The following is a 43,987-nucleotide window of genomic DNA, read 5'->3' as shown; positions in this document are numbered from 1 at the left end:
GCCTTATTAAAATTAAATAACTAAAAAAGATGATAAATCTGAGAGTAATCTCAAGTTTATCATCTTATATATCCGACTCATCAGTCCGATTTGACAAAGAGCCTAATTTCTTAGGAGAAGTTTTTTTTGTCTATTTTTTTAAAGCTTCTACGTCGCGAGCAATCATTAATTCTTCATCAGTTGGAATTAATAATACTTTAACTTTTGAATCGTCAGTAGAAATCACACGTTCTTCACCACGAACATTGTTTTTCTCATCGTCGATTTCACAACCGAACCAGCTAATGCCGTTGATGATTTCTTTACGCATGTTAATGTCATTTTCACCAATACCAGCAGTAAAGACAATTGCATCTACACCATTCATAACTGAAATGTAGCTACCAATGTATTTACGTACTCGGTCAGCAAAGATTTCTAATGCTAATTTAGCAGAATCTTTATCAGAATTTTCTAAGTCACGCATATCACTTGATACACCTGATAAACCTAAAAGTCCTGATTCTTTATTTAAAATGTTAATCATGTCTTTAATATCAGTTAATTCTAATTTTTCCATTAAATATTGTAATAATGAAGGATCAATATCTCCTGAACGAGTTCCCATTGTCACACCAGCTAAAGGAGTGAATCCCATAGATGTATCAACAGATTTACCACCATCAACAGCAGTAATAGAAGCTCCATTACCTAAGTGACACGTAATAATTTTTGTTTCTTCAGCAGGTTTACCTAACATATCAATAGCTCTTTCAGATACATAACGGTGACTAGTTCCGTGAGCTCCGTATTTACGAGCACCAAACTCTTCGTAGTATTTAGTATCAATGCTGTATAAATAGTTTACAGCTGGCATTGTTGTATGGAATGACGTATCAAATACAGCAACATTTAATGTATGAGGTAAGACTTTTTCAAATACACGTACTACTTGTGCTTCAGCAGGGTTATGTAATGGTGCAAAGTCAGATAAATCTTCAATTGTTTTTAAAACTTCTGAATCAATAACGATTGACTCTTTAAAGTGCTCTCCACCAGCAACAACACGGTGTCCAGCTCCTGTAATTTCATCATATGACCCAATAATTTTAAGCTCGATTAATTGTTCTAATAACATGTTAATAGCAATTTCATGGTTATCAATATCTTGAACTAATTCAAATTTTTGACCTTCTCCATGTTTAATTGTAAAGATTGAATCATTTAAGCCAATTCTTTCTACGATTCCTTGAGCGATAACTATTTCTTCTGGCATTACGTATAATTGCCATTTTAAACTTGAACTTCCTGCATTGATTGCAATTGTTTTAGACATGATTTCTTTTTCTCCCTTTTGTTAATTAATATTAGACTCGCGCCAAGCACGAAACTCATTGATAAATGTTAAAACAGACTGATTATCTTTTAATGAAGGTAACTCAGCAAGCAGAACTTCTTTTGCTTGTTTTGAATTCTCACCCTTATTTTGAACAATCAAAATTGACTTACTAAGCCCTTTTTGGCTAAACAACGAACTTGGTAATTGTAAGACAGCTTGTAAATAAACCTGTTCCTTAAACCAATTAGTTAAAAGACTTGCTTGTGGTGTTTCAAGTAAATTACTTGGTACTAAAAACAAACCAAACCCATTATCTTTTACATGTGTCATTGCTTTTTCCATTAGGATATGATGAGCGTAAGTATGCTCGTCTTTAGCAGCAACTTTAAAATCTTTCACTTTTTCATCATTTGGATAATAGCCAATCGGTAGATCTGATATTGCAAAATCTACTGGATCGATTAATAAAGAATCTACACTATCTTGACGGAATAAGTCAACCTCTAAATCTAGCCATTCTTTATTAACAGCAGCCACACTTAGAAGTGTATCATCAACATCGACACCAAAACCAACTGTTGATCTTTCAGCGATTTTCAGATTACTCATCACTGTGTATAAAAGATTTCCAGTACCTAATGAGACATCAAGTAAAGACAATGTTTCTTCTTTTTTAGCCAATTGTTCCAAAATGTAGACAAATAAAAAACCAATGCCATCAGGCGTTAGCTGGTGGTTAGCTTGAAGCGCTTCTTCCCTAGAACCTTTAAGGAGCACAAGCTGGGTTATTTTTCGTTTATCTTCTTGGGTTAATGACAAACTTGATAGTTTTTGATACAGCTCTTCAATTTGAGCAACTTCTTCTGTTGATGGAACACCGTCAATCACACGAACTTTACTACCATCCATAAGATTCTCACCATTTTCAATGTAAGCATCGAAAAAAGAAGTATCTAGTGATTTTTGTAACATATCTATTGCTTCTTGAAAAAACTGAAAGCCTTTTTCTACATCAGTTTGTGACAATACTTCCACCTCTTCTTGTTTACTTTAACAAAAAATCTATCACTTTTTTATTTTATCTAAAAAAACCGAATAATTCAAGATAAAGGCATAACAAAAAGGCGAAATTTCTTTATTATTTCACCTTTTTGTTCTCAACTCTTGAATACTCGTTCGTTTATACTGGTTACTCAAACTAGTTTGAACGAGATAGTTTTTCTTTTTTTTATTCCATTCCCATGTTGATTCACCTATATTAAATGTAAAGACTTTATTTTCTTCTGTGGTTTGTTGATTAATTTCTAATAAACTGATTTCTTCCATTGTTTTAGCTAAGTAGAAATCTCTTGTATTAACTAACATTTCTCTTCTTGAAAAATAATCATCAGTTACATAAAGTAACAGTAAAGTAAACATAAATAGAATCGTTAATACTGGAAATAACACACCACCTTGCTTATTTTTTAGGAAATAAAAAATAGCTGTATCTTTCTTCCTCAAGAGTAACTACCTCCATTCGAATTAGTTCATCATCGCCAGTAAATAAAACAGATTTTATACCAGTAATAATTGGTTGGTGGCCCGTTCGACTAGTTGTTTTACGAATCATATTTTGATATTTTTCAAAAATAACAGTAACCACCTCTTTCTCAACTTCATCGTAAAACTGATATAGCAATCGATTATTATCTATTTTGTCAAATTCCATACCACTCGTTTCGATTTCTAACTGAATTTTCCCTATCTGTAATTCTAAATAATCGGATGTTTTTATTTTTTCTTCTACTTTAATTAAGGATGTTAAAAAAGGTTGTAGAAATAACATCACACTCATTAATATGACTAGTGAAACTAAACATTCTATTAATGTAAATCCTTGATAGCCTATTACTCTTTTTTTACCTCTAAAAATAACTCCTCACTCTCAATTCTAAGATGATTTTGATTCCAGTCTTTAATAACAAATCCTGATGTTTTACCTTTGTTTCTGATGATTTCTTTATTATCTGAGGATACATTCAATCCTGAAGCCATTTCATATAAAAGAATTGACATTTCTAACTCTTCTTGGCATTTCTTCTCATCTAAAAAAAGAAAATTAATGGATGACATCATCATTAAAATACTAAGTAAAATAACAGTCATAGCTATCATCATCTCAAGCAATAAATACCCTTCATAGCTTTTTCTCACTTTTTATCACCTTACCACTACCAATTTGAAATTTGTAAGTAATTTCTTTTTTATTGAGTTCATCTCTAAGCTTGATTACTTGAAGTTTCGATATATTACCTGTTGTATTTTTGAAATCGATTGTCTCATTTGTTTTTAAAACAAACGGGTATTCTACCTTTAAATAATCCGACATTTGTTTCTGATGATGCCAATAGTTAAAAATTATTTCACTGCTATTTCGCTTTTGATTAATAGATGTCCCATGACTTTCAATAATCGCACTTTGATGTGTTTTTTCAATCCCTCTTTCCAACTTATTTAGAAACATAGTTACTTCTAATTGCTCTTTCCAATTTTTTATCATGATTAGTGGAACTAAAAAAAAGACACTAATACATAACATCACTATCAAGCTTTCAAGTAATGTAAATCCACTATTTCCTTTCATTATTTAACAGCTATTTCAAGTTCATCAGCTTTTGTTTTTTGATCTTCAGAAATATAACCACCTTTAAGTAAATCATCTGTGCTTCCAGGACGCTTATTATTATCCATAAAATACATTTCACTTTGAGTTTCAATCACTTTAGTTAAAGCTTGATTTCCTTGGTTATTGATATTGTCCGTTTGTTTCACTAAATTAGGGACAAATAATAAAATTAACACTGCAATTACAAAAAGTACAATGAGCATTTCTAGTAAAGTAAATCCTTGATATTTCTTCTTTTTCTGGTTGCTTTTTATCAATACATATCCCCCATTCCCTTATAAATCGGTAGTAGTAACGCACTATACACAGAGATAATTAAAACAGCAATTAATAAAAACATCATTGGTTGTAAAAATCTTATTTTTTTATCTGCTAATTTCATTAACCCTTCCCATTCACGTCTACCATAAATTAGTAACTCTTTACCTAAATTCCCTTTCACCTCTCCTTGTAAAATAATTAAACTTAATTCTGGATTTAAAAAATGCCACTCTTTAATTGGTCCATTAATAGAAATTCCTTTTTCAATTTCCTTTTCTATCCCCTGAGCCATCTCCCTCATTAAAGGTGTGTAATTTTTACCTGTCATAATTAATACAACATCTCTAAACTCCATTCCTTGAATTAATAACCTTCCCCATTCTGAAGCAAATAGAGAAGTATAATAAGCTTTATAGAACTGATTAACAATTGGTATCCTACTCCACCAATTTGCCTGCTCTATTGCTGATTTTTTAGCTAAAAAGGATTTCACTAGAAAATAACTTATTAAGGTAAGAATTACTAACAAACCAATAACTAAAGGACTATTGTTAACAATTAATAACCCTATATTGTTGTTGTTATCTTGTGTATATAACTCTGTCATTTGAGGTAGAATATAACACTTCATCCCAAGAACAGCTCCAAATAAAAAAACTAATAACAAAATAGGATAACTAATCAGTTTAATTAAATGTTGCTTTTGTTTTTCTTTATCAATCATTTGCTCTGACATCGTCAAAAGAGTACTCACAAGATCTCCGTGAATTTCAGCAAAACTTAATTGAGCCTTCTGAGAAGCAGTTAAATTAAGTAGTCCTAAAGATTCAGACAGACTATTTCCCTTAATTAATCGCCGCTTTATATGTTTAATTGATTTTTTCTTTTTCGGTTTTATCACAACTAAAAAATCCAAACTTTGCTCTAAATTAAAACCATTTTGTAGTAATTCAGCTAACAGAGATAACACATCTTGTGTTTCTTTTTTACTAAAAGAATTAACTGTAGACATCATAAATTTCTTTTGAAATACGTTTACTTTTATAGGCTTCATCCAAACTTCTTTGCCAATTAGTCTCCACCCCATTTACTGACATATCATATAAAACACCGTAGTTACCATCAGTCCTCATCTGTAATATTTCTTGGTAAACAACTCCTTTTAAACACTGATTTAATTCCATTTTTGGAATCCCAAAATCAAGTAGTCTGAGTAATACACTTTCTTTATTTGATGCATGAATCGTTGAAAAAACTGTGTGACCTGTTAAAGCGGCTCTAACAACCATTTGCGCTGTTTGTTTATCTCTAATTTCTCCAATAATTAAAATATCCGGCCTATGTCTCAAGCAAACTTTAATCAAAGAATCATAAGTTAAATCAATTTTTTCATTAACTTGAAATTGTAAAAAATGGTGGTATTCAATTTCTACTGGATCTTCGATGGTGACCACTTGTTTTTTATTTTTTCGATACATCTCCTTAATTAACTCATACATAGTTGTGGATTTCCCTGCTCCAGTTGGTCCTGAGAACAAATATAAACCTTTTTTAGTCACTGATTTTTTCAACAGCTCATACTGATTTGGTAATACATAATGATAATTTCTTGTTTCTTCAGCACTTTGTAAGAAACGGATAACAATTGTCTCACGATTTAAATAATCCCCTACACTTGATAACCTTACTCTAAATTCCCCTGTTTTAGTTTGAATAGTTGCACTACCGACTTGAACCTTTCTTTTTTCTGCAATATCCATCCCAGCTAAATATTTTAAATACAAAACGATTTTCTCTGCTAACTCACTTGGTATTTTTTTATAACATTCTATTTCATGATGATATCTGTAAGAAATTTCGTAACTATTAGCAACTGGAAAAAGATATAAATCACTCGCTTTTTTAACAACTCCTCTTTCTAATAAACTTTGAGTTATTTTCTTTACCTCCATTTGTCACTCCTTTCTCTTACTCTTAATATTCGATAAAAATAAAATCTTTTTTTATTCTCTATAGCAATATGCTATAATCAATTTACTTTATTTGGGAGGTTATTTTATGTTTGTTACACTATTCAACCCTACAACTAGACAATCAAAACAAGTCAAAGTTGGCTTTTCATGGACAGTTTTCTTTTTTGGTTCTTTTCCTGCTTTATTTCGTGGCGATTTTAAATGGTTTTTAATTATGATAATTGCCGATTTCTTTACAGCAAGTCTTGCCCACTGGGTATTTATTTTTATTTACAATAAACTTTATATAACTGATTTACTAAATCAAGGATATATCCCAAATGATGCTTTTAGCGAGAACGCTTTACTTTCAAAAGGCTTCTTTATTCCTAGACAATATGACAATGCTAGTGATGATGACTTTGATTTTGACGATATGGACTTTTAGATAAACCAAAAATAGTCGTGTAAGCTTCTAAACTTACACGACTATTTTTATTTATTTACATATTAGCTGACGTATACACATCTGACACATCATCATCATCTTCTAAAGCATCTACAATTGTTTCTAAAATAGCTTGATGTTCTTCTGATAAATCAGTTACCATTTGTGGTACCATTGTTAACTCAGCTTGAGCTAACACGTAGCCTTCTTTTTCTAGAGCATCACGCACATCGGCAAAGTCACTTGCATCTGTGTAGATTTCAAAAACCTCTTCACTTGCTTCAAGTTCCTCACCACCTGCTTCTAAAACACTCATAAGCATTGTATCTTCATCCACATCAAGTCCCTCGCGAACAATGGCAATATAACCTTTACGGTCAAACATATACGCTACTGAACCTGTTTCACCTAAAGAACCACCATTTTTATTAATCGCCACACGGACATTTGTTGCTGTTCTATTTTTATTATCTGTTAAAGCATGAACTAAAATTGCCACACCAGCTGGTCCATAACCTTCATAAACAACTTCATCATAGTTGTCACCTTCACCTGCTGAGGTTGCTTTTTTAATCGCACGTTGCACATTATCATTTGGCATATTAGCTGCTTTAGCTTTATCTAAAACTAATCTAAGAGAAGGATTTGATGCTGGATCAGGGCCACCACTTTTAGCTGCCATATAGATTTCACGAGATAGTTTTTGAAAAATTTTACCACGTTTAGCATCCTGAGCACCTTTTCTTTGTTTAATGTTATTCCACTTCGAATGTCCTGCCATTCAAGATCCCTTCTTTCATCAATTTACTTTACAAAGCTAGTTTATCATAGTTTCCACCTATTAACTTCGTTTTTTAGCCCCTTTTTTGCGATGGGCTAATAAATAATAAATAACTAAAATAGTACAAGCCAAAATAGCACCACTACTATCTAATATAACATCCTCAAATAACGGGCTTCTGCCACCAGTCATCATTTGATGGAACTCATCTAACGCAGCATAACCAGTAGCACTTAACCAAGCAACTCCAAAAGAAATCCCTAAGTGTTGCATACGTGGATTAATACCTAAAAACAAACTACCACCTAAAACAAAATAAGTACCAAAGTGGGCTAATTTTCTAATAAAAAATTCTACAAATTTAAAATAACCACTTGTCTCAATACTTACAGGAGAACCTGCATAGGTAAAAGAAACATTAGATAAACTATTTTTAAAGGGTTCATTCTTTAACATTTTCTCTAAAAGTGGAATAGTTGTTTGTTGTTCATAGGTTTGGGAAGAACTATAAAATAAAATTGCCATCATGATTAAAGCAATCACTAAATAGGCATTTCCATTTTTAAATTGTTTATTCATACACTCACTCCTTAATCCTATTTATCGTACCTTGTCTCCTATAATTTATCAAATTATTTTTTAATAAAACAAGTTAGTGTATAATAGAAATAATAAATGAAGGGAGCTTTATAATTTATGAAATACGCAATTACATGGGACTTAGATTCATTATTTGAAGGCGGCATTGATTCAACTGAATTAAGCGCGCGATTAATTTTATTAGATGATCAAATTAAAGACTACGCAAGACTAGTAGGAAAATGGGATACAGAAAGAGATACACCTGACTTTTTATTTTTAGATTCTATTTTAGCTTTACAAGAATTAGTTAGCAATGGTTTTGGCCAAACAATTAGTTTTGTAAATGCTATTCAATCAGCTGATGTCAACAATAAAAAAGCAGGGACAATGTTAGCTAGCCTTTACTCTAAATCAACTGACTTTGAAAATGCTAATGTTATCTTCACTAAAAAGTTAACTAGCATGTCAGAAGCTTCTTGGAATCATTTAAAAGAAGCACAAACAACTCAAAGACAAGGTGTTATGTTTATTTTAAATGAAACTCGTGAGCAAGGTAAACGACTACTTAGCGAAAACGAAGAAAACATCATTAACCAACTATCAACTGATGGATTTAATGCTTGGAGTACTCACTATGATACATTAGTTTCTCAAATCAGCATTCCCTTCACTGAAAAAGATGGGACAGAAGTTCACCTTTCAGCAGGTCAAGCTTTCAATAAAATGACTGGTGACGCTGATAGTAACGTTCGTGCTGAATTATTCGAAAAATGGGAACAAGCTTGGTCAGAAAAAGCACCACTTTTTGCTGATACACTTAACCATTTAGATGGTTTCCGTTTAACAGCTAATAAACTACATGGCATTACGAATCATTTACAAATCCCATTAGAATATAACCGCATGAAAGAAGAAACACTAAATGCTATGTGGGGAGCTATTTCTGATAACAAACAACCATTTGTAGATTTCCTAGAACGTAAAGCAAAATTATTTGGAAAAGAAAAAATGGAATGGCAAGACCAAGATGCACCCATTATTTTAGGTGACTTTAAAGAAAAACGTTATACCTTTGATGAAGCGGCTGACTTCATTGTTGAAAACTTCCGTAACTTCAGTCCTAAAATGGCTGACTTTGCTCAAATGGCTTTTGAAAAAAGTTGGATTGAAGCAGAAGATCGTCCTGGAAAAAGACCTGGTGGATATTGCACTAGCTTACCTGAGAATAAAGAATCACGTATTTTCATGACTTACGGTGAGTCAATTAATGAAGTATCAACATTAGCACATGAGCTGGGACACGCTTATCATTCACACGTTATGTGGGACTTACCGGCAATGAGCCAAGACTACGCAATGAACGTTGCTGAAACAGCAAGTACCTTTGCAGAATTAATTGTTGCTGACGCTACACTCAAACAAGCAACTACTAATGAAGAAAAAATCAATTTAATTGATGTAAAAATGCAAAATGCCATTGCGATGTTTATGAATATTCATACACGCTTTATATTTGAAAATAATTTACATGAAGCAAGAAAAGAAAACGTCTTAACAGATGAAGAAATCACTGAATTAATGTTAGCAGCTCAAAAAGAATCATACTGTGACTCATTAGGTTCATATCATCCTCATTTCTGGGCAAGTAAATTACACTTCTTTATTGATGATGTACCATTTTATAACTTCCCTTATACATTTGGGTACCTATTCAGTTTAGGAATTTACGCTCATGCTCAAAAACAAGGTGCTTCATTTGAAGATGAGTATATTGCTTTATTACAAGATACTGCTTCAATGACAACAGAAGAACTTGCTAAAAAACATTTAGGTATCGATTTAACAAAACCTGATTTCTGGCAAGATGGTATCAACATTATTAAAAAAGATGTTGAAGAATTCTTAACAATCACTGAATCTTACATCTAAAAATACAAAAGGACAGGAAACTTTTTCAACAAGTTTCCTGTCCTTTTTTTATTTAATATGTTTTAAATAATAATCATATAAACCTTTAATATTCTGGCTCATAATTAAAGGTATCGCTTTTTCTACTTCTTCATCAGACCAATTAAACCATCTTAACTCAAGAAGTAGATTTATCTCTTCATCAGTAAAACGATTTTTTATTTTTTTAGCTGGATTACCTGCAACAACTGTGTAAGGTTCAATATTTTTTATGACAACTGACTCAGCCGCAATAATTGCTCCTTCGCCAATCGTTACTCCAGGCATAATCGTCGCATTCATACCAATCCAAGCATCACTTTTTATTATAGTATCACCTTTATTTTGAAAAGACTTTTGAATCGTCTGCGGAAAAGGATAAACACTTACCCAATCCGAACGATGATTATGATTACCACCTAATAAAATCGTAGCACCACTAGCAATACAGACATAGTTACCAATCTCTAAACGATCTAATTCCCATCCAAATTGTTCTTTTGGATTAAAGAAATCAACTGTCGTTTCATCGCCCCATAAATATCTAACACAACCATTTTCAAATGAATAGTTGCTATAGAATCCAGAGTAATAAGATTTATTACCAGCTGTGATTAAAGGATTTGTAATAATATCTTTTATGTATTTTGTATCTGACCAATTATTATATATTTCTTTTTCCATTTTTATCGCTCCTAAGTTTTTATTTTTTACTTAGAAGCTAATACCACTGAAACATTTTTGATTTCTCTTAATTTCTTTATCATATTTTTTCATTCCTTAAAACTAATCATTACTTTATAAAAAAAGACTACTCATAATTGAGCAGTCTTTTTGAAAAATCTTAATTACATACGTACTCCAAAGTCAGGTGACCATCCAGAAATGCTTTGAACAGTTACATTTTGACCAGGTGCTGGTGCGTGGATATATTGTCCGCCACCAACGTAGATACCAACATGGTAAGTTGCTCCATGTGATCCCCAGAATACTAAATCTCCAGGTGCTAATTGGCTAAGTGAAATTGTTGTTCCAGCACTCTCTTGAGGTACTGTCCATCCACCAATTTCTCTACCTTGAGCTTGACGGTAAACATAAGAAGTAAATCCAGAACAGTCAAATGAGTCTGGTCCTTTAGCTCCCCATACATATGGTTTACCAATATGTTTGTAAGCTTCAGCTATAACTGCTGACGCATCACTAGGTGCTGGTGTAGGCGTTTCTGGTTGTACCGGATCTGGTTTTGGTGTTGGTGTTGTTTGTCCGCCACCATTGTTATTGTTTGTTGGAGGTGTTACTACTTGTCCACCACCGTTGTTATTATTGTTATTTTCAGTTGGTGTTGTTGGTTCAACTGGTGTTACATTTTCAGTTGGAGCAGGATTAGCTGCTTCTTCTTTAGCGATTGCTTCTGCTTGTTTAGCTGCTTCTTCAGCGGCTTTTCTAGCAGCTTCACGTTGTGCTTCTGCAGCAGCTTGCTCAGCTAAATATTGATCTTTTTTACCTTGCTCTGTTTCTTTTTCAGCAGCAATAGCATTTACAGTAGCTTGTTGAGCTAACTCTTGGTCAACTAACTCGCCTTTTTTCTTTTCTAATTCAACTGCTGTTGTTTGAACTTCAGCAATTTTTTCTTCTGTTTCGTTCTTTTTAGCTTCAACAGCTTCTTTATCTTCTTTTTGTTGAGTCATCATGTCGTTGTTAGCATTTACTAATTTTGAAGCTGCCATAACTTTAGTTAAAGCATCTGAAACAGATTCAGCATTTAATACTAAGTCAACAACGTTAGAGTTACTTGATTCTACTTGAACCGAACGAGCTTGCTCTTTAATTGAAGCGTCGCGTTTTTCAATACGAGCTTCTAAAGCTTTAACTTCTTCGTTTAAAGTTCCAATTGTTTCATTTAATTCACCTTGCTTAGCTTGTAAAGCTGAAGCTTGTTCTTGAATAGATGAAATGTTTCCTTGAATTGATGCTAATGTTGATGTTGCAGAATTTTCTTTATTTTTTAAGTCAGCAATTTTTTTATCTTGAGACTCAATTTTTGAATCGACTGTATCAGCACTTACTACTAATGGCAATGCTGTTGCTGATAGCATAAGACTACTAATTAATAATGTAGATAAAATCTTCTTTTTCAATGTGTTAGTCCCCCAAATATTTTTTCATTTTTTCTCATGTAATTTAACGATAAATGAATTGTAGCATAAGCAGATGTCAATCATATAATGAGAATGTTACAAACATGTTTCAAAAATAAATAACATCTATTTCCCTACATTAAACATCCGTTTTAAAGGAATAACTAACACTGAAATTAAAATAATATTAACAAGAAGTGTCGGTGCTAATGTTCTAGCAAAAAAATCAAGAATAGTTGTATGAGTTAACTTAAAGATAGTTAACATCAACACTCTTCCCACTGATAAAGTTGTCACAAAAACAATAAAACTCATAATCAGTGTAAACGTATTTGGATAAACATGCTCAAATAAAGCATACATCACTAAAACAATTAAAGGTAATAGAATTAAATTAATTCCGATTACATTGTAAAAATAAGAATCATATAATAACCCTATTACACCTGAAAAAATAACTAAATAATTCTTTTCCATTTGAAAGGTTGCAAACATTAAAAATAACAAAAGTAAGTTACTTGTAAAATCCATAGGTACTGAAAATATTCCTAGAATAGCGCTACTAATATGACCATCTATTAACATCATAAAAAATAAAATAAATGGCAACCCATACGATAATTTCTTTCTTTTTACGGTCATTCTGTACTACCTGCCAATCGTTTAACAACTGTCACATGGTTTACATCATACATATCAGCTAATGGTGTAATCATCACTTCATTTGTTAAACCTGTTTTATTCTTTTTAACTTCTTTGACTTCACCAATCAACAGACCTTTTGGTGAGTTATTGCCTAAACCAGAAGTTGTTACTAAACTACCCACTTCAATTTCATCAGTCGAAGTTAATTGGGAAACAACTAAAGTATGAGTTTTATTGTTATAAGCTTCCATTAGACCATAAACCATATCACCCTTAGTTCCTTTAACCATAACTGGAAAATGATTGGTTGTTTGATTAACAGTTGTTAATAATTCAACTTTAGAACTATTTTCCTCAGCAATAATAACACGTCCAATCAAGCCTTTATTTCCCATAACAGCCATATTAACCTCAATACCGTCTTTTTTACCTTTGTTTATTATTAAAACATCTTGCCAGCTATCTGGTGAGCGGTTAATAACACTTGCATTAACTAACTCATAATTAACTAATGTTTCATTTAAATTCATTTGCTCTTTTAATTGTTCATTTTCTGATTTTAATATTTCTAGCTCTGCTTCAAGAGAAGCATTATGATCCACTTTTTTCTTTAAGCTGTCATTTTCAGAGTAGGTATTAAATAGATTATTTACAGATTTCACCATATTTTCAATTCCTCTAAAAGGAGCTTTTACTACGTTATCAATCGTTGCTACTACACTATTTACCTCTGATTGCCCTGGTAAACTTTGCTTTTTGTCATCTCTTTGCTTAGCACTGAAACTAATCACTAATACGATTAAAATGACAATCGATAGTGCGATAATAATATTTCGACTTGAATTAAATTTTTTCACTTTTCCACCTCAAAGAAATCTTTGTTTTTAACGTATACATAACCTCCATTCTATCATCATTTTGACTAAATCGCTAGAAATCAACTAGTAAAATTAACAATTTCCTAAGAAGTAAAAAAAGACTAACTCAGAAGAGTTAATCTTTTTTTATTTCTATGTTTAACCTTTAAATGAATCAACAATGATTTGTTGTAATTCACTAATTAATGGTTCTTTAGGGTTAGCAGTTGTACATTGGTCTTCATAAGCAAGTTCTGCCATACGGTAAGAAGTTTCGTCTAATACTTTTTGAGTAACTCCTTGTGCTTCTAAGTTCATTTCGATGCCAACGCGTGTTCCTAAATCGTAAATAGCTGTTGCTAACGCTTCAACTAATTCTTCAGTTGTATTACCTTTAAGTCCTAAGAAACGAGCAATGTCTGCATAGTCAGTATCAGCTCTAAAGAAATCATATTTAGGGAATAAAGCATGTTTTGATGGATCTTTTGCATTGTATCTAACAATGTGTGGTAAAAGAATCGCATTTGTTCTACCATGTGGAATGTTGTATTCTCCACCGATTTTATGAGCGATTGAGTGACAAATTCCTAAGAATGCATTGGCAAAGGCCATACCTGCCATAGTTGATGCATTATGCATTTTTTCTCTGTTTTCTAAGTTAGGATTTTTCACTGAATCTTCTAAGTAATCAAAAACTAATTTAATCGCTTGTAAGCTTAGACCTCTTGTATAATCACTTGCCATAACAGATACATAAGACTCAATAGCATGTGTTAATACGTCCATACCTGTATCAGCAGTTACTGAAGCTGGCACACTCATTACAAATTGTGGGTCAATAATAGCCACATCTGGTGTTAAAGCATAGTCTGCTAATGGGTATTTCACGTGTGTTTCACTATCAGTAATTACTGCAAATGGTGTTACTTCAGCACCTGTACCAGATGTTGTTGGGATACATACCATTTGAGATTTTTTAGCTGCTTCAATTTTGTAAGTACGTTTACGAATATCTAAGAATTTTTGTTTAGCACCAAAGAATTCTGTATCTGGATGTTCATAGAATAACCACATACCTTTAGCAGCATCAATAGCTGAACCACCACCAATAGCAATGATTGTATCAGGTTCAAATTTAGCAATTCTTTCTGTTCCAGCATAAACTGTGTTTGTTGAAGGGTTTGGTTCAACATCAGAGAAGATTTCATAACTTACTTTGTTATTGCGTTTGTTTAATTCATCAATTACTTTTTGTGCGTATCCAAATTTAACCATACCTGGGTCACAAACGATAAAGACGCGTTCTAAGTTTTCCATTTTTTGTAAATATTGAATAGAATTTAACTCAAAATAGATTTTTTCAGGAAGTTTAAACCATTGCATGTTTTTTCTCCTTTTTGTTACTGTTTTCGTATTAATTAAGTTGATTGCTGTAACGTTCTTAGATACTGAGTTTTTACCGTAAGATCCACAACCTAATGTTAATGAAGGAATCATATCGTTATAAATATCACCAATACCACCTTGAGCTGCTGGTGAGTTAATTAAGATACGACAAGCATTCATTCTTAAACCAAATTCTACATGTAACTCTTCATCTTCTGAATGTAAAACGGCAGTATGTCCTTCTCCACCAAGTTTTAACATTTGCTCACATAATTCTAAACCATGTTCACGATTATCTGCTTTCATCATTGCTAAGACTGGAGATAATTTTTCACGTGATAATGGGTACTCTGCTCCAGCTCCTTCTAATTCAGCAATTAGAATTTTAGTTCCTTCTGGTACTTTAATACCTGCATCTTTTGCAATTGATACAGCTGAATGACCTACAATATTAGCATTTACCGCTGTTTTTGTTTCGTTCATAACTGTTTTTTCTAATTTTGATAATTCATTTGGTTTTACAAAGTAAACTTGATGAGCTTCAAACTCAGCTTTTACTTCTTCATAAACTTCTTTATCAACAATTACTGCTTGTTCTGATGCACAAATCATTCCATTATCAAATGATTTTGAAACAATTAAGTCATTTACAGCACGTTTAATTTGAGCTGATTTTTCAATATAAGATGGTGTATTACCAGGTCCTACACCAAGTGCTGGTTTACCAGTTGAATAAGCTGCTTTAACCATTCCAGCTCCACCTGTTGCTAGTACAATTGCAACACCTTCATGATTCATTAAACCATTTGTTGCTTCAAGAGATGGTTCCTCAATCCATTGAACACAGTTTTCTGGAGCTCCTGCTGCAATAGCTGCGTCACGTACCACACGTGCTGCTTCTGCTGAACATTTTTGTGCACTCGGATGGAAAGCAAAAATAATTGGGTTACGAGTTTTAATTGAAATCATTGCTTTAAAGATTGTTGTTGATGTTGGGTTTGTTGTTGGTGTCACTCCACAAACAACACCTACTGGGTCTGCAATTTCAATAATTTGTTTAACACTGTCTTCACTAATCACGCCTACTGTTTTGTCATTTTTAATATTGTTCCAAATACTTTCTGAAGCAAACATATTTTTAATAGCTTTATCTTCATAAATACCACGACCAGTTTCTTCAACTGCCATTTTCGCTAAAGGCATGTGTTGATTCAAAGCTGCCATTGCCATTTGATGTACGATATGGTCTACTTTTTCTTGATCGAATTTTTTCATTTCTGCTAACGCCACGTTACCTTTAACAACTAACTCATCAATTACTTGTGCCACACTGTTTACTTGTTTTTCTTCTTTTTTATCTTTTGTTTTAACCATGATAGCCTCCTGAAATAATTTGTTATGTTATTCACAAACATAATATACAACATATTTTACCGCTTGTAAATAGGTTATTGTGATTTTTTTCACTATTATTAAATTGTAAGCGGTTTTTTATTTAAAAAAGCTATATTCAAAGTTTTTATGGTCTTTTAAAGACATAAATTAATAGTTTTCACCTTATTTTTATCGGTATTTTCACAAATTATAAAACAAAAAAAGAACAAAAAATTAGCTTTTTCCTAATTTTTCGTTCTCTTAATGATTAAAGTAAATGATCTAAATCGTCAAAACCTACTTTAGTGACTGCTTTTAATTGTTGATAATCAAAATAGTCATTGGCAGTAATTTTTTTTATGTCTTCCTTCATTTCTTGAATAGTTTCTGGCTGTTTTCTTTTCCAACGAAAGTTGACTAAATAATCTAACATGTCTTTTTCAGTTACTTCTGTGTAGCCAGATTTAAGTAAACTTTTGACTTGCTCTTTTATGGTTCCTTTTATCAACCAATTAGTCGTCATACTTATTTTTTTGCTCATGATAACACCTTTATATAATAAAAAAAGAAAATCTTATTGATTTTCTTTTTCTTCTTCTGCTTCGATTATTTCTTCAGCTTCAATTACTTCAGCTACTTCTTCAACAACTGGTGCAGCTGTTCCAGGTTTCACTGTTTTAATTGCGTTACGCTCAAATTCTAAATAGATGCCTTCACAATCAATAATAACTGTTCCTTTGTCAGCATTTACTTCATGAACAACTCCGTATAAGCCACCGATTGTTACGATGTCGTCTCCTGTTTTCATGCTATTTAGTAATTCTTGACGTTGATTTTGTTGTTTCTTTTGTGAACGTGTCATGAAAAACATCATACCACCGATAATTACTAATGGAAATAACATTGAACCTAATCCCATATTTTTCACCCCTATTTCGTTTTTTTAGTCACTATTTACTGTATCAAATTTTATAACATTACACTAGTTAATTCTTATTTTTTTAGAAATTTTTCGCATTTTCTTCATTAAATCCGTATTCTTCAAAGAAGGCTTGTCTAAATTCTAATAAATTATCATCCATAATCGCTTGGCGGACTTGTTTCATCACATTTAATAAGAAATGTAAATTATGATGAGATGTTAAGCGAATCCCAAAAGTCTCATCACATTTAATTAAATGACGAATATAAGCACGAGAATAGTTACGACATGTATAACAATTACATTTTTCATCAATTGGACGATAGTCTCTTGCATATTTAGCATTTTTAACAACTAAACGACCTTGGCTTGTCATACAAGTTCCGTTACGAGCAATTCGTGTTGGTAACACACAGTCAAACATATCCACTCCGCGAATAACACCATCGATTAATGAATCTGCAGTTCCTACACCCATTAAATAACGAGGTTTGTTTTCTGGAATAAGTGGAGTTGTGTATTCTAAAACTTTATTCATTTCTTGTTTTGTTTCACCAACTGATAAACCACCGATTGAATAACCTGGGAAATCAAGACTCACTAAATCACGAGCACTTTGTTCACGTAAATCTTTATAGCCTGCCCCTTGGATAATTCCAAATAATCCTTGACGGTCTTTGTTAGCATGGGCTTCTAAACCACGCTCTGCCCAACGAGATGTTCTTTCAATTGATTTTTTCACGTAATCATGACTTTGCTCAAATGGAGGACACTCATCAAAACTCATCATAATATCTGGACCTAATTTGTTTTGAATTTGAATCGCTTTTTCAGGAGATAAAAACATTTTTGAACCATTTAAATGATTTCTAAAATGAACTCCTTCTTCTTCAATACGACGCATATCACTTAATGACCAAACTTGGAAACCACCTGAATCTGTTAAAATCCCTTGGTCCCAGTTCATAAATTTATGCAGTCCACCTGCTTCTTCAACAATATCTTCACCAGGTCGTAACCATAGATGGTAGGTATTACTTAAAATAATGCCTGCTCCCATTTCTTTTAATTCTTCTGGAGCCATCGTTTTAACTGTTGCAAGTGTTCCTACTGGCATGAACATTGGTGTTGGAAACGTTCCATGAGGTGTAATAATCTCACCTAATCTAGCACCTGTATGTTTCTCTTTTTTTATTAGACGATATTTAATTGCTGGTTCGCTCATTATTTATCTTCCTACTTTCTTTTATTTAACAAACATCGCGTCCCCAAAGCTAAAGAAGCGGTATTCTTCTTTAACAGCATGGTTATACGCATGTAAAACTTCTTCTCTTCCGGCAAAAGCACTTACTAACATAACTAAAGTGGACATTGGTAAATGGAAATTAGTTGAAAAAGCATCCACTAATTTAAATTCATAACCTGGTTTAATAAAGATATCTGTCCAACCACTATCTGCTTGAATCTCGCCATTAAATTTAGTTCCAATTGTTTCAAGTGTTCTGATAGATGTTGTTCCTACTGCTACAATACGTCCACCTTGAGCTTTTATTTCTCTCAAACTAGCTGCTGACTCTTCAGATAATGAATAAAATTCACTGTGCATATGATGGCTTTCTAAATCCTCCACACTTACAGGCCTGAAAGTTCCTAAGCCAACATGTAACGTTAAATAAACTAATTTAACACCTTTAGCCTCAATTTTTTCTAATAACTCTTTTGTAAAATGTAAACCGGCTGTTGGTGCAGCTGCTGAACCATTTTCTTTCGCATAAACTGTTTGATAACGTTCTTGGTCATCTAGTTTTTCTTTGATATAAGGAGGCAGTGGCATCTCACCTAAGGCTTCTAAATTTTCAATAAAAATTCCTTCATAAGAAAATTCAATGATTCGACCACCATGTTCTAACTCTTCCTTAACAACAGCTGTTAAGCGACCATCTCCAAAAGAAATATTCGTTCCAACTTTTGCTCTTTTAGCTGGTTTGATTAAAGTTTCCCATGTATCCCCTTCTGTATTATTTAATAGAAGAACTTCTAAGTGGCCTCCTGTATCAGGTTTTTCACCGTGAAGTCTGGCCGGTAGCACTCTTGTATTATTCATAACTAGAGCGTCACCTTCATTTAACTCATCAATAATATCTTCAAAATGTTTATCTTTAATGTCCCCTGTTTCTTTATCTAGAATTAATAATTTTGATGAAGCTCTGTCCTTTAAAGGCGTTTGAGCTATTAATTCTTCTGGTAGATAAAAATCAAAATCTGACGTTTGTAGTGTCATGTCACCAGTTCCTTTCTGAGTCTTCCTGTTGTATTCTAACATCTTTGAGGAAAAAGAAAAAGAGTCCTAGCTCAACCAAAATGATTTACTAGGTACTCAATTTTTAATTTCTTTCATATCCCAAATGTTCATAGGCAAAATCTGTGACAACTCTACCTCTTTGAGTTCGTTTGATAAACCCTTTTTGAATTAAATAAGGTTCGTACATATCTTCCACTGTTTCAGTTTCTTCACTGATATTTACAGCAATCGTTGTTAAGCCTACTGGACCACCATTATAAAGTTCAATCATCGTTTTCAAGATTTTTTGATCCACATAATCAAGTCCTTTATGATCGACTTGAAGCATAAGTAAAGCCTCATCAGCTACATTAGAATCAATAAAACCGTCACCTTCAACTTGGGCAAAATCTCGCACTCTCTTTAATAGCCTATTAGCGATACGAGGAGTTCCTCTAGAACGTCTGGCAATTTCAAAAGCTCCTGACTCCATAATTTCTGTTTGAAAAATATCAGCTGAACGCAATACTATTTCTTTTAAGTCAGTTTCTTCATAGTATTCCATGTGACAAATAATACCAAAACGATCTCTTAAAGGCGCTGATAACATCCCAGCTCTTGTTGTTGCTCCAACTAAAGTAAAAGGAGGTAGCGGAAAACGAACGGGATGTGCATTTGGTCCTTGCCCAACAATGATATCCACATAAAAATCTTCCATAGCTGAGTAGAGTAATTCTTCTGCTACTCGGGGAAGACGGTGAATCTCATCAATAAATAAAACATCACCTGGTTCCAACTCATTTAAAATAGCCACTAAATCTCCCGGCTTTTCAATGGCAGGACCACTTGTTGTTTTAATATTAACACCCATCTCGTTAGCAATCACCATAGCCATCGTTGTTTTACCCAAACCAGGTGGTCCGTAAAGAAGACAATGGTCTAGAGATTCTTCTCGGTGTTTAGCTGCTTTAATGTAGATTTCAAGCTCGCGTTTCACCTTATCTTGACCAATGTACTGAGACAAATACTGAGGTCTGAGAGATTTTTCTATATACTCTTCATCAAAAGACATCTCACCAGATAATAATCTGTTTTCTTCCTCATTCATTCAGTCTCCTCCTTACTTTTTCATTAATAATTTCAGACCATGACGTAAGATTTCATCGGTTGCTTTACCTGTCATGACTTCAAGTTCTTTCTTAATACGCTTGATTTCTCTTTCTGAATAACCAAGTGCTTTCAATGCTTCAATTGCTTCTTGTAAGGATGAATCATCAACTGTAGAGAATAAATCATCTTGTTTAGCTACAGTTCCTTTTGGAGTACCTGAAATATCTAGCTCTCCTAGTTTTCCTTTTAAATCAAGAATCATTTGTTGAGCTGTTTTCTTTCCAACTCCTGGGAATTTTGTTAAATACTTAGCATCCTCAGATTCAATAGCTGTTACAAGTCCAGCATGGTCATCTAATGCCATAATAGCCATACCACTTTTAGGTCCAATACCCGAAACGCTAATAATTTTTAAAAATAATTGTTTCTCTTCTAAGTTAGAAAATCCGTATAACACATGAGCATCTTCACGAATGACTTGATGCAAATAAACTTTAACTTCTTTTTCTAAGTAAGCAGAGTACTTAAAAGGATTAGCAACAGCTACTTGATAGCCAATTTGATTTGTTTCTACAACCATGTAATAAGGGCTAACAAACGTTACAATTCCTTTAATATATTCATACACTTCTTTTTTCCACCTTTCACGTACGTGTGTTCCCTAAAATTGTAACACAGATTAAAGAGTTTGCCTAAGTCTAATCTTCAAAAAGTGGTAAGTACGCTTCATAGCCTTTTTCAGCTAATTCTTTCACAGGTATAAATTTAAGCGCAGCACCATTAATACAATAACGTAAACCACCACTTTCAACAGGTCCATCTGGAAAGACATGACCTAAATGAGAATCGCCTTTAGCGCTTCTAACCTCTGTACGTGTACGTGCTAAGCTATTGTCTTCTAATTCTTGTAGAGTTGCGATTGGTTTTGTAAATGAAGGCCAACCACAGCCTGCATCGTATTTATCTAGAGAAGAAAACAATGCTTCTCCACTGACAATATCTACATAAATACCTTCTTCAGAGAACTGGTCAAATTCACTTGAGAAAGGACGCTCAGTTCCATTTTCCTGAGTTACTGCATATTGAAGAGGTGTCAACGTTTCTCTTAATTCTTCTTCATTTTTTTTCAAATCAATCTTCCTCCTTAAAAATATCTTTCATTGCTTGATTGACAAAACCGATTGGAAAACCAACGATGGAATAATAGTCACCCCTGATTTCTTTAACAAATAAAGCACCTTGTCCTTGAATACCATAAGCACCTGCTTTGTCCCTATGTTCTCCTGTTTTTATATAGTTTTCAATGTCTGAGTCATCTAATTTATAAAACTTTACCTGAACAACTTCTGTTTGACGATAAATTTTCTTAGGTGTTTTAATGTAAACACTGGTTAAGACTTCATGGGTTAGACCACTTAATCGTTTAAGCATGAAGCGAGCTTCCGTGTCATTTTGCGGTTTTCCCATAATACTGTTACCTAAGACAACTGTTGTATCACAACCTATTACAATATCTTCTGGAAATTTTTCAGCTATTGTTAAGGTTTTTTCTTCTGCCATTCTTGCTACATAAGCTCTTGGTGTTTCTCGTTCCTTAACACTTTCATCAATGTCAGCAGGAATAATACTAAAAGAAGGAATAATTTTTTTCAATAATTCTTTTCGTCTAGGCGAACTTGAAGCTAGTATAACTCCCATATTAAATCTCCTTCTTAATGCGGATCTTGAATTCGTTTAAACATTTTTTCCATGTCATTATTCGTAAAACGAATTAAAACTGGACGACCATGAGGACAGTTAAATGGATTTTCGCAATGTTTCAAATCTTCTAAAAGAGCTCTTGCCTGGCGCTCATCTAGGTAGTGATTAGCTTTTATCGACCTTTTACAACTCATCATAATCGCTGTATCTTCTCTAAATTTAGCCACATTAGCTTTCCCTGTTTCTAAGAAAATATCAATCATCTCTCGAATAATACTTTCTTCTTGTCCTGGAATGTACCATGTTGGGTGAGCTCGAACAATTAAACTTGTATGCCCAAACTCCTCTAAGTAAATACCTACTTCTTCAAGAACCTCTTTATTTTCAGTAATTCGAAGCATATCATCTCTTGAAAACTCTAAAACAATTGGAACTAATAATTCTTGTAAATCATTAGAAACTTCACCAATTTTTTTTCTAAAGTATTCGTACTTGATTCTTTCTTGGGCTGCATGTTGGTCAATAATAAATAAACCATCTTGATTTTGAGCAAATAGATATGTTCCATGCATTTGACCAAAGTAATCTAAATCAGGAAAATGAAAATCTTGTTTGGACTCTTCTTCTAGATTTTCATGAACCTCTTCTAAAACTTCAACCCTTGGTGTTTCCTCTGGTATCACTTCATTATAAGTTTCTGGCTTTTGAGCTATTTCTCTTTCAATTGTAAAACTTGTTGGTTCTTCTTTTTTAACAAAGAAATCACCTGTTTGTTTATCATAAATCAAATTACTTTCTTTAACTTTTGGATGGTATTCAGTAGAGATTTCTTTTCTAGTACCGAAGTTAAAACCAAGTTGTTCTACTTTTTCTTCATTAACTATCTTTTTATGGAACGTTGCACTATCTCCCACATTAGGTATTAAGTTACGGTCACTTAAGGTTTCTTTGATGGCTTCTGAAATTAAAACAACTAATTCCTTTTCCTTACTTAACCTGACTTCCTGTTTAGTTGGATGGACGTTCACATCAACTAATAAAGGGTCCATCTCAATTTGTAACACTACAAGTGGAAAACGTCCCACCATTAATTTAGAGCCATAACCTTCAATAATCGCTTTATTTAAAATAAAGTTTTTAATAAAGCGACCATTAATAATTAAAGACATATAGTTGCGACTTGCTCGTGTGACTTCTGGTAGAGAAATAAACCCGCTTAATTTAAAGTCTAAATCTTCTCTTGTAACAGCTAACATTTTTTTAGCATTAGCAACGCCGTAAATTCCTGCAATAGTTTGTTTTAAATCACCGCTACCTGTTGTTGTTAACATTTGATTGCCGTCGTGAGTTAATCTAAAAGCAATATCAGGATGACTCATAGCAAGTCTATTAACAATATCTCCAACATTAGCTAGCTCAGTTTGTAATGTTTTAACATACTTCAAACGAGCAGGTGTATTGAAAAATAAATTTTCAACAGTAATACTCGTTCCTTTTCGTAAACTATGAGATTTGTTTTCTTTCACATGCCCACCAGATAAGAAAAGATAACTACCTTCTCCATTTCCAGTAGATGTTTCTAAGGTGATTTCAGAAACTGAGGCAATACTTGGTAAAGCCTCACCTCTAAACCCTAAAGTTCTAATTCTAAACAAATCATCACGGCTATGAATTTTACTAGTCGCATGACGTTTAAAAGCATTTAGCACGTCTTCTGGTGCAATTCCTTCACCATTATCAATGACTTGAATTTTTTTCAAACCAGATTCTTCTAGGTTGATTTCAATCCGTGTGCTTCCTGCATCAATAGCATTTTCTACTAACTCTTTCACAACTGAAGCAGGTCTTTCTACTACTTCTCCTGCTGCAATTTGGTTGGCTAGTGTTAATGATAATTCTTCTATTTTCCCCATTTACATCTTCCTCCTTCTCAGAGTTTTTTTTGTAATTGGAATAAGCAATTTAATGCTGCCATAGGTGTCATCTCTAATAAATTCAATTCTTTTAATTCTTTAAGAACTGGATTATCTTCTTGTGCGAATAAAGACAGTTGCTCAGTTTCCTCAACTACAGCTTCAACAACCTCTACTTTAGGTACTGAATCAGTTGTTTGTAAGGTCATTTCTGGTGTTTCTGACTCTAGATGAGCTAATATATCTGAGGATCTATCTAATAATTCATCTGGTAAACCAGCTAATTTAGCGACATGAATTCCGTAACTCTTATCAGCTGAGCCTTCCATCATTTTATGAAGGAAAACTAATTCACCGTCCTCTTCAACAGCACCGACATGAATATTTTTTAGACCTGATAAAACTTCTTCTAACACTGTGATTTCATGATAGTGAGTTGAGAATAATGTTTTAGCTTTTACTTTCTCATGAATATACTCAATAATTCCTTGAGCTAAAGCCATCCCATCATAAGTTGCTGTACCACGACCAATTTCGTCAAATAAAATTAAACTTTTTGATGTGGCATAAGTTAAGGCTTGATTAGCTTCCATCATTTCAACCATAAAAGTACTTTGACCTGAAATCAAATCATCTGAGGCACCAATACGTGTAAAGATTTGATCGAAAATTGGCATAACAGCTTTCTCACAAGGAACAAAACAACCAATTTGAGCCATAATTACTGTCAAAGCAAGTTGCCTCATATAAGTACTCTTACCAGACATATTAGGTCCAGTTATTAGTAAAATAGATGTTTCTTGATCCATGATAACTGAGTTTGGCACATATTCTTGAGAGCCTAATACTTTTTCAACAACTGGGTGACGTCCTTCAATTAACTCTAGATTTTCTTTATCATTAACAAGTTCTGGTCTAACGTAATGATAAGACTCACTAATGTCAGCGAAACTTTTAAGAACATCTAAGCTGGCAATTGATTTAGCTAACTTTTGTAAAAAGTCGATTTCTTTTTTTACTTCCTCGCGAATTTCTAAAAACAATTGATATTCTAAATCTTGAGATTTTTCTTCTGATTCTAAAATCAAGGTTTCAATTTCTTTTAATTCTGGCGTAATATAGCGCTCTGCATTGGCCAATGTTTGCTTACGTTCATAACGACCTTCTGGAAGGGCAGCAATATTACTTTTTGTAATTTCAATAAAGTAGCCAAACACACGATTAAATTTAATTTTCAACGTTTTAATGCCTGTTGCTTCACGTTCTTTAGATTCTAATTCAGCAATCCATTGCTTACCATTTTTCATCGCATCACGGTATTTATCTAATTGCTCATTATAGCCATCTTTAATCACATTACCTTCTGTAATTGATAAAGGAGCTTCTTCATTAATTGCTTCTTCAATTAAACCAACTAAAGAGTATGCTGGTACTAAATCTTCTAGTAGCGTATCCCACTGACCTTGATTAATCCCTTCAATCACTTCTCGTATTCCTGGTACTTGGTTAAGAGATGTTTTTAATTGAATTAAATCACGTCCATTAACTGAACCAAAAGCAACTCGCCCAGCTAATCTTTCAAGATCATAGACTTTTTTCAAACGCTCTTTTAAATCCATACGCTCAAAGAAAGCATTTAGTAAACTTTCTACTCTATCTTGGCGTTCTTCAATAATTTCCTTTTCGACTAAGGGTCTGTCTAACCACTGTTTTAATAACCTTGCTCCCATAGCCGTATTGGTTTCATCAAGTAACCACAAAAGAGTTCCTTTTCTGTCTTTCGTACGAATTGATTGAGCAATTTCTAAATTGTATTTAGAATAGTAATCCATTTTTAAAAAATGTTCTGGTTGATAACTCATCGCTTTTTGTAAATGATCTAAACTTCTTTTTTGGGTAATGTTTAAATAAGAAATTAGAACATTAGCACCTTTAATTAAATCACTAGACTCTAGTTCTTCTGTTAACTCATTACTTACGCTTAATTCAGAAAGTTCTTTAATATGACGAGAAATCAAAATGTTGTGATGCTCTAACCTATTGATTAATTCTTGATTAATCTCTGAACCAAAAACAATTTCTTTTGTGCCTAAGCTTTCACATTCATTAATCACACTATCAATACTTCTTAAAATCGCTACTTTAATTTCACCTGTGCTTAAATCAGCATAAGAAAAACTGTATTGCTTTTTATCTTCTAAATAGATAATTCCAGTTAAGTAGTTATTTTCTCTTGAAGCTCCTTCACTATTGGCAAGGCGAGTTCCCGGTGTGACTAATTGGACAACTTCACGTTTCACCATACCTTTTGTCGTTCTCGGGTCTTCAACTTGCTCACAAACGGCTACTTTATATCCTTTATCAATTAAGGTATCAATGTAACCCTGAGCTGCATGATGGGGAATTCCACACATTGGAATTGGGTCATCTGCATTTTTATTTCTAGCTGTTAATGTTAATTCTAATAATTGAGATACTTCAATAGCATCTTCATAAAACATCTCATAAAAGTCCCCTAGACGATAAAATAAAAAAGCATCTGGATAATCTTTTTTAATACTGAAATATTGCTCCATCATTGGGGTGTGTTTTGTTTTTTGAGGCATTTTATCACTCCTCTTTTCTTACTTTTCTAGTCCTTTTTCTAATCCTTCATTGACTTGTTGTTCTAATAAACTTGTGACGTGTTGTAATAAATCATTGGCTTCGATTAATTTCTCTCTGTATTCAACTACTAAAGGATGTTCATCAAAAGCTTGTTGCTTCTCATTTGCTAACCTGATAGCTTCTTTTTCAGCTTCAAACTTTTCGTAATGAGCAAATTGAACAGCATCTTTTTGATGACGTTTAATTTCTTCTGCTAAATCTTTTAACCCTTGATGTTTATCTACTTTTTGTGCAATTTTTTTATAGTCCTCAATGGCTTCAACTTCGCCAATTTTCGTGACTAATTCATCTAAAAGTTTTTTAATCTGGTCTTCGTATTGAAAATCTCGCTGCTCCATTTATCTTCCTCCACTAATCTTTAAAGGGACGGTCAGGGTTAATCATATTAGCTTCAATTTTTGTTGTTTTTCCTGTTGTATCATTGATATCAATGACACAATAAGAAAGGACAGTATCGCCTTCTTCAACTACTTCAAAACGATGAGGTAAAGCGGTTCTAAATTTTTCAATAACCGCTTTTCTCTGCATGCCTAAAATACCGTTATAAGGTCCAGTCATGCCAACATCTGTTAAATAACCTGTTCCTTGAGGTAAAATACGGGCATCATTTGTTTGAACGTGAGTGTGGGTACCAACAATTGCTGACACTCGGCCATCTAAATACCAAGCCATAGCTAATTTTTCACTCGTTGTTTCACCGTGAAAATCAACAAAAATATGTTTAGTTCTTGTTTTAACTTCTGCTAATAATTTATCAATCACTTCAAAGGGATCATCAATTGCTGTCATAAAACTTCTTGCTTGAAGATTAATAACTGCTAACTCTTCTTGATTAACTTTGACATAAACAAGACCAACTCCTGGTGTTGTACTTTCAGGGAAGTTTGCTGGTCTAACCATTTTTTTAGCATCGTCTATAAATTCAAAAATCTGATGGTTATCCCAAGCGTGATTTCCTAAAGTCACTACATCTGCTCCGTCTTGTAATAATTTTTTATATATTTTCTCAGTAATTCCACGACCTGCTGCCGAGTTCTCACCGTTAACAATTGTTACTTGGGGGCGGTACTTCTTTTTAAGTTTAGGTAAGTAAGTTGTAATCGTCTCTCTACCTAAAGAACCTACCACATCTCCACAAAATAATAATCTCATTTATATTTCCTCTTTTCTAAATAGCTACTTGCTATATTCTATCAATTTTTGAGTCGAAATAAAAGTTATCTTCATGAGTAGTAAAGTGATTTTCACACGTGAGTTTTTGAATTTATGTTAAAATAAACCTAAGATCTAAAAAAAGAAGGAGCTTATCAAAATGACACAAACTTTAGTAGTTTTTGGTGGCAGCGGATTTGTTGGAAGAGCCCTTTGCAAAGAAGCAATTAAACAAAATATGACTGTTATTAGTATTTCTAAACACGGGGAACCAAAAGACAAACAACCTTGGATGAGTCATCATCAAATGACTTGGCTAAAAATGGATGTCTTTAGAGATGATTCTTGGAAAAAACTCCTTGATTCCTCGGTTGTCTGTGTTAATCTTATAGGGATTCTTTTTGAGAATAAAAGAAAGGGCTTAACTTATGAAAAAATGATTGTTAGAGCCAATCATTTAATCAGCTCAGAAGCTCATATAAAAAATATGCCTTATATTTTTATGTCAGCAAAGGGTGGTCCTTGTGGCTACGTTGAAGCTAAAAAAGAAGCCGAAAAAGAACTTTTAGCAAAAAGAAATCCAATCATTATTATTAGAAGTGGTTTAGTTGTCTCTAAAAAATACCCACTACGTTATGCTCAAGGCATGGCAATTAAATTAGGAACTAACTTACCTCTAATAAAATCAACAGCTAACAAAGTCTATCCTACTTCACTAGATTCATTAGTTCATAGAATTATCAATGAAGCCCGTGAACCTAGTCATAAAATTATTGAAGACATTCGTTAGTAACTATTAACAAGGAGTTTATTTGAATGAATATATTAATTACTGCTGGAGGCACCTCCGAAAAAATAGATGATGTTCGTCACTTAACTAACCATGCAACAGGTTCACTAGGTAGAGAAATTGCTACTTGCTTACAACAAGAAAATGTTCGCATCCATTATGTTTACGGTCCAAAAGCTGTTTTACCTAGTAAAGAAAAAATAGTTTTTCACCCAATTCACTCTGTTAAAGAGCTTGAGGCAACGATGAAAGATCTACTAACAACAATTAACTTTGATTATGTTATTCACAGTATGGCTGTTAGTGATTATGAGTTAGGGTCTGCTACTAACGAGGAGCTACTAGCAAAAGAGTTAGCTAATAAAATTAGTGACTTAAAACCAGAAACTAGTGAGGAATTAGAAGCAATCATAAAAAATAGTTTACTTGAAACCTCATCAGCGCCTGCTCAAAAGAAAATCAGTTCTAAAAATGAGAAATTAATTTTAGTGATGAAAAAAGCACCTAAAGTCATTTCAAGTATCAAAAAATGGCAACCTACGACTAACTTAATTGGTTTTAAATTATTAGTAGATGTACCTGAGGCTGAACTTATTTCAGTAGCACAAGAAAGTATCAAGAAAAATCAAGCAAGTTATATTTTAGCTAATGATTTAACGACTATTACTGAAAATGCTCACTTAGGTTTACTTGTATCAAGTACAGGTGTTAAGGTTCGATTTAATACAAAAAAAGAAATCGCACAAGGTTTAGTAGACTTAATGATTACTGAAGAAAGAAGGTTAAAATGATGCCAACAGTTTTACTTGGAGTTTCGGCTAGTATATCTGCTTATAAAGCAGCTGACATTATTAGCCAACTAAAGAAAAGAAATATCAATGTTGAAGTTATTATGACTACAAATAGTACTAAAATAATTCCTGAGTTAACACTACAAGTTTTATCTAAATCACGTGTTCACACTGATGTAATGGTTGAGCAAAATCCAATGGAAATCAATCACATTGATTTAGTTAAGCGAGCTGATTTGTTTATTGTGGCTCCTGCTTCTGCTAATATAATTGGGAAAATAGCAAATGGCATTGCTGATGACATGTTATCAACAACTGCCCTTGCTGTTCATGATATCCCAAAACTAATTGCACCCGCTATGAACACTTACATGTACCAAAACCCTGCAATGGTTGCTAATTTAGAGAAATTAGATAGCTATGGTTATCAATTAATTGAACCTAAAACAAGCTTACTTGCTTGTGGGGATTATGGTAAAGGTGCTTTAGCTGATGTAGATGTTATTGTAGATACCATTTGCAAAACTTTAAATGTTGAAAATAAGGAGTATTAAATTTTGAAAACGAAACAATTAACACTGACAGCTATTTTTTTATCAATTATTATTTTATTTTCTTTTACGCCACTTGGCTTTATTAACTTAGGATTTATTAAAGCAACCTTAGTTCATGTGCCAGTTATTATTGGTGCTGTTTGTTTAGGTCCTAGAATTGGAGCTTTTTTAGGCTTAGCATTTGGACTTTTAAGTATGACAATTAATACAATCACACCTTCTGTTTTATCTTTTGCCTTTTCTCCCTTTATTCCAGTTTATGGAACAAATGATGGTAGTTTATGGGCGATTTTAATTGCGATTGTCCCTCGCGTTTTAACTGGTGTTGTTCCTTTTTATGTCTATCAGTATTTTAATAAAAAGAATCTAAATCAAAATATTGGACTTTTTACAGCTGGAATTGCTGGTTCCTTAGTTAACACTATTTTAGTAATGAATATGATCTATTTCTTATTCCAGGATGCTTATGGTTCTATTAAAGATATTCCTGCTGGTAGCGGACTTTATAAAGCTATTTTATCAGTGATTTTTATAAACGGTGTTCCTGAAGCACTTGTAGCTGGAATCGCAACTAGCGCTGTCGCTGTTGTCTTGCTTAAAATCCTAGAAAAAAATCGGACTTAAGGTTGACGATAAGCTATTCTTCTCATGTTAAGATATCTTTAACAACAACAAAAGGAGAAGATAAGAAGTGAATCGAAAATTTACCCCACTAGAAATCGTAGGAATTATTATCTTAGCCATTATTGGTATTAACTTACTTCAATTTTTAACAGGCGTTGCTTTTTCACTCATTAAACTTGCCTTTCCAATTGTCGTAATCGCCGGGCTATGGTACTATTTCTCAAATCAGAAAAGTTCATACAAATAAAAAACAAGAATTCTAAAAGAGACATACTTCTTTTATGAATTCTTATTTTTATTTAATTAATTTATGAATAAATAGTAAATTTAAACATAAAAGTACCAAACTAAGAGGTATAAGAATAAATAGTAAATGATAGTTCAAGATTGGGATATAGTTTAATAAAATTCGTAAAAGTACCAAGAAAGAAAATAACCCTAGTACTAATCCCGGCACATAACTATTCAAATAAATAGCTTGCCCTAAATGAACTAAGATATGAATATTATAAGCAATAATTACAGAAACATAAAATTCATGATAAGAAAAATAATAGCAAATTCCTGCTATAAGAATAATTAATAAATATTCTTCAAGAGCCATTAGGGTAAATTGTCTACTTGATGGTACATTCATTTTTCTTAAAAATTGTGGTACCCTTTCTAGCTGTAACTTCTTTTGAAGCCATTCATTCATATAAGCAATCTCTTCAAGTTCATGAAGCATAAATAAAATAGGAAAAGAAAGATATAAAAAAACAAAAGAATTATCCACTTGATTACCTCAACTTTATCAATTAATTTCCAACTAATATTTATTAATTCTTCACCTTTATCGAAAGGTGATGCTATATTTTCAAACTTTTCGTTATCTAACAAATTGATTGATTTGTTTAGTTATTTTTTTGTAACTCTTTCTGAATTTCTGTTGGAATCTCTCTCCAAGAAATAAATTCTAATTGATAAACATACTTATCTTTATAGGTTAACTTACCAAAGTTTTTGCCCTTAGGTGACTGTCCACCAGAAAATGTAAGTAATGTTTTATCCAAATTATCTTCATCAATCACTTCAATATTTGTATACGGATCAGGAAATTGAGGAACTTTATCAAATAATTCAGGATCATACTCATTGCCATTATTATACGTCACTTCTTTTGGTAACACTGCATATCCTGTATTTAATTTTGCAAATGGATTATACCTATAATATCTCTCAGTATTTGATATGGCATAAATATAGCCACTTAAAATAATAATAATGAAGATAAAGATAGGAATTAAAATCTTATATCTTTTCTTTTTCTTATAATCCAAACTCAGTTCTTTTACCATTTTTGAATCACCTCTCAATAGTTTATCAAGAGAGATATCTAATTCATCAGAAATAGTAACAAGTAACTCAATATCAGGATAATTTCTTTGTTGTTCCCAATTAGAAATTGCTGTTCTAGAAACATTTAATTTTTTAGCTAAATCTTCTTGAGTTAGATTCAATTCTGTTCTTCTTACTTTTATCTCTTTTCCAATATTCATAGACACTCACCTCTCTTGTATCTCCATTAAGAATTAACTTCTATAGTTTAACAAGACAGTGAGTCTTTAATCAAGGAAAATCAGTTGTCAGAATCTCTGACATCCTTGATATAAAAGGATTTTAAATTTTCACAGACTGATTTCTTCTACTGCTGATTATGTTTTAGATGGTAATTTAAGTACAAATGAACAAATAAAAAAATTAAAAGAGTTAAATATTATTTAGAACCAATCAAAAAGCAGAGCCTCATCTCTTAAGGCTCTGCTTTCATTTTATTTCGGCAATACTAATCCTGGACTTTTTTTAACTAATAACAACGTTACAATAAAAGTTGCTGCTGCAGTTAATAAAGCGTTAGTTCCATTAATAACTAAAGAATACATCACTGGACTAAGTCCCCACGCTGCAAACTGTCCCCAGAAAATAACACCTGCGATAAAGTGCCAAATATATCTAATTCCCGTTCCAAGAAGCACACCAAAAAGAAGTTGCATCCAAGGTGTTTCTCCATTTTTTACAAGTGTTTGAATTTTCCCTGCATAAAGGCCAGCAAAACCAGCACATGCAAAAGCTAATAAATATTCAATTAAACCTTGTGAGACTGTTAAAATATAAGCTTTTCCTAATAGAATATGTAGTAATCCCCAGATAAAACCACTTGCAAGCCCTGGTAAAAAACCTCTTCTAAAAGAATAAATAACTACTGGAATCATCCCAATTGAAATAGAAAAACCAATTCCTACATCTAATGGAATTAATGATAAAGCCATTGAAAAGGAAGCTGCTATTGCCCCTTCTAACCACACTTTTATTCCTGATGAATTCATAATAAAACTCCCCCTTGTTTGTTTTAGTCTACCGACCACACAACCAAAGCGGAGTAATGTTTATTTACTCCATCACGATTCCTACGCTTGCATTATCAATATCAGGTTCTAGGGTTTAGAGATAGTTAGACTACTCATTCTCAGCTAAAGCTCCCCTTGTGATGGTAAAACTATTTAATTGTTCTCACCAAGCAGTATCTCATGCTTTGTAAAAATGGTCAACCTTCTTAAAATTCACAAACCAATTACTTGAGATATCCCTTTGTTTTTTGTACGATAGAAAAAGTTTCATAAAGGAGGACAATTATGACAAACACTAAATTAACATTTAAGCAGTTCTGGGAATTATCAGAAATCTACACTGCTCCCCTTAATCTATTCATCATTTTACTGGGAATCTCTTCTGCTAATTATTTAACAACTACAGCTCTATCAATAAATCTAACTATTTTTATTGCCATTATTATTAGTTTTCATATTGCTGTTAATATTTTCAATAATTGGATGGACTACCAAAATGCTGAGGATAGAAATTATAAAGAAGTTACCAATATTATTGGACGCGACAACTTAGCCATTGGCACTGTCAAAAAATACTTTTACAGTTCTATGATTATTTCTTTTATTTTAGGTGCTTACCTTGTTAGCCAGACTAATTTAATGGTTGGTATTCTTGGTTTTATTGGTTTCTACATTGGACTATTTTATTCTTATGGAAAATACCCGCTAAACTCACTGCCAATAGCTGAAACAATAACTGCTATTGCATCAGGTTTTTTCATTACTTTTATTTCTTTTTACTTAATGACCTTCGAAACTAGTGGTGCTAATAAATCATCACTTTTATCAATCATTGCGATTAGTTTGCCGCTAGTCATTAGTATGTTTAATAATCTTTTAGCTAATAATACCTGTGATTTAGAAGAAGATATTAAAAATAATCGTAAAACACTTGTTTATTATTTAGGTAAAAAAAGAGCTGTCTATTTATTACTTGCTTTAACAGCTTTTAACTATCTTTGGTTAGCCCTATTAGTGATTAATCACTTGGCACCAATCTCTGTTTTAATTTTATATCTAACTCTACCTATCATTACTAAATCACTTAAAAAATATGTAACTTTACAAGATAAAAAAACGACCTTCCCACTTGTTTTAAAAAGCATGTCTATGATGATGGTCTTTTATCCGATTCTCTATTTTTTAGGAAGTTTTCTTTAATAAAAAAATAAAAGTGAAACAAGCTATTAACTTGTTTCACTTTTTTTTAGTTGGTAAGTAATCAGTGACATACATAATTGATACTTCTCTTCATCAGATAGATTCTCTTCTTTTAAAGCCATCAGAATCATATCTAAAAAACCATGTCCAATAATCTTATAAAACAGACGTAAATCTTGATCACTCATTTTTTGAAATCTTGTATATGTTTTACCTTTAAGAACACGGTCTTCTGTCATCTCAGTAATTAGCCGCTCTTTCATGCCTTCATAAATAGTTCCTTCATTTTTATCTAGCATAATAACCACTTCCCGGTAATTACCAGTAATCAAGGCCATTTGTTTTTCAATCAACTCAAAAAATTCCTCAGACTCTTTTTGATTCACTAACACATCATTATATGTTTTTATAGTCGTTAAAATAACTTCTTCAAAATAAAAAATTGTTTCCTCTGGTACTACTGTATAAAATAATTCCTCTTTATTTTTGAAATAAGTATAGATATTTCCAACAGACATGTCCATTTCCTTAGCAATATCACTCATTTTTGTTTTAAGGTAGCCTTCTTTATAAAACATCTCTAAAGCTGTTTTTTGAATAGTCATTTGAAGTTCTCTCTTTTTCAATTGCATCACTAACACACCTCCAACAAAAGTATTTTCTTAATTCCATTATACCATTTGAAAATCATGTTTTTATTTCCTAATAGAAAAAAATCATGTTAGACTTAAACCTAGTCTAATCGTCACAAAGGAGTGGTTACTTATTTTTTCAATTCCTAAAAACAAATTAATATCAATTGTATTATGTCTTTTTTTAACCAGTATTGCTTTATTTTGTTCCTTCCAATTTGAACATTATAAACAAACAATTGGAAAAATCGCTAGTGTTAAACAAATAGATAAAGCTGAACAACTAGATGAAAATGGCAATACTGACACTAAAACAACTCAAGAACTACAGATACAAGTTCTAAATAATACCTACAAAGATAAATCTTTTACCTTAATAAATGAATTTACAACCTCTCAAATTAATAATCATGCGTATCATGAAAATGATTATGTTTTTATTCACGTTACTGAGACTAACAATGCTTTATCAGGTAATATTATTGAACTAAAACGAGATCATTTTTTAATCATTTTAATTGGGATTTTTGTTATTTTACTAATTTTAGTCACTGGTAAATTCGGATTATTAACTTTTTTAAGCTTTATTATAAATGGTAGCTTAATTACAGGCCTTTTAGTTTTATATCGTTTTACAAGTAGTCAACTTTTAGTCTGGTTGTTTATGTTTACTTTGCCTATTATGATTGCTTTAACATTAACATTAGTCAATGGCTGGACATTAAAAACTAAAATCACTACTGTTTCTACTATTATAGGAAGTGGTATTACCTTTCTTCTTGGTTGGATAGTTATTTCTCTATTTAATCATCAAGGACTTCACTATGAGGAAATGGAACTTGTTACTAGACCACCACATGTTTTATTTATGAGTAGTTTACTCATTGGTTCTGTTGGAGCTGTCATGGATGTTTCTATGACTATTGTGTCTTCTTTACTTGAAGTAGCTCACAACAATCAAAGTATTTCTCCTGAAGACTTAAAAAAAGCCGGCCAAAGAATTGGAGAAGATATTATGGGACCAATGACTAATATTATGTTTTTCTCTTATTTGAGTGGTTCAATTCCCTTAGTTTTAATCTTTTTAAGAAATGGCATGTCTTTTGGTTATACATTCTCTATTGTTTTATCCTTAGAATTTGCTCGCGCTCTTGTTGGAAGCATTGGTATTATACTAGCTGTTCCTATTTCCATAAAAGTGACGCAATCTCTTTTAACTAAGGAGGAAGAGCATGAATGTTAATCTTATATTACTCATTATTTTAGGTCTCTTAATGATAAAAATCGGTGGTGAAAGAGGCCGTTTAGCTCTAGCTGCACTTTTCTTCAACCTTACCTTTATGTTTATTATGCTGATTCTTTTTAATTGGGGATTTTCACCTATTATTGTCACGCTACTAGCAAGTGTCAGTATCACTGCCATGAATTTATTCTTTATTAATGGCTACTCGAAAAAAACTTTAGTTGCTTTTAATAGTAGTTTGATTGTTTTAGTTATTATGATGTTCTTTATTTTTCTAAGTATTTCATTTATGCATCTTCAAGGTTTACCTTCTGAGGAATTAATGGAGATGGATATGTATTCTATGGATGTTGGTCTTTCTTTTGTTTTATTAAGTATTTCTGTTATGACCATGAGTGTTGTCGGTGCCATTAATGATATAGCTATTTCGATTACCTCAGCTATTAGTGAAGTTCATTTTAACTCACCTGATTTAACTGAAAAAGAACTTTATCAATCTGGGATGACAGTTGGAAAAGATGTTTTAGCTTCAACTATTAATACGCTAATTTTCGCCTTAGTTGGTAGTCAAATCGCTTTACTCGTTTGGGTAAGTGACTTGCATTATACATTTGCTCAATTTTTCAATACTAAAATTTTAGTTACTGAGTGGGTATCTTTATTACTCAGTGGTATCAGTATTGCCTTAACTATTCCTATTAGCACAAAATTAATGATTAAAAGCATAAAAAAACCTTAGTAGATTTTTCTACTAAGGTTTTGTTTTTTATCTCATTGTTACGGTAACGTTTCTTCTTCCCCAGTTCCAACATTCTTCTTCAGAATTAAAGTGAACATCAATTCTGTTACCTACAATATCGCCACCTGTATCTTCTGCAATAGCCATGCCGTAGCCTGAAACTTCAACAAGTGATCCTAATGGAATTGTATTTGGATCTACAGCAATAACGCGAGAGTTTACTCTTAAATCAATTCCTGTAGCTGTATAGAAACTTAATCCAGGTTGTGTATATGAGTAACCAGTTGCTACCATGTTCATCGTAGCACCACCACCGTTATTATTACCTCCACCGTAATCTGGAGTACTTGGTTCTGTTGTAACTGGTGGTTTTGGATCTGGTGTTACTTGCGTATTTTCTGTTGAATCTGGTGTTTTTTCGCTTGAAGTAGTTGATTCTTCTTCAGCTTTCTTTTGAATTTGCTTTTCAACTTCTTTTCTATTTGCTTCTTCTGCAGCAGCTTTTTTAGCTCTTGATTCTTCTGCAATACGGTCATTTGATAACTTAGCTAATACTTCTTGGTTATTATTTAACTCTTCTTTTAATGAAGCTACGCCACTTTCTAAAGTTGCTGCTTCTTGAGCCATAGTTGCTTCTTTTTGAGTTAATTCTGATTTATTTTTTTCTAAATCAGCTCTTAATTCTTCTAATTTCATTTTATCTTCTGCTAAAGAATCAACTTTTGATTTTTCAGCTCCTTGAAGAACTGTTACAGCATATGCTCTGTTAAAAAAGTCTGACATATTTTCTGCAGATAATAAAGCATCTACTAAATTGAACGAAGAACTATTTGATTGCATATGTTGCATACGCTCGGCCATAGCTTCTGTTCTTTTAGCGATACTCGCTTCTGTTTTTTCAATATTTACTTGAGTTTCTTGAATTGTTTTCTCTGTTGCTGAAACTTCTGCTTTTAGTGTTTCAACTTCTTGATATTTTGCATTTACTGAATCAAGCGCTTTGTCAATTTTACTACTAATCTCAACACTTTCTTTTTTTACACTGTCTTCTTTACTACTTGTTGCTAAAGATACAACAGGTGAAAAAGATAGAGCGACAATAGAGAATAACATGATGGACAGCCCTTTTACTTTCACTATGACAACACCTTTCACTTTCATACCGATCTCTTTTTTCATAATTATGTTATTATTATACAAGAATACCCAGATATCATTGTAACAATCTCTTTACAAATTGTTACATTTTCCTTTGTGGTATCCAAATCATGTAACAGTAAGGAGTTTTTTTATGTCAAAACAATGTTATTTTGCTAGTCCTCTTTTCTCTGATATGGAGCGATTTTACAATGATTACCTTGTCAAAAAAATTAGAGAAATGTATCCAGAGTTAGCCGTATATGTCCCTCAAGAACAAGGTGATATTAACAATAAAGAAAGCTATGCTGACTCAACAATGATAGCTAAATATGACACAGATGCTCTTTTAAATAGTCAGTTAATGTTAGCTGTTTTAGACGGTCCAATTATTGATGTAGGTGTAGCTTCTGAAATTGGTGTTGCTTATCAAGCCGGTATTCCTATTTTAGGTTTGTTTACAGATTCTAGACAACTTGGCGCAAGTAATACTCAAAAAATTGACGCCTTAAAAGAAACAGCAGAATCACAATTCCCTTATGTTAACCTCTATACAGCAGGCTTAGTTAAGCTAAATGGTGAGATTATTAATAACGAAGCTGATTTCTTAAAAACAATTGAAACATATTTGTAACAATAAATAACTATAGTATTATTTAATGCCCCATTGACACTAAAAAGCTAATGCTCATTTTTCTAAGCATTAGCTTTCTTGTTTTTTTATCTTGAAAAGCGTAAACTAGCAACCAATAACAATATATATTTTTAAGGAAGGTGAGTGTTTGTTTTCTCTACTAAGTTATGCCAAACATTATAAAAAAGAGCTAATCTTAGGCCCTTTTTTCAAGCTTTTAGAAGCTATTTTAGAATTATTACTTCCCTTTTATATGGCTAAGTTAATCGACCAAGGTATCAAACAAAATGATGCCTCATATACCATAAAAATGGGAATTTACATGTTAGTGATGTCTGTTGTTGGACTTATTTGTGTTTTAATTTGTCAATATTACGCCTCTATTGCTTCCCAAGGTTTTGGGACCGCTCTTAGGGAAAAAATGATTCAAAAAATTAACTCTTTTTCTCATAAAGAAATTGATCATTTTGGTACCTCCACTTTAATCACTCGTACAACTAGTGATATTAATCAATTACAGCTTGCTTTAGCTATGTTGATTCGATTAGTCATTAGAGCTCCATTTTTAAGTATTGGCTCTATTATTATGGCTTTTTATATTGATGTTAAAATGGGCTTGATTTTTATTACAATTATTCCTATTTTTTCTTTCATTCTCTTTTTAATTATGAAAAAAACAGTGCCCTTATTTAAGAGAGTCCAAGAAAGATTAGATTATTTAAACGAAACAATTCGTCAAAATTTAACTGGTGTTAGAGTCATCCGTGCTTTTTCTAAAAAGGAAAAAGACATTGAAACATTTGATGAAGCTAGTGATGAATTAGCTGTTGCCTATCAAAATGTAACTAATATTTCTTCACTTCTTTCACCAACAACAACCTTTATTATGAATTTAGCGATTATCTTTATTCTTTATTTTGGTGGTTTAAATGTTAATACAGGACATTTGTCTTCTGGTGAAGTCGTTGCCCTAATTAATTATATGACACAAATGTTACTTGCATTAATTGTTGTAGCTAACTTAGTTGTTATTTTTACTAAAGCTTTTGCCTCTGGTGAACGTGTTAAAGAAATTTTTGAAACAAACCCTATTATCACTACAAATAATCAAACTAAACCAACTATTTGGTCTGATTCAGAAGTTGTTTCTTTTAACCATGTTTCTTTTAAATATACTGAAACAAGTGGACTTGCTTTAAAAAATATTAATTTCACTTTAAAAAAAGGTGACACTCTAGGCATTACTGGACCAACTGGTAGTGGAAAGACTACTTTAACGCAACTAATTGCTAAGTTTTATCCTATTACTAGTGGCGAGTTAATCGTTAATGGCAAAGATATTTCTACCTACTCAACTGGAGAATTACGTCAACACATTGCTTACGTTCCTCAAAAAAGTATTTTATTTAGCGGAACAATTAAAAGTAACTTATTAATGGGGAACCCTAATGCAACTGATAAAGAATGTTACGAAGCTTTAAAAATGGCTGATTGTCTGGATTTTTTCGATAATTTACCAGAAAAGCTAGAAACTAAAGTATTAGCAAATGGTAATAACTTCTCTGGTGGACAAAAACAACGTCTTAGCATTGCTAGAGCTTTTATGAAACAACCTGATATTTTAATTATGGATGACTCATTAAGTGCTCTTGACTATCAAACAGACTTCTCTATTAGAAAAAATCTGAAAACTAACTACCCAGACATGACAACAATCATTATTTCTCAACGTATTTCATCTGTGAAAGACGCTAGAAATATTCTTGTTTTAGAAAACGGAGAACAAGCTGGGTTTGGTCCTCATAATGACCTACTTAAAACGTCAAGAATGTATCAAAAAATCGTTGCTTCTCAGGAAGAAAAGGAGGATTCTCATGAATAGAAATTTCTCTCTAGAAAATCTAAAACTTTTCTTTCCTTATTTGAAAAGCTTTAAAAAAGAAATTATTTTTGCTTCATTTTTAGGGATAATTAACGGTGTATCAGTCGTTACTTTAACTTATTATATTGGTAAAGCTGTAGATACAATGATTGGACAAGGCAAAGTTATTCTACCTGAGCTGGTCAAAATTATTTTCTTCCTATCCTTAATCACAGTAATTGCTTCAGTATCTCAGTGGTTAATTCAAATTTTAGGAAATAAAATTGCTTACTATTCTGTTCGTAATTTAAGAAAAAGTGCCTTTAATCACTTAAACCAATTATCTATTAATTACTACGACAGAACATCTCACGGAGATTTGATGAGTCGTTTTTCAAATGATTTAGACTATGTTTCTGAAGCTTGTTCCGCGATTTTTAATCAGCTATTTTCTGGTGTCACCATTGTTTTAATTTCTCTTTTTAGTATGATTTGGCTAAGTCCACTTCTGACAGTAATTGTTTTGATTTCTACTTTCTTTATTTTCTTAGTTAACTGGATTGTAGCTACTAGAAGTCAAAAACAATTTGGAAAACAACAAAAACAACTCGGAGAAATAGCAGGTTTCTTATCAGAATCTGTAATTCACTTAAAAGTTATTAAAGCCTTTGAATACGAAGAAGAATCTCAAAAATCTTTTGATTCACTTAATCAAGAATTATTACATGTAGGACAAAAAGCACAATTTGTTTCTTCATTAACTAATCCCTTGTCACGCTTTGTAGACCATTTAGCCTATTTAGCTATTGGATTAGTCGGCGGCTTATTAGTTATTAATGGAAGTAGCAACATTACCGTTGGGATTATTACTAGTTTTATTTTATATTCTAGCCAATTTTCAAAACCCTTTATTGAATTATCTGGTATGATGACTCAAATTCAAACAGCTTTAGCAGGCTTAGATAGAATTTTCAAACTATTAAATGAAGAAACAGAAAGTGATGATTCTCATGGAATAGCTTTACCTACTATCCATGGAAAAATTGAATTTAGGCATGTTGATTTTTCTTATAATGTGACAAGACCTTTAATTGAAGATTTTAACCTTGTTGTTAATCCTGGGGAAACGATTGCTATTGTTGGTAAAACAGGCGCTGGAAAATCAACCTTAGTTAATCTTTTAATGCGTTTTTACGATGTGACAAGTGGTTGTATTTTAATTGATGATATCCCTATTACAGAAATGCGTCGAGATGATTTGAGAAGCTCCTTTGGGATGGTACTTCAAGAAACTTGGTTATTTAATGGAACTATTTGGGATAACTTAACTTTTGGAAATCCTAATGCAACAAAAGAACAAGTTATTAAAGCCTGTAAAGATGCTTCTATTTATCATTTCATTACGACATTACCTAATGAATTTGAGACAATGATTGGGCAAAGTGGTGTCACTATTTCTGATGGACAGAAACAATTACTAACTATTGCTAGAACAATGATTAGTAACCCTAAGATGCTTATTTTAGATGAAGCAACTAGTTCTGTGGATACTTTAACTGAGCAATTAATCCAGGAAACCTTCTTTAAAATGATGGATGGAAAAACTAGTTTTGTTATTGCTCATAGATTATCGACTATCCAAAAAGCCGATAAAATCTTAGTTATGGAACAAGGACAAATTGTTGAAATCGGCTCTCATCATGAACTCCTTCAAAATAAAGATGGTTTTTATAGCGATTTATACCACTCACAATTTAAACAAGTCTAGTTTTAAAGACACTGTGGCATAAGTTAGCTAATGTGGATTTTTTATACGAAACTTTAATGTATAGTATGTTGGTATTGATATATATAACGATATTGAGGGTATTGATCATTCTATTAAATACGAAGAAAAAGAAGCCATTGAAGAAATTACTGTTGATTATGACAAATTAGATTATAATAAAGCTAAAACCGTTCCCGGCATTGATGTATCAGGGGATACCAAAAAAGGAGTTAGTTTAAAAGCTTCTGAAAAATTACTTGAAGCTAATGGCTATACAAAAATAACTAAATAAAAATCTATCCCTAATGTAATCAATTAGGGATAGATTTTTATTTAATTCATAAATTTGTATCTTAAGCTATTTTTTTATAGTATTGAGCAAACCCTAAAACTGTTGCTAACCCAATAATTTCACTTTCTCTATCAGATTCAAAAATAGTCATCTCATATGTATCCTCAGATGATACCCAACGTTTTCGAACCTTCCCAACTTTCCTATAACCATACATAACATCAAAAGTCATCTCTAATAAATCACCAATAATTGCTAACTCATTGCTCATAGCTGTACACTCTTTTGTTAGGTCATTAAACTCAACAGCGATTAACTCTTGATTATCTGAATAAACAACAAACTTTTTCAACTCATTTTCTTCATCTTGCTTGACAAGCAACACTGGTTCTTTTCTACAATTTGAAATAGAAATAAAATCCCCAACTTCCAAATCATCCAAAGTTACAGTATATAGTTCTTTTCCACGTCGATCTTTAATTGTGTAGTTGTCTTTTCCACTTGAAACTAATTGTTTCATAAAAAGCTGCTTCATTAAATCACTCCGTCTTGTTTTATTCATGTTATGTCAATAGTATAACATGTTAATCATCAAATTTTAAATAAATTAATGATTTCTTTTAATTCTGTCACTTCATAGGTAGGTTTATCATTAATAACACCATCAAAATTATTATTTAACCAAATTGAATCAATTCCAACTCTATTAGCACCTCTAATATCAGAAGTTAAGCTGTCACCAATCATTAATACTTCATCTAAGTTTTTAATAGTTTCTTTAGTGAAAATAGTTTCAAAAAATCTAACATCTGGTTTTTCAAATCCAACTTCTTCAGAAATATATAATTCATCAAAAAACTGTGTCATATCAGCATTTTTCAAACGTTCACGTTGTGTTCTACCAACGCCATTAGTTCCAGCAAATATTTTATAACCAGCAGCTTTTAGTTTTCTTAGTAATTCAGTACCATCAGGGATTAAGTCATTTCTACTTTCTAATAAACTTCTAAATTCATTATCGGCTACTGCACCATCAACTTGAACGCCTTGAGTAGCAAAAAAATTAGAGAAACGTGTATTTAGAACTGTTTCTTTTTTTACTCGACCTTCTTCTAATTTAGTCCATAAATCATGATTGATTTCTTTATACACTGCAAAAGTCTCATCATTAAAAATAACACCATATTTCGTAAAAACAGCGCGTAATGCGTGTAGTTCTGACTGACTAAAAT

General features: G+C 32.3%; 49 protein-coding genes and 1 riboswitch (1 of these 50 only partly in view). Of the genes, 14 read left to right on the top strand and 35 right to left on the bottom strand.

What is annotated here, in order from left to right; translation table 11 throughout:
- Window positions 1-130: 130 nt before the first annotated feature.
- The 9 genes from DFR54_RS05055 to comGA all read right to left on the bottom strand — a co-directional run bounded on the left by DFR54_RS05055 (window position 131) and on the right by comGA (window position 6,199).
- On the bottom strand, window positions 131-1,315 hold the full coding sequence (locus DFR54_RS05055) for an acetate/propionate family kinase (RefSeq protein WP_114289185.1): 1,185 nt from the start codon (window positions 1,313-1,315) through the stop codon (window positions 131-133).
- A 21-nt stretch (window positions 1,316-1,336) separates the two neighbouring features.
- Window positions 1,337-2,344: a class I SAM-dependent methyltransferase gene (locus DFR54_RS05050; RefSeq protein WP_325167075.1), complete on the bottom strand. Its 1,008-nt coding sequence runs from the start codon at window positions 2,342-2,344 to the stop codon at window positions 1,337-1,339.
- A 117-nt stretch (window positions 2,345-2,461) separates the two neighbouring features.
- Window positions 2,462-2,821, bottom strand: a complete 360-nt coding sequence (gene comGG, locus DFR54_RS05045; RefSeq protein WP_114289184.1) for a competence type IV pilus minor pilin ComGG — start codon at window positions 2,819-2,821, stop codon at window positions 2,462-2,464.
- Complete coding sequence (gene comGF, locus DFR54_RS05040; RefSeq protein WP_227259451.1) at window positions 2,778-3,209, bottom strand: competence type IV pilus minor pilin ComGF; 432 nt, start codon at window positions 3,207-3,209, stop codon at window positions 2,778-2,780. Before comGF ends, comGG begins: the two co-directional genes overlap by 44 nt.
- Window positions 3,209-3,514, bottom strand: coding sequence for a hypothetical protein (locus DFR54_RS05035; RefSeq protein ID WP_114289183.1), 306 nt, complete (start codon window positions 3,512-3,514; stop codon window positions 3,209-3,211). The genes comGF and DFR54_RS05035 overlap by 1 nt, the downstream gene beginning before the upstream one ends.
- Window positions 3,498-3,944, bottom strand: a complete 447-nt coding sequence (gene comGD, locus DFR54_RS05030; protein WP_114289182.1) for a competence type IV pilus minor pilin ComGD — start codon at window positions 3,942-3,944, stop codon at window positions 3,498-3,500. The genes DFR54_RS05035 and comGD overlap by 17 nt, the downstream gene beginning before the upstream one ends.
- The gene (gene comGC / locus DFR54_RS05025) at window positions 3,944-4,243 is read right to left on the bottom strand and encodes a competence type IV pilus major pilin ComGC (RefSeq protein WP_277346805.1); all 300 of its coding nucleotides are present in this window, start codon (window positions 4,241-4,243) and stop codon (window positions 3,944-3,946) included. Before comGC ends, comGD begins: the two co-directional genes overlap by 1 nt.
- Window positions 4,240-5,301: a competence type IV pilus assembly protein ComGB gene (comGB, locus tag DFR54_RS05020; RefSeq protein WP_170126921.1), complete on the bottom strand. Its 1,062-nt coding sequence runs from the start codon at window positions 5,299-5,301 to the stop codon at window positions 4,240-4,242. The genes comGC and comGB overlap by 4 nt, the downstream gene beginning before the upstream one ends.
- Window positions 5,246-6,199, bottom strand: coding sequence for a competence type IV pilus ATPase ComGA (gene comGA / locus DFR54_RS05015; protein WP_114289180.1), 954 nt, complete (start codon window positions 6,197-6,199; stop codon window positions 5,246-5,248). The genes comGB and comGA overlap by 56 nt, the downstream gene beginning before the upstream one ends.
- A 106-nt stretch (window positions 6,200-6,305) precedes the next feature.
- Between comGA and DFR54_RS05010 the strand changes: the two genes are divergently transcribed.
- On the top strand, window positions 6,306-6,647 hold the full coding sequence (locus tag DFR54_RS05010; protein WP_114289179.1) for a hypothetical protein: 342 nt from the start codon (window positions 6,306-6,308) through the stop codon (window positions 6,645-6,647).
- 55 nt (window positions 6,648-6,702) lie between these two features.
- Here the strand turns inward: DFR54_RS05010 and DFR54_RS05005 are convergent, their stop codons facing one another.
- Both DFR54_RS05005 and DFR54_RS05000 read right to left on the bottom strand, forming a co-directional pair.
- Window positions 6,703-7,428 carry a YebC/PmpR family DNA-binding transcriptional regulator gene (locus tag DFR54_RS05005; RefSeq protein ID WP_086341086.1) on the bottom strand — a complete coding sequence of 242 codons (726 nt, stop codon included), beginning with the start codon at window positions 7,426-7,428 and terminating at the stop codon, window positions 6,703-6,705.
- A 60-nt stretch (window positions 7,429-7,488) separates the two neighbouring features.
- Window positions 7,489-8,007, bottom strand: coding sequence for a VanZ family protein (locus tag DFR54_RS05000; protein ID WP_114289178.1), 519 nt, complete (start codon window positions 8,005-8,007; stop codon window positions 7,489-7,491).
- Between the two features lie 117 nt (window positions 8,008-8,124).
- Between DFR54_RS05000 and DFR54_RS04995 the strand changes: the two genes are divergently transcribed.
- A complete protein-coding gene (locus DFR54_RS04995; RefSeq protein WP_114289177.1) occupies window positions 8,125-9,939 on the top strand; it encodes a M3 family oligoendopeptidase in 1,815 nt (604 codons plus the stop codon).
- Window positions 9,940-9,987: 48 nt separating this feature from the next.
- Here the strand turns inward: DFR54_RS04995 and DFR54_RS04990 are convergent, their stop codons facing one another.
- The 17 genes from DFR54_RS04990 to DFR54_RS04910 form a co-directional block, all read right to left on the bottom strand.
- Window positions 9,988-10,641 (bottom strand): CatB-related O-acetyltransferase, encoded by a 654-nt coding sequence (locus DFR54_RS04990; protein ID WP_114289176.1) that lies wholly within the window; start codon window positions 10,639-10,641, stop codon window positions 9,988-9,990.
- A gap of 164 nt (window positions 10,642-10,805) precedes the next feature.
- Window positions 10,806-12,095: a C40 family peptidase gene (locus tag DFR54_RS04985; protein WP_114289175.1), complete on the bottom strand. Its 1,290-nt coding sequence runs from the start codon at window positions 12,093-12,095 to the stop codon at window positions 10,806-10,808.
- A gap of 126 nt (window positions 12,096-12,221) precedes the next feature.
- Window positions 12,222-12,737: a rod shape-determining protein MreD gene (gene mreD / locus DFR54_RS04980; protein WP_114289174.1), complete on the bottom strand. Its 516-nt coding sequence runs from the start codon at window positions 12,735-12,737 to the stop codon at window positions 12,222-12,224.
- Window positions 12,734-13,597: a rod shape-determining protein MreC gene (mreC, locus tag DFR54_RS04975; protein ID WP_086341080.1), complete on the bottom strand. Its 864-nt coding sequence runs from the start codon at window positions 13,595-13,597 to the stop codon at window positions 12,734-12,736. The genes mreD and mreC overlap by 4 nt, the downstream gene beginning before the upstream one ends.
- 159 nt (window positions 13,598-13,756) lie before the next feature.
- Window positions 13,757-16,357 carry a bifunctional acetaldehyde-CoA/alcohol dehydrogenase gene (gene adhE, locus DFR54_RS04970; RefSeq protein WP_114289173.1) on the bottom strand — a complete coding sequence of 867 codons (2,601 nt, stop codon included), beginning with the start codon at window positions 16,355-16,357 and terminating at the stop codon, window positions 13,757-13,759.
- Window positions 16,358-16,625: 268 nt separating this feature from the next.
- On the bottom strand, window positions 16,626-16,898 hold the full coding sequence (locus tag DFR54_RS04965; RefSeq protein ID WP_114289172.1) for a post-transcriptional regulator: 273 nt from the start codon (window positions 16,896-16,898) through the stop codon (window positions 16,626-16,628).
- A 33-nt stretch (window positions 16,899-16,931) separates the two neighbouring features.
- Window positions 16,932-17,276, bottom strand: a complete 345-nt coding sequence (yajC, locus tag DFR54_RS04960) for a preprotein translocase subunit YajC (RefSeq protein WP_086341077.1) — start codon at window positions 17,274-17,276, stop codon at window positions 16,932-16,934.
- Between the two features lie 82 nt (window positions 17,277-17,358).
- A complete protein-coding gene (gene tgt / locus DFR54_RS04955; protein ID WP_086341076.1) occupies window positions 17,359-18,504 on the bottom strand; it encodes a tRNA guanosine(34) transglycosylase Tgt in 1,146 nt (381 codons plus the stop codon).
- A gap of 21 nt (window positions 18,505-18,525) precedes the next feature.
- Window positions 18,526-19,560, bottom strand: coding sequence for a tRNA preQ1(34) S-adenosylmethionine ribosyltransferase-isomerase QueA (queA, locus tag DFR54_RS04950; protein ID WP_114289171.1), 1,035 nt, complete (start codon window positions 19,558-19,560; stop codon window positions 18,526-18,528).
- 103 nt (window positions 19,561-19,663) lie between these two features.
- The gene (gene ruvB / locus DFR54_RS04945; protein WP_114289170.1) at window positions 19,664-20,668 is read right to left on the bottom strand and encodes a Holliday junction branch migration DNA helicase RuvB; all 1,005 of its coding nucleotides are present in this window, start codon (window positions 20,666-20,668) and stop codon (window positions 19,664-19,666) included.
- A 12-nt stretch (window positions 20,669-20,680) separates the two neighbouring features.
- Window positions 20,681-21,298 (bottom strand): Holliday junction branch migration protein RuvA, encoded by a 618-nt coding sequence (gene ruvA / locus DFR54_RS04940; protein ID WP_086341073.1) that lies wholly within the window; start codon window positions 21,296-21,298, stop codon window positions 20,681-20,683.
- Between the two features lie 70 nt (window positions 21,299-21,368).
- Complete coding sequence (gene msrB / locus DFR54_RS04935; protein WP_114289169.1) at window positions 21,369-21,800, bottom strand: peptide-methionine (R)-S-oxide reductase MsrB; 432 nt, start codon at window positions 21,798-21,800, stop codon at window positions 21,369-21,371.
- A 1-nt stretch (window position 21,801) separates the two neighbouring features.
- Window positions 21,802-22,368, bottom strand: coding sequence for a Maf family protein (locus tag DFR54_RS04930; RefSeq protein ID WP_114289168.1), 567 nt, complete (start codon window positions 22,366-22,368; stop codon window positions 21,802-21,804).
- Between the two features lie 14 nt (window positions 22,369-22,382).
- Window positions 22,383-24,284, bottom strand: a complete 1,902-nt coding sequence (gene mutL / locus DFR54_RS04925) for a DNA mismatch repair endonuclease MutL (protein WP_114289167.1) — start codon at window positions 24,282-24,284, stop codon at window positions 22,383-22,385.
- Between the two features lie 17 nt (window positions 24,285-24,301).
- The gene (gene mutS / locus DFR54_RS04920; protein ID WP_114289166.1) at window positions 24,302-26,890 is read right to left on the bottom strand and encodes a DNA mismatch repair protein MutS; all 2,589 of its coding nucleotides are present in this window, start codon (window positions 26,888-26,890) and stop codon (window positions 24,302-24,304) included.
- Window positions 26,891-26,908: 18 nt separating this feature from the next.
- The gene (locus DFR54_RS04915; RefSeq protein WP_114289165.1) at window positions 26,909-27,289 is read right to left on the bottom strand and encodes a YlbF family regulator; all 381 of its coding nucleotides are present in this window, start codon (window positions 27,287-27,289) and stop codon (window positions 26,909-26,911) included.
- 13 nt (window positions 27,290-27,302) lie between these two features.
- Window positions 27,303-28,103: a TIGR00282 family metallophosphoesterase gene (locus tag DFR54_RS04910; RefSeq protein ID WP_114289164.1), complete on the bottom strand. Its 801-nt coding sequence runs from the start codon at window positions 28,101-28,103 to the stop codon at window positions 27,303-27,305.
- Window positions 28,104-28,263: 160 nt separating this feature from the next.
- Here DFR54_RS04910 and DFR54_RS04905 point away from each other — a divergent pair, with 160 nt between their 5' ends.
- The 5 genes from DFR54_RS04905 to DFR54_RS04885 all read left to right on the top strand — a co-directional run bounded on the left by DFR54_RS04905 (window position 28,264) and on the right by DFR54_RS04885 (window position 31,109).
- Entirely contained in the window at window positions 28,264-28,893 is a 630-nt protein-coding gene (locus DFR54_RS04905) for an NAD-dependent epimerase/dehydratase family protein (protein ID WP_114289163.1), read from the top strand.
- Between the two features lie 26 nt (window positions 28,894-28,919).
- A complete protein-coding gene (locus tag DFR54_RS04900; protein WP_114289162.1) occupies window positions 28,920-29,684 on the top strand; it encodes a phosphopantothenoylcysteine decarboxylase domain-containing protein in 765 nt (254 codons plus the stop codon).
- A complete protein-coding gene (locus DFR54_RS04895) occupies window positions 29,684-30,238 on the top strand; it encodes a flavoprotein (RefSeq protein WP_114289161.1) in 555 nt (184 codons plus the stop codon). The genes DFR54_RS04900 and DFR54_RS04895 overlap by 1 nt, the downstream gene beginning before the upstream one ends.
- A complete protein-coding gene (locus DFR54_RS04890; RefSeq protein ID WP_114289160.1) occupies window positions 30,239-30,862 on the top strand; it encodes an ECF transporter S component in 624 nt (207 codons plus the stop codon).
- A gap of 67 nt (window positions 30,863-30,929) precedes the next feature.
- Window positions 30,930-31,109, top strand: coding sequence for a hypothetical protein (locus DFR54_RS04885; protein ID WP_114289159.1), 180 nt, complete (start codon window positions 30,930-30,932; stop codon window positions 31,107-31,109).
- 48 nt (window positions 31,110-31,157) lie between these two features.
- On the opposite strand, the gene DFR54_RS04880 is transcribed toward DFR54_RS04885, so the two are convergent.
- The 3 genes from DFR54_RS04880 to thiT all read right to left on the bottom strand — a co-directional run bounded on the left by DFR54_RS04880 (window position 31,158) and on the right by thiT (window position 33,228).
- Entirely contained in the window at window positions 31,158-31,637 is a 480-nt protein-coding gene (locus tag DFR54_RS04880; protein WP_114289158.1) for an HXXEE domain-containing protein, read from the bottom strand.
- Between the two features lie 118 nt (window positions 31,638-31,755).
- Window positions 31,756-32,400: a helix-turn-helix domain-containing protein gene (locus DFR54_RS04875; RefSeq protein WP_114289157.1), complete on the bottom strand. Its 645-nt coding sequence runs from the start codon at window positions 32,398-32,400 to the stop codon at window positions 31,756-31,758.
- A gap of 273 nt (window positions 32,401-32,673) precedes the next feature.
- Window positions 32,674-33,228, bottom strand: a complete 555-nt coding sequence (thiT, locus tag DFR54_RS04870; protein WP_114289156.1) for an energy-coupled thiamine transporter ThiT — start codon at window positions 33,226-33,228, stop codon at window positions 32,674-32,676.
- A 60-nt stretch (window positions 33,229-33,288) separates the two neighbouring features.
- A riboswitch (TPP riboswitch) is annotated at window positions 33,289-33,395 on the bottom strand.
- Between the two features lie 139 nt (window positions 33,396-33,534).
- On the opposite strand from thiT, the gene DFR54_RS04865 reads away from it, so the two are divergent.
- Window positions 33,535-34,449 (top strand): prenyltransferase, encoded by a 915-nt coding sequence (locus DFR54_RS04865; protein ID WP_114289155.1) that lies wholly within the window; start codon window positions 33,535-33,537, stop codon window positions 34,447-34,449.
- A 26-nt stretch (window positions 34,450-34,475) separates the two neighbouring features.
- Here the strand turns inward: DFR54_RS04865 and DFR54_RS04860 are convergent, their stop codons facing one another.
- Window positions 34,476-35,081 (bottom strand): TetR/AcrR family transcriptional regulator, encoded by a 606-nt coding sequence (locus DFR54_RS04860; RefSeq protein ID WP_242542844.1) that lies wholly within the window; start codon window positions 35,079-35,081, stop codon window positions 34,476-34,478.
- A gap of 73 nt (window positions 35,082-35,154) precedes the next feature.
- Here DFR54_RS04860 and DFR54_RS13500 point away from each other — a divergent pair, with 73 nt between their 5' ends.
- Entirely contained in the window at window positions 35,155-36,324 is a 1,170-nt protein-coding gene (locus DFR54_RS13500) for a YibE/F family protein (RefSeq protein WP_114289153.1), read from the top strand.
- Complete coding sequence (locus DFR54_RS04850) at window positions 36,314-37,063, top strand: YibE/F family protein (protein WP_114289152.1); 750 nt, start codon at window positions 36,314-36,316, stop codon at window positions 37,061-37,063. The genes DFR54_RS13500 and DFR54_RS04850 overlap by 11 nt, the downstream gene beginning before the upstream one ends.
- A 27-nt stretch (window positions 37,064-37,090) precedes the next feature.
- Here DFR54_RS04850 and DFR54_RS13460 read toward each other — a convergent pair whose 3' ends face one another.
- Entirely contained in the window at window positions 37,091-38,200 is a 1,110-nt protein-coding gene (locus DFR54_RS13460; RefSeq protein WP_170126920.1) for a 3D domain-containing protein, read from the bottom strand.
- A gap of 154 nt (window positions 38,201-38,354) precedes the next feature.
- Here DFR54_RS13460 and DFR54_RS04840 point away from each other — a divergent pair, with 154 nt between their 5' ends.
- The 4 genes from DFR54_RS04840 to DFR54_RS13525 all read left to right on the top strand — a co-directional run bounded on the left by DFR54_RS04840 (window position 38,355) and on the right by DFR54_RS13525 (window position 42,755).
- On the top strand, window positions 38,355-38,834 hold the full coding sequence (locus DFR54_RS04840) for a nucleoside 2-deoxyribosyltransferase (protein WP_086341053.1): 480 nt from the start codon (window positions 38,355-38,357) through the stop codon (window positions 38,832-38,834).
- 148 nt (window positions 38,835-38,982) lie between these two features.
- Complete coding sequence (locus DFR54_RS04835; protein ID WP_114289150.1) at window positions 38,983-40,716, top strand: ABC transporter ATP-binding protein; 1,734 nt, start codon at window positions 38,983-38,985, stop codon at window positions 40,714-40,716.
- A complete protein-coding gene (locus DFR54_RS04830; RefSeq protein WP_114289149.1) occupies window positions 40,709-42,463 on the top strand; it encodes an ABC transporter ATP-binding protein in 1,755 nt (584 codons plus the stop codon). The genes DFR54_RS04835 and DFR54_RS04830 overlap by 8 nt, the downstream gene beginning before the upstream one ends.
- Window positions 42,464-42,536: 73 nt before the next feature.
- On the top strand, window positions 42,537-42,755 hold the full coding sequence (locus DFR54_RS13525) for a DUF1307 domain-containing protein (protein ID WP_114289190.1): 219 nt from the start codon (window positions 42,537-42,539) through the stop codon (window positions 42,753-42,755).
- Window positions 42,756-42,816: 61 nt separating this feature from the next.
- Here the strand turns inward: DFR54_RS13525 and DFR54_RS04820 are convergent, their stop codons facing one another.
- Window positions 42,817-43,290 (bottom strand): LURP-one-related family protein, encoded by a 474-nt coding sequence (locus DFR54_RS04820; protein ID WP_086341049.1) that lies wholly within the window; start codon window positions 43,288-43,290, stop codon window positions 42,817-42,819.
- A gap of 56 nt (window positions 43,291-43,346) precedes the next feature.
- Window positions 43,347-43,987, bottom strand: partial view of a YjjG family noncanonical pyrimidine nucleotidase gene (locus DFR54_RS04815; RefSeq protein WP_114289148.1) — the 3' portion only. Its footprint extends 49 nt past the window's final position; the window shows 641 of its 690 coding nt (coding positions 50-690); its start codon lies beyond the right edge, outside the window — the gene reads right to left on this strand; it ends in the stop codon at window positions 43,347-43,349.

This window comes from Vagococcus fluvialis, assembly GCF_003337315.1.
In the GTDB taxonomy this organism is placed as follows: Bacteria; Bacillota; Bacilli; order Lactobacillales; family Vagococcaceae; genus Vagococcus; species Vagococcus fluvialis.
Note: the sequence above shows the minus strand (reverse complement) of the source record. Positions and strands in the feature narration are given on the sequence as shown.

Excerpts from the sequence above, each read along its gene's own strand:
- DFR54_RS04860 (WP_242542844.1), bottom strand. The coding sequence starts at position 35,081 with ATGCAATTGAAAAAGAGAGAACTTCAAATGACTATTCAAAAAACAGCT.
- DFR54_RS05005 (WP_086341086.1), bottom strand. The coding sequence starts at position 7,428 with ATGGCAGGACATTCGAAGTGGAATAACATTAAACAAAGAAAAGGTGCT.
- comGB (WP_170126921.1), bottom strand. The coding sequence starts at position 5,301 with ATGAAGCCTATAAAAGTAAACGTATTTCAAAAGAAATTTATGATGTCT.
- DFR54_RS04875 (WP_114289157.1), bottom strand. The coding sequence starts at position 32,400 with ATGAATATTGGAAAAGAGATAAAAGTAAGAAGAACAGAATTGAATCTA.
- comGD (WP_114289182.1), bottom strand. The coding sequence starts at position 3,944 with ATGAAAGGAAATAGTGGATTTACATTACTTGAAAGCTTGATAGTGATG.
- DFR54_RS05055 (WP_114289185.1), bottom strand. The coding sequence starts at position 1,315 with ATGTCTAAAACAATTGCAATCAATGCAGGAAGTTCAAGTTTAAAATGG.
- ruvB (WP_114289170.1), bottom strand. The coding sequence starts at position 20,668 with ATGAATGAGGAAGAAAACAGATTATTATCTGGTGAGATGTCTTTTGAT.
- DFR54_RS04840 (WP_086341053.1), top strand. The coding sequence starts at position 38,355 with ATGTCAAAACAATGTTATTTTGCTAGTCCTCTTTTCTCTGATATGGAG.
- DFR54_RS04990 (WP_114289176.1), bottom strand. The coding sequence starts at position 10,641 with ATGGAAAAAGAAATATATAATAATTGGTCAGATACAAAATACATAAAA.
- DFR54_RS04905 (WP_114289163.1), top strand. The coding sequence starts at position 28,264 with ATGACACAAACTTTAGTAGTTTTTGGTGGCAGCGGATTTGTTGGAAGA.
- queA (WP_114289171.1), bottom strand. The coding sequence starts at position 19,560 with ATGACACTACAAACGTCAGATTTTGATTTTTATCTACCAGAAGAATTA.
- DFR54_RS04820 (WP_086341049.1), bottom strand. The coding sequence starts at position 43,290 with ATGAAGCAGCTTTTTATGAAACAATTAGTTTCAAGTGGAAAAGACAAC.
- comGA (WP_114289180.1), bottom strand. The coding sequence starts at position 6,199 with ATGGAGGTAAAGAAAATAACTCAAAGTTTATTAGAAAGAGGAGTTGTT.
- DFR54_RS04865 (WP_114289155.1), top strand. The coding sequence starts at position 33,535 with ATGACAAACACTAAATTAACATTTAAGCAGTTCTGGGAATTATCAGAA.
- mutL (WP_114289167.1), bottom strand. The coding sequence starts at position 24,284 with ATGGGGAAAATAGAAGAATTATCATTAACACTAGCCAACCAAATTGCA.
- DFR54_RS04830 (WP_114289149.1), top strand. The coding sequence starts at position 40,709 with ATGAATAGAAATTTCTCTCTAGAAAATCTAAAACTTTTCTTTCCTTAT.
- DFR54_RS05010 (WP_114289179.1), top strand. The coding sequence starts at position 6,306 with ATGTTTGTTACACTATTCAACCCTACAACTAGACAATCAAAACAAGTC.
- adhE (WP_114289173.1), bottom strand. The coding sequence starts at position 16,357 with ATGGTTAAAACAAAAGATAAAAAAGAAGAAAAACAAGTAAACAGTGTG.
- DFR54_RS04915 (WP_114289165.1), bottom strand. The coding sequence starts at position 27,289 with ATGGAGCAGCGAGATTTTCAATACGAAGACCAGATTAAAAAACTTTTA.
- tgt (WP_086341076.1), bottom strand. The coding sequence starts at position 18,504 with ATGAGCGAACCAGCAATTAAATATCGTCTAATAAAAAAAGAGAAACAT.
- DFR54_RS04895 (WP_114289161.1), top strand. The coding sequence starts at position 29,684 with ATGCCAACAGTTTTACTTGGAGTTTCGGCTAGTATATCTGCTTATAAA.
- DFR54_RS04850 (WP_114289152.1), top strand. The coding sequence starts at position 36,314 with ATGAATGTTAATCTTATATTACTCATTATTTTAGGTCTCTTAATGATA.
- DFR54_RS04965 (WP_114289172.1), bottom strand. The coding sequence starts at position 16,898 with ATGAGCAAAAAAATAAGTATGACGACTAATTGGTTGATAAAAGGAACC.
- DFR54_RS04900 (WP_114289162.1), top strand. The coding sequence starts at position 28,920 with ATGAATATATTAATTACTGCTGGAGGCACCTCCGAAAAAATAGATGAT.
- mutS (WP_114289166.1), bottom strand. The coding sequence starts at position 26,890 with ATGCCTCAAAAAACAAAACACACCCCAATGATGGAGCAATATTTCAGT.
- mreD (WP_114289174.1), bottom strand. The coding sequence starts at position 12,737 with ATGACCGTAAAAAGAAAGAAATTATCGTATGGGTTGCCATTTATTTTA.
- thiT (WP_114289156.1), bottom strand. The coding sequence starts at position 33,228 with ATGAATTCATCAGGAATAAAAGTGTGGTTAGAAGGGGCAATAGCAGCT.
- DFR54_RS04910 (WP_114289164.1), bottom strand. The coding sequence starts at position 28,103 with ATGAGATTATTATTTTGTGGAGATGTGGTAGGTTCTTTAGGTAGAGAG.
- DFR54_RS05000 (WP_114289178.1), bottom strand. The coding sequence starts at position 8,007 with ATGAATAAACAATTTAAAAATGGAAATGCCTATTTAGTGATTGCTTTA.
- DFR54_RS04995 (WP_114289177.1), top strand. The coding sequence starts at position 8,125 with ATGAAATACGCAATTACATGGGACTTAGATTCATTATTTGAAGGCGGC.
- DFR54_RS04930 (WP_114289168.1), bottom strand. The coding sequence starts at position 22,368 with ATGGGAGTTATACTAGCTTCAAGTTCGCCTAGACGAAAAGAATTATTG.
- yajC (WP_086341077.1), bottom strand. The coding sequence starts at position 17,276 with ATGGGATTAGGTTCAATGTTATTTCCATTAGTAATTATCGGTGGTATG.